Annotated in this window: 43 protein-coding genes and 4 pseudogenes (1 of these 47 running past the window's edge); 22 read left to right on the forward strand and 25 right to left on the reverse strand. The window is 59.1% G+C overall.

Annotated features, from left to right (window positions below):
• A protein-coding gene (locus HPT29_RS25605) for an ATP-binding sensor histidine kinase (RefSeq protein ID WP_259061015.1) crosses the window boundary here: on the reverse strand, positions 1-1,489 show its 5' end (the start). It extends 4,091 nt beyond the left edge of the window; 1,489 of the gene's 5,580 nt are visible here — the first part of the coding sequence; the start codon lies at positions 1,487-1,489; the stop codon falls past the left edge of the window.
• Between the two features lie 931 nt (positions 1,490-2,420).
• Here HPT29_RS25605 and HPT29_RS25610 point away from each other — a divergent pair.
• Positions 2,421-2,603: an RES family NAD+ phosphorylase gene (locus HPT29_RS25610; protein WP_259061016.1), complete on the forward strand. Its 183-nt coding sequence runs from the start codon at positions 2,421-2,423 to the stop codon at positions 2,601-2,603.
• Between the two features lie 681 nt (positions 2,604-3,284).
• Here HPT29_RS25610 and HPT29_RS25615 read toward each other — a convergent pair.
• A complete protein-coding gene (locus HPT29_RS25615) occupies positions 3,285-3,998 on the reverse strand; it encodes a DUF1326 domain-containing protein (protein ID WP_210271960.1) in 714 nt (237 codons plus the stop codon).
• A gap of 48 nt (positions 3,999-4,046) precedes the next feature.
• Positions 4,047-4,850: a DUF2182 domain-containing protein gene (locus tag HPT29_RS25620; protein WP_173945897.1), complete on the reverse strand. Its 804-nt coding sequence runs from the start codon at positions 4,848-4,850 to the stop codon at positions 4,047-4,049.
• A gap of 758 nt (positions 4,851-5,608) precedes the next feature.
• On the opposite strand from HPT29_RS25620, the gene HPT29_RS25625 reads away from it, so the two are divergent.
• On the forward strand, positions 5,609-5,986 hold the full coding sequence (locus HPT29_RS25625; RefSeq protein WP_173945898.1) for a hypothetical protein: 378 nt from the start codon (positions 5,609-5,611) through the stop codon (positions 5,984-5,986).
• Between the two features lie 27 nt (positions 5,987-6,013).
• Here the strand turns inward: HPT29_RS25625 and HPT29_RS25630 are convergent, their stop codons facing one another.
• Positions 6,014-7,075: an SDR family oxidoreductase gene (locus tag HPT29_RS25630; protein WP_173945899.1), complete on the reverse strand. Its 1,062-nt coding sequence runs from the start codon at positions 7,073-7,075 to the stop codon at positions 6,014-6,016.
• 374 nt (positions 7,076-7,449) lie between these two features.
• Between HPT29_RS25630 and HPT29_RS25635 the strand changes: the two genes are divergently transcribed.
• The 3 genes from HPT29_RS25635 (at position 7,450) to HPT29_RS25645 (ending at position 9,289) form a co-directional block, all read left to right on the forward strand.
• The gene (locus tag HPT29_RS25635) at positions 7,450-8,070 is read left to right on the forward strand and encodes a hypothetical protein (RefSeq protein ID WP_210271962.1); all 621 of its coding nucleotides are present in this window, start codon (positions 7,450-7,452) and stop codon (positions 8,068-8,070) included.
• 403 nt (positions 8,071-8,473) lie between these two features.
• Complete coding sequence (locus HPT29_RS25640; RefSeq protein WP_259061069.1) at positions 8,474-8,779, forward strand: cupin domain-containing protein; 306 nt, start codon at positions 8,474-8,476, stop codon at positions 8,777-8,779.
• A gap of 138 nt (positions 8,780-8,917) precedes the next feature.
• A complete protein-coding gene (locus tag HPT29_RS25645; RefSeq protein WP_173945900.1) occupies positions 8,918-9,289 on the forward strand; it encodes a calcium:cation antiporter in 372 nt (123 codons plus the stop codon).
• A gap of 13 nt (positions 9,290-9,302) precedes the next feature.
• Here the strand turns inward: HPT29_RS25645 and HPT29_RS25650 are convergent.
• The 6 genes and pseudogenes from HPT29_RS25650 to HPT29_RS25670 form a co-directional block, all read right to left on the reverse strand.
• Positions 9,303-10,176 (reverse strand): annotated as a pseudogene (locus HPT29_RS25650) (IS481 family transposase).
• A 269-nt stretch (positions 10,177-10,445) separates the two neighbouring features.
• Positions 10,446-11,459, reverse strand: a complete 1,014-nt coding sequence (locus tag HPT29_RS25655) for a HoxN/HupN/NixA family nickel/cobalt transporter (RefSeq protein WP_173945901.1) — start codon at positions 11,457-11,459, stop codon at positions 10,446-10,448.
• Positions 11,460-11,536: 77 nt separating this feature from the next.
• Positions 11,537-12,364: an aquaporin gene (locus tag HPT29_RS28975; protein ID WP_173945902.1), complete on the reverse strand. Its 828-nt coding sequence runs from the start codon at positions 12,362-12,364 to the stop codon at positions 11,537-11,539.
• A 4-nt stretch (positions 12,365-12,368) separates the two neighbouring features.
• On the reverse strand, positions 12,369-12,728 hold the full coding sequence (locus HPT29_RS25660) for an SH3-like domain-containing protein (RefSeq protein ID WP_173945903.1): 360 nt from the start codon (positions 12,726-12,728) through the stop codon (positions 12,369-12,371).
• Positions 12,729-12,730: 2 nt separating this feature from the next.
• Complete coding sequence (gene nthA / locus HPT29_RS25665; protein WP_259061021.1) at positions 12,731-13,369, reverse strand: nitrile hydratase subunit alpha; 639 nt, start codon at positions 13,367-13,369, stop codon at positions 12,731-12,733.
• A 3-nt stretch (positions 13,370-13,372) separates the two neighbouring features.
• The gene (locus HPT29_RS25670) at positions 13,373-13,720 is read right to left on the reverse strand and encodes an SH3-like domain-containing protein (RefSeq protein WP_173945904.1); all 348 of its coding nucleotides are present in this window, start codon (positions 13,718-13,720) and stop codon (positions 13,373-13,375) included.
• A 1,616-nt stretch (positions 13,721-15,336) separates the two neighbouring features.
• Here HPT29_RS25670 and HPT29_RS25675 point away from each other — a divergent pair.
• The 3 genes from HPT29_RS25675 (at position 15,337) to HPT29_RS25685 (ending at position 20,309) form a co-directional block, all read left to right on the forward strand.
• Positions 15,337-15,789 carry a DUF305 domain-containing protein gene (locus HPT29_RS25675; RefSeq protein WP_173945905.1) on the forward strand — a complete coding sequence of 151 codons (453 nt, stop codon included), beginning with the start codon at positions 15,337-15,339 and terminating at the stop codon, positions 15,787-15,789.
• A gap of 32 nt (positions 15,790-15,821) precedes the next feature.
• A complete protein-coding gene (locus HPT29_RS25680; protein ID WP_173945906.1) occupies positions 15,822-17,273 on the forward strand; it encodes a YncE family protein in 1,452 nt (483 codons plus the stop codon).
• 1,773 nt (positions 17,274-19,046) lie between these two features.
• The gene (locus HPT29_RS25685) at positions 19,047-20,309 is read left to right on the forward strand and encodes a patatin-like phospholipase family protein (RefSeq protein WP_173945907.1); all 1,263 of its coding nucleotides are present in this window, start codon (positions 19,047-19,049) and stop codon (positions 20,307-20,309) included.
• Positions 20,310-20,493: 184 nt separating this feature from the next.
• Here the strand turns inward: HPT29_RS25685 and HPT29_RS25690 are convergent, their stop codons facing one another.
• From HPT29_RS25690 to HPT29_RS25700, 3 genes are all read right to left on the reverse strand, one after another.
• Positions 20,494-20,667: a hypothetical protein gene (locus HPT29_RS25690; RefSeq protein WP_259061024.1), complete on the reverse strand. Its 174-nt coding sequence runs from the start codon at positions 20,665-20,667 to the stop codon at positions 20,494-20,496.
• A 1,188-nt stretch (positions 20,668-21,855) separates the two neighbouring features.
• Positions 21,856-22,413, reverse strand: coding sequence for a dihydrofolate reductase family protein (locus tag HPT29_RS25695; protein WP_173945908.1), 558 nt, complete (start codon positions 22,411-22,413; stop codon positions 21,856-21,858).
• A gap of 211 nt (positions 22,414-22,624) precedes the next feature.
• Positions 22,625-23,047 carry a response regulator gene (locus HPT29_RS25700; protein ID WP_173945909.1) on the reverse strand — a complete coding sequence of 141 codons (423 nt, stop codon included), beginning with the start codon at positions 23,045-23,047 and terminating at the stop codon, positions 22,625-22,627.
• A 2,097-nt stretch (positions 23,048-25,144) separates the two neighbouring features.
• Here HPT29_RS25700 and HPT29_RS25705 point away from each other — a divergent pair.
• Positions 25,145-25,834 (forward strand): DsbA family protein, encoded by a 690-nt coding sequence (locus HPT29_RS25705; protein WP_173945910.1) that lies wholly within the window; start codon positions 25,145-25,147, stop codon positions 25,832-25,834.
• Positions 25,835-26,141: 307 nt separating this feature from the next.
• Here the strand turns inward: HPT29_RS25705 and HPT29_RS25710 are convergent.
• Positions 26,142-26,968 (reverse strand): annotated as a pseudogene (locus tag HPT29_RS25710) (IS5 family transposase); the annotation flags it as partial.
• Positions 26,969-28,366: 1,398 nt separating this feature from the next.
• Between HPT29_RS25710 and HPT29_RS25715 the strand changes: the two are divergent.
• From HPT29_RS25715 to HPT29_RS25725, 3 genes are all read left to right on the forward strand, one after another.
• Positions 28,367-29,203: an alpha/beta fold hydrolase gene (locus tag HPT29_RS25715; protein WP_432807329.1), complete on the forward strand. Its 837-nt coding sequence runs from the start codon at positions 28,367-28,369 to the stop codon at positions 29,201-29,203.
• Positions 29,204-29,555: 352 nt separating this feature from the next.
• Positions 29,556-30,089, forward strand: a complete 534-nt coding sequence (locus tag HPT29_RS25720; RefSeq protein ID WP_259061027.1) for a winged helix-turn-helix domain-containing protein — start codon at positions 29,556-29,558, stop codon at positions 30,087-30,089.
• Positions 30,061-30,621: an IS630 family transposase gene (locus HPT29_RS25725; RefSeq protein ID WP_259061028.1), complete on the forward strand. Its 561-nt coding sequence runs from the start codon at positions 30,061-30,063 to the stop codon at positions 30,619-30,621. The genes HPT29_RS25720 and HPT29_RS25725 overlap by 29 nt, the downstream gene beginning before the upstream one ends.
• 303 nt (positions 30,622-30,924) lie before the next feature.
• On the opposite strand, the pseudogene HPT29_RS25730 reads toward HPT29_RS25725, so the two are convergent.
• Positions 30,925-31,095 (reverse strand): annotated as a pseudogene (locus HPT29_RS25730) (pyruvate/2-oxoglutarate dehydrogenase complex dihydrolipoamide dehydrogenase); the annotation flags it as partial.
• Between the two features lie 1,044 nt (positions 31,096-32,139).
• On the opposite strand from HPT29_RS25730, the gene HPT29_RS25735 reads away from it, so the two are divergent.
• The 3 genes and pseudogenes from HPT29_RS25735 to HPT29_RS25745 all read left to right on the forward strand — a co-directional run.
• Positions 32,140-32,736: a Dps family protein gene (locus tag HPT29_RS25735; protein ID WP_173945079.1), complete on the forward strand. Its 597-nt coding sequence runs from the start codon at positions 32,140-32,142 to the stop codon at positions 32,734-32,736.
• A 56-nt stretch (positions 32,737-32,792) separates the two neighbouring features.
• Positions 32,793-35,633, forward strand: a complete 2,841-nt coding sequence (locus tag HPT29_RS25740) for an ATP-dependent Clp protease ATP-binding subunit (protein WP_173945078.1) — start codon at positions 32,793-32,795, stop codon at positions 35,631-35,633.
• Positions 35,634-35,660: 27 nt separating this feature from the next.
• Positions 35,661-36,262, forward strand: a pseudogene (locus HPT29_RS25745) (IS66 family transposase zinc-finger binding domain-containing protein); the annotation flags it as partial.
• A 348-nt stretch (positions 36,263-36,610) separates the two neighbouring features.
• Here HPT29_RS25745 and HPT29_RS25750 read toward each other — a convergent pair.
• The 4 genes from HPT29_RS25750 to HPT29_RS28985 form a co-directional block, all read right to left on the reverse strand.
• Positions 36,611-37,006, reverse strand: a complete 396-nt coding sequence (locus tag HPT29_RS25750; RefSeq protein ID WP_173945076.1) for a hypothetical protein — start codon at positions 37,004-37,006, stop codon at positions 36,611-36,613.
• 290 nt (positions 37,007-37,296) lie between these two features.
• On the reverse strand, positions 37,297-38,913 hold the full coding sequence (gene ctaD / locus HPT29_RS25755; protein WP_259061031.1) for a cytochrome c oxidase subunit I: 1,617 nt from the start codon (positions 38,911-38,913) through the stop codon (positions 37,297-37,299).
• Positions 38,914-39,890: 977 nt separating this feature from the next.
• Positions 39,891-40,415 (reverse strand): transposase, encoded by a 525-nt coding sequence (locus HPT29_RS28980; protein ID WP_173945312.1) that lies wholly within the window; start codon positions 40,413-40,415, stop codon positions 39,891-39,893.
• Positions 40,375-40,575 (reverse strand): helix-turn-helix domain-containing protein, encoded by a 201-nt coding sequence (locus HPT29_RS28985; RefSeq protein ID WP_173945314.1) that lies wholly within the window; start codon positions 40,573-40,575, stop codon positions 40,375-40,377. Before HPT29_RS28985 ends, HPT29_RS28980 begins: the two co-directional genes overlap by 41 nt.
• A gap of 456 nt (positions 40,576-41,031) precedes the next feature.
• Here HPT29_RS28985 and HPT29_RS28990 point away from each other — a divergent pair, with 456 nt between their 5' ends.
• Entirely contained in the window at positions 41,032-41,595 is a 564-nt protein-coding gene (locus HPT29_RS28990) for a transposase (protein WP_173945311.1), read from the forward strand.
• Positions 41,596-41,790: 195 nt separating this feature from the next.
• Here the strand turns inward: HPT29_RS28990 and HPT29_RS25770 are convergent, their stop codons facing one another.
• From HPT29_RS25770 to HPT29_RS25785, 4 genes are all read right to left on the reverse strand, one after another.
• Positions 41,791-42,246, reverse strand: coding sequence for a carboxymuconolactone decarboxylase family protein (locus HPT29_RS25770; protein ID WP_173945310.1), 456 nt, complete (start codon positions 42,244-42,246; stop codon positions 41,791-41,793).
• Positions 42,239-42,850, reverse strand: a complete 612-nt coding sequence (locus HPT29_RS25775) for a cupin domain-containing protein (protein ID WP_432807331.1) — start codon at positions 42,848-42,850, stop codon at positions 42,239-42,241. Before HPT29_RS25775 ends, HPT29_RS25770 begins: the two co-directional genes overlap by 8 nt.
• Before the next feature lie 526 nt (positions 42,851-43,376).
• Positions 43,377-43,862, reverse strand: coding sequence for a YncE family protein (locus HPT29_RS25780; RefSeq protein WP_173945308.1), 486 nt, complete (start codon positions 43,860-43,862; stop codon positions 43,377-43,379).
• Positions 43,859-44,083 carry a hypothetical protein gene (locus HPT29_RS25785; protein ID WP_173945307.1) on the reverse strand — a complete coding sequence of 75 codons (225 nt, stop codon included), beginning with the start codon at positions 44,081-44,083 and terminating at the stop codon, positions 43,859-43,861. Before HPT29_RS25785 ends, HPT29_RS25780 begins: the two co-directional genes overlap by 4 nt.
• Before the next feature lie 252 nt (positions 44,084-44,335).
• On the opposite strand from HPT29_RS25785, the gene HPT29_RS25790 reads away from it, so the two are divergent.
• From HPT29_RS25790 to HPT29_RS25815, 6 genes are all read left to right on the forward strand, one after another.
• Positions 44,336-45,622, forward strand: a complete 1,287-nt coding sequence (locus HPT29_RS25790) for a glycosyltransferase (RefSeq protein ID WP_173945306.1) — start codon at positions 44,336-44,338, stop codon at positions 45,620-45,622.
• Between the two features lie 354 nt (positions 45,623-45,976).
• The gene (locus HPT29_RS25795; RefSeq protein ID WP_173945305.1) at positions 45,977-46,696 is read left to right on the forward strand and encodes an SDR family oxidoreductase; all 720 of its coding nucleotides are present in this window, start codon (positions 45,977-45,979) and stop codon (positions 46,694-46,696) included.
• Between the two features lie 274 nt (positions 46,697-46,970).
• Complete coding sequence (locus tag HPT29_RS25800) at positions 46,971-48,110, forward strand: HlyD family secretion protein (RefSeq protein ID WP_173945304.1); 1,140 nt, start codon at positions 46,971-46,973, stop codon at positions 48,108-48,110.
• Between the two features lie 93 nt (positions 48,111-48,203).
• Positions 48,204-49,811 carry an MDR family MFS transporter gene (locus HPT29_RS25805; RefSeq protein WP_173945303.1) on the forward strand — a complete coding sequence of 536 codons (1,608 nt, stop codon included), beginning with the start codon at positions 48,204-48,206 and terminating at the stop codon, positions 49,809-49,811.
• A 168-nt stretch (positions 49,812-49,979) separates the two neighbouring features.
• Positions 49,980-50,963 carry an NADP-dependent oxidoreductase gene (locus HPT29_RS25810; protein ID WP_173945302.1) on the forward strand — a complete coding sequence of 328 codons (984 nt, stop codon included), beginning with the start codon at positions 49,980-49,982 and terminating at the stop codon, positions 50,961-50,963.
• Between the two features lie 1,048 nt (positions 50,964-52,011).
• Positions 52,012-53,358, forward strand: coding sequence for an FAD-binding oxidoreductase (locus HPT29_RS25815; protein WP_210271898.1), 1,347 nt, complete (start codon positions 52,012-52,014; stop codon positions 53,356-53,358).
• Between the two features lie 915 nt (positions 53,359-54,273).
• Here HPT29_RS25815 and HPT29_RS25820 read toward each other — a convergent pair.
• Both HPT29_RS25820 and HPT29_RS25825 read right to left on the reverse strand, forming a co-directional pair.
• Positions 54,274-55,043 (reverse strand): IS5 family transposase gene (locus HPT29_RS25820; RefSeq protein WP_259061042.1). Its coding sequence is split into 2 segments (ribosomal slippage): positions 54,274-54,722 and positions 54,722-55,043, totalling 771 coding nucleotides; the frame shifts between segments, so codons are not numbered across the junction.
• Positions 55,044-55,434: 391 nt separating this feature from the next.
• On the reverse strand, positions 55,435-56,088 hold the full coding sequence (locus tag HPT29_RS25825) for an HD domain-containing protein (protein ID WP_259061072.1): 654 nt from the start codon (positions 56,086-56,088) through the stop codon (positions 55,435-55,437).
• Positions 56,089-57,671 lie beyond the last annotated feature (1,583 nt).

Genomic DNA, 57,671 nt, shown 5'->3' on the forward strand with positions numbered 1-57,671 from the left:
TGTCGCGGTAGGCCCCAATCAGCATCAGATTATGCAAGTCGCCCCGGGTCAGTACATCTTCGAGCAGATCGAGCGTTGCCGCATCGAGCCACTGCAGGTCGTCGAGGAACAGAGCCAGCGGATGTTCGGGCTGCGCGAATACGGCTATAAATCGGCGAAATACGAGCTGAAACCGATGCTGCGCCTGCTGCGGCTCCAGTTCCGGCACCGGCGGTTGCTCTCCGATGATCAGTCGCAGCTCCGGAATGAGATCGGTCATCAGCCGGGCGTTTGGGGCGAGCGCCTCGATCAGCGCGTCGCGCCAGGTAGCCAATTCCACGTCGCTCTTCGCCAGAAGAGGCCTGACGAGGCCTTGAAAAGCTTGGGTCAGGGTTGCATAGGGTATGTCGCGCTTGTATTGATCGAACTTCCCGGCGGCAAACATCCCCCGGGGCGGAATGAGTACCTTGTGCAGCTCATTGACGACGGACGACTTTCCGATCCCCGAGTACCCGGAGACCAGTACGAGTTCCACGGCGCCATTCGCGGCGACACGATCGAACGTGGCGATGAGCGTTTCGATTTCGTTCTCACGTCCATAGAGATGCTCGGGAATCAGCAACCGGTCCGACGCGTCCTGCGTCCCGAGCGGAAAAGGCTGCACTCGTCCCACGGCCTTCCACTCGTCCAGGCATCGGCGCAGGTCCGCGATGAGGCCCGCCGCCGTCTGGTAGCGGTCGTCCGCAGTTTTCGCCAACAGCTTCAGGACGATCGCCGACAGCTGCGCTGGTACCGCGGCGTTGCGCAGGTTGGGAGGATCCGGCTGGCGGGCGATGTGGCAGTGGATCCACTCCATGGGATCAGCGGCCACAAACGGCAGCGTACCGGTGAGCATCTCGTAGAAGATGACCCCCAAGGCGTAGAGGTCGCTCCTGGAGTCAATTGAGCGATTCATGCGCCCGGTCTGCTCGGGGGCCATGTAGGCGAGCGTGCCGGCGATGGTCTCGGGCGGCTCAGGCGTTTGGCGCTCGCGCGCCAGGCGCGAGGCGATGCCGAACCCGGTCAGGCGCACCTGCCCGTCGGGGCAGCCGACGAGGATGTGGGCGGGCTTGAGGTCCTTGTGGATGAGACCGCGCTGGTGGAGCTGGCCCAGAGCTGTCGCGATGCCGATCGCCAGCGACAGAAACTGTCCTATCTCTAAGGGGGAGCCAAGCCGCCGGGCGAGCGGCTCGCCGCCGGGATCCTCCAGCACCAGGATGGTCCGGCCCCGCTCGCGCTTCAGCGCGAGCGGACGCAGCGCCCAAGCAGCATCAAGCTCGTCCTTCAGGCTGAATGAGTGCGCCAGCCGCTCGAGACTGGCGGGCGAGGGATACTCTGTAGCCGGAACCACGACCAGAACGGCAGTCTGATCGGGATTGCTTCGTTGTCTGCAGAGTGCGCGTTCGCCGTCCTGCCACAAAACCTGGAAGGTTTCAGTTCCCTCACCCTTGACCTGAAGGGATGGGTCCATCTGGGGCTCCGCTGGCAAGCTGGGGGGCAGTCAGTCTCGTCTCGTAGTGGCTACGACCAGCTTAATCTCACGGTTTTGCCATTGCCAAGGGGGAGATGGTATCAGCCTTGGGAGGAGAGCCACAGTTCTTCAACCTGCGGACGGGACCTATCAGCCCCGGGCGGCTTGTATGGTTTGTTCGACGGAACGGAGCGCGAGCGTCCCAGCTGGTTGTCCTCGTTGCCACCAATGGCGTGCAGGAGCGGTGGCCGGTCGGCGCCGTGGCAGGCTCGAAGCGATGAATAAACGAAAGCTCGGTATGGTTATGGCATTTCAATCTAGGCTTTTTCAGCCGTCGTAAGGCGGAATGGAAAGGGTCCCATTCATCCGAACCGGTTCGGGTGCCGGTGGGACTAGGCGACCTTCGGCAGCAATGCCTTGATGTTAGCTCGGCCCAATTCGAGGAAGCGGGGCAGTTTCAGGGTTTGGCCAAGGCTCCCGGCCGGCTCGTTGACCGCGAAGCCCGGATCACCCGTGGCGATCTCCAACAGGATCCCGTTTAGATCGCGAAGGAAGAGCCCAGAAGTACTTGCGCTCCTACTGCTCCGTGGCGCGGATGCTGTGGTTTACAGGGAGCTGCAGGAACCGAGTCCTTGGGTAGAGGTGCCTCGATCGTCGCTGGTGGTCACAAATCCCAGTAGCTCCTCCTGACCTACGCCGCGAATTACCAGCAGCATGCCATCCCGCCGCACTCGAATGTTAAGGCGAGGATGAGGTCCTTGCGCTGGGTTCTGGCAAATCCGGACCTTCAGCGCTGGCATCGCAGCGACCAAGATGAAGCGTGCAATCAGCGTTATACCGGCCGGATCATATTCCTGAGCGTCTTGTATTGCGCCCCACATGGTGGTGACCAGCCTACGAAGTGCCGCTGCAGCGACGATGTCCCGGAGACGTGGAGCATGCAAATCCTGCATCCATTTCGCGAGATTGTCCTCAGGCGATCGCGATCAAACTCAGGACCAATGGCTCATCCGGTATCGCCTATGACAGCGTCCGTGATGCGAAGGGCGAATGCATCGCCATCTTCCGCCCGAAGGTGTTGTTCAACTGCCGTCAAGAGCGCCAACTCACCTAGGTTTGGGATGGCGCTGTAATCTCCACGATCTATGAGAAGAGAGATTTGACCCTCTGGCTCCTCCTCTCCTGAGCTCATAGCTCAAGTTTCCACACCAAAGCCCTTTCGATCCCTCCCCTTCGGTCTTGATGCGGGAGATAAATCCGCTGGTCCCTGCATGTACGATTACCAGTCGAAATCCGACATCGCACCTATCGCGGTTGAGGTGCGGCAGCTGCCGGCGGCAGTTCTCCCATCGCTTTCGGCAATGGTAATCGCCACAGATTCAAAGAAGTCTCCTGTCTCGTACGCCGTGCTCGTGCGCGTCGCCTGCTGGGTCAGACGATGCGATCCAGTACTTGTCTAGTGTCTGACCCTATCGCATGTGCCTGAAGTAGCCCGAGGTATCCGCGATGACCTCGCACTCCACATCGAGCGGGCAAGGACTTCCACCAGCCCAGCAGCGCCGGAGGCCTCTGCAAGAAAGAAGTGGCTTGCCTCGTCGACCTGATCCGCCGCCATACCCCTGAACGACCGCCTGCATGAGACCCGACTGCGCCTGACCCGCTGGGGACTAGGAAACCTCCCGTGTACTCCGACTTACCCCTACGCAAAATGGCGTAATCCCCGCTATGTACACATCGAATAGGCTCGAAATCTGCGGCATCGACGGCAACGGGATTGGGGACTTCACCACCAAAGTCAGAAACTCCCATACTTTCGCCAAGATGAATCTGCGCTTTGATCCCCGTAGCGCGCGGGACTGTCCGATGGTTGACGGCCTCGGGCATGGACTACGCCGGCACCTGTGAGCCGCAGGACATTGAACTGTCCATAGGTATCGTCGAGCTCAAGCGGAATCGGACCCCATCCTTGGGCCGAGGCGCTACCGATCTCAGCCAGTTCAAACTCTATCCCTTTCGGGAGGTCAATTCGCACTCGGTGTTCCTCGCCGGTGGCAGGGCTGATGATCGGTCGTCCGCTCGCTACGAGCCGTCCCACGATAGAAACACTGGCCCTTCGCCGATCGATGTCAGCCTCGAACGCAATCGGTGCGAATATCGGCTCATGCACCGTGCTCGCCATGGCGTGGAAGACCCACCAATGGGTCTTCGCTTCCTGGGTCTCTCCACCGTGAATAATCGTGGCCAGAGCCTGACGCTGACGCTCGTCCGCGCGTTCGTCGATGACGGCCTGCATTGTGCCACCACCCTCGAAGATGGCTCCTGGCCATGCATAGAACAGAGCCACGTGCAGGTTACCCAACGGCACGTCACCAAAATGGCCTCTGTCAATTCGGACCACCTCGAAACCGCGGCAGTTTCCGTGTGATGGTCTTCGCTCGAATTGGCAGGGGCAGCCATAATCACAGTTGCAGCTGCCAAATGAGATTCCTTCCACGTACCAGTCAATCATGGTGATCCTTCCCACCGAAATGCGGTGCGTCCTGTGAATGCGATGCGGTCAGAGCGCTCCAGCCAGCACTACGATGCCGGCGCCGACCATCGTTGCCGCACTCGCCCGGATCAGACATGTGCCGTGCGGGGTGATCTTTTCCAGTAGGACATAGAGGGCAATACCCCCTATCCAAAACGGGTTCATAATGCCCCCGACAAACAGCAGTCCCATCAGGAACCAGCAGCACCCGACGCAAAAGCCGCCATGCAGTAGGCCCATGCGGAAGCCGCCTACGGCTCCGGGGCGCCAATGTTCAGCGATGAAGCCGATGGGCGAACGGCAGCGCGTGAGGCAGATACCCTTGATGGGCGAAAACTGATAGAGACCAGCGGCGATGAGGATGGCGGCAGCAAGGACGGGACCCGCCGCCATCGTCATGGGGGAGATGAAGCCGGATACTTCTAGGCCCCATTGGACAAGGGTAGCACAGAGACTGAACGATCCCCACACCGCGAGATATCCGGCCGTCAGAGCGCTTGCCATGAGAGAAGGTGACCCACCCCGATCCTTGCGAAGGTGGAGAGATGTGGCGAGCAGGACCAATGGCATGGCACTGGGCAGCATCATTGCAGCCATCATAATCCACCACATCAGAAAGATCAGAGCCGCATGGGACGGCGACCACGGGGCAACGCGCATTGTGATTGAACCAATCATATCTCCCATTTCACCGTCGGAGCTTATTATTGTACTCGCGCCGATCAGCGTCCACGCCCATGCTGAGATTGTAATGAACGCGAGGCCAGAGATCACCAGCACTTGATCGCGCTGCAACACCGCAAGGTTGAAAAGATCGAGCGCCCAGTGCATGTCGACATCATGTCTGGCGTTAGCCACGTGATGGACCTTACTTGGTTCTGCCATCCTGGTCCCCATCAGAGGAGGCACCCCGGTCGGGAATTGGAGCGGTGGCGACCCCAGCGCCCTTTATGGAGCTCGCAGCTCGAGCCAACAACACCGTTTTGTCCCTGGATCAGGACAGAGGCACAACGATTTGTGACAAAATCGGGTGAAACATTGATAGCAGTTTAGAGGATTGGAATCGTCGCTCGAAAGGACGTCGCGGAACTGTACGTTGCCGGGCTAGTTCCAGAACGACAGCCCGAGGAATCTTTTCTGAATGATAATGAGTTCGCTCTCCGATGCACCTGGAGCATCCATGAACAAATCGTAATGCTCGAATCAACCGACCGTTCACCTGCCTAGGTGTCTCCCCTCGCGGGGGCTCACAGAAAAACGAGGACTGTTCTACGACTTACTCCACAGTTGGTCTTGCTGCTACCGTCTCGGCAATTGTCTGTTTGGCGGCGACAGCTGCGTTAGCAGGACCTCTTCCGGTTGGTACTACCTTTCACAAAAGCGAGATCGTTCAGACTCAGTTTCGGGACCATGGTCGCCGTTTTGGTCCACCTCGGCGAATTTGTAAGACGGAGGTTGTCCGGCGCTGGGTACGAGGCCGCCCAATTCTAGAGCGCGTCCAGCGCTGCCGTACCGTACAGTAGTAGCATCCAACGCAAAGGGTTCCCAGGAGCCCTTTTGCATACCGATTTCTCAAGATGCCTAGTTGATTGACGAGGATGTTTGTCTGCTGGTACTTCAGTTGCGATCACGCCAAGGCAGCCTATCATCACCTCGTTGAGGACCGGAAGAATTCCCGTTTCAACCAAATCGCCTTCTACGGTCGAGAGACCTACATGGTCGTTAGCGGAAGAATGCTCAAATTGTTCTCAGCTCTCCCCAAGATCAAAGCTGACGATCCGCTGCACACAACCATCGACACTGTAGGCGCCCCGTGTAAGCCCAAGACAGTCTGGGTGGCATGCCGCAGTCTGGAGCCGGACAATATCAAGCGATACAGATTAGAACTGGTGGCATTTGCCGCCCAATGCCTGATCATTGCTGCCCAACCGCAGCAACTCATGGCACGCTTTGCCTGCATTCTGTAGCGAATGCCAAAGATCGGCAGGTCAGGATTAAGGGATCAACCGGTCAGCTCTGAACTCTGCAAAGGGGTCAAAGAAGGCGTCATCGGTCGGCTGGTAGGCGGTAAAGCCCAGACGACGGCTCTTCGACATGTCGGTCACGACCTCGATCGGCCTTCCGAGATCCGCATCCGTGTGCCAAGGCGATGCAAGACGGCCGAGGTCTGGCTCAAACAAGCCCTCGCGCTCGGCAATCTCACGCCAAATAGGGGCGTCCTCCTCCATCTGCTCTTCCAGGGGCAGGACGGACCCGTCAAACGGGGCGGGGTCAAGGTCCAACCATTCGGCAAGGCGTGCCCACATCCAGTTCCAGCGAAAGACATCACCGTTGACCACGTTGAATGCCTGATTAATGGCGGCAGGGGTCGTCGCTGCCCAGAGAAGATGTCTGGCGAGCAGCCGGGCATCGGTCACGTCGGTCAACCCATTCCATTGTGCCGCCGAGCCTGGAAAGCGGAAGGGACGTCCCGTCTCGCGGCAGAGTGTGGCATAGACGGCCAGGGTCGTTCCCATGTTCATGGCGTTGCCCACGGCCTTGCCGATGACCGTATGCGGGCGATGGATGCTCCAGGTGAAACCGTCGCGCTGGGCTGCCGTGAATACCTCGTCCTCCTGCGCATAGTAGAAGTTCTCGACGTCGAGCCGGCCTTGATCTTCGCGGAACGGTGTCTGCGGGAGCGTGCCCTTGCCATAGGCCTCAAAGGGGCCAAGGTAGTGCTTGAGACCCGTGACCAGTGCGACGTGTCGGACCGAGCCGGCCGGCCGCAGCCCATTCAGGAGATTGCGCACCATGGCGGCATTGACGCGGATGTTCTCTGCTTCCGTCGCCTGGCGTGACCAGGTGGTGATGAACACGGCCTCCGGCTTGACCTCGGCAAGAGCCAATGCGAGTGCGGCCGCGTCGTGGAGATCGACCGCGATCGGCGTCACGCCCGTCTGCGCTGGCAGTCTTCGGGCCACACCGAGAACCTCCCAGCCCTCAGCGGCCAGCAGCGCTGCCGTTGCGCTCCCGACGACACCGCTCACTCCTGCCACCAACGCCGTCTTAGCCATTGCAGCCTCCTGGTTCGGAGATAGTAGCTAGGCATCGTAGCCGTCGGTCGCTAGAGGAGACCGTCCGGTACCTTGTTGGCTACCCTGTCGTCATTGCTGCCGGGTGCCGCTTCGACCAAGCCAGGTGAGGTCGTGCAGGAGAACAACCTGTCAGATCTCTCAGGCTGACATGATGCTCCTCGACCACATCTCTCTCGTGACGACAGCCGGTAGAACTCGATTCGATGAAGTCGGAGAAATGTCGGTCGCCCACTTCCGATGCTTCGGATCAACCTCTACTCGTGCAACACCTAGTCACAGTACCGTCCTTTGTCGGATTTTCATTGAACCTCGGCGCGGCACTGTGCCGGCAAAACGCAGAAGGTCGTAGGGAAATGAAAAAGCTTGGAGTTGCTCTTTTGACGGCTGCCGCGCTCAGTGTAGCGGCAGCATCAAGTGCTGAAGCTCGCGGCTTCGGCGGTTTCCACGGTGGTGGGTTCCACGGCGGTGGCTTTGGCGGTTTCCATGGTGGTTATGGCGGCTTCCGCGGTGGCTATGGCGGCTTCCGCGGTGGCTATGGCGGCTTCCATCCGAGCGGCTTTGGTGGCCTCCGCGGTGGTTACGGCGGCTATGGCGGCTTCCACCGAGGGTTCGGCTACTATCGAGGGTACGGCTTTCACCGGGGATTTGATGGCTTCGGGGCCGGCCTGTTCGCCGGTAACCTATTCGGTGTATACGGCTACCCGTATGATTACGGCTATCGGGCTGATTACGGGTACCCAGCGTACGACTATTATCCCTATCGCTATCCGGACTACGGCTACTACCGTTACCCCGCCTACAGCTACTTCCCCTACAGCTATCCGGCACAAAGGGTTGTCATCGTTCGGCGACCTCGCCATACCGTCCATATGCACAGAAGGCATCGGATAGCCACCACTTCGCCGCACCAGCTTCGGGGCGTGCATGCGCGCTTCGCGCCGTCGCAGCGGGTTGGCGAGGCGCGTGCTCAATGACGCGGCTCGGCTAAGCTAGTTGACACGAACTAGGACTGCAAAGATCAGATCTCAGCCGGCTCTCACTTGCTTTGATAAAGTTGTCATGGCCAGTGCTGGTGGAGCCGGCGTAGCGAGGCGACTACTCGCATTGGAACCTTAGAAGGATCGCCGCGAATGAGGTCTCAAATCGAGCCAGCCGCGGCATGATCGTACCCGGTGGCCGAGGAGCAAACGACAAGAGGTCCATGAGCATCGCATTCATCCGTTCCAGAGGGGCGGAGCCGCCGATCAGGATCCCGGCAATCGGGCTCGATCTCCACGTCCGCATGCCCCGCTCGGCGGCCGGTGACGCCTTCACCATCATCGAGACGACCAATGCGCCCGGAGCTGGCCCGCCGCGGCATCGGGACGCGAAGCGGAGATCTTCCGCGTCCTCGAAGGGCGCTACCGCTACGAGGTCGAGGGCCGCCGCTTCTATGCCGAGGAAGGCGATGTGGTGAGCATCCCGGGCGGCGCCGAGCATGGCTTTGTCAACGTGACCGATAAGCCTGCCCGCCAATACATCCTGATCACGCCGGCCCTGGATGCTGCTGCCTTCATCACCGAGCTTGCCGGCGTCATGAAGGAGGGTGTGCCGGACCGCTTGGTCCTCGACGCCTTCGGCGCCCGGTGGCAGGTGGAGTTCCCCGGACCGCCGGTGAGCCGCACCGAAACCCCGACGGGCTGAGGCGCAGCACGCCATCGGCAACAGAACCTGCACTGCCCCAGAACGGCTCCTGGCCGACCAACCGAGACCGCAATAACAGATGCAATGCACCATTTGCCTGAAGGATCCCTGCCTCTCCATGGCCAGAAACCACACCGGATGCCCCATTGGTGCTGGGTGGATCCCGTCACAGGAGCGCTCCTGGTTCTCGCGAAGCTGGCTGGGTGGGTGAACGTCGAAAGCTGGCCCATCCTGATCAGGGCGGTCATACTGCTGGCCGGCGCGGCTTTCGCGGCGGTTGATCACGCGGAGATCCTCGCTGTCCAGACCGGCGAACCGTTCGGATCGATCCTCCTCACCCTTGCGATCACAACCCTGGAAGTTGGGCCAAACATCTCCGTGATGGTGGCGGGGGAGCCGAGGCCAGTGACCGCGACCATGCAGTCTACCCAGTCCAAATATGACCCTCGCTCGGGGCGGGATTACCTCACTACCCGCGCCGCCGACTCCCTGAAGACAAATGCCGACTAGGTGTGGGTTCTGATCAGGTTGTTCCGGCGAGGGTGTGAGCCGGTGTTCGTCGGCCGAGGCTACCATGCGGGCGCTGCTGATTGTACCAGGTCAGCCACCGCGGCAGGTCGGCGGCTCTCGCATGGGATGAGCTGAACGGGATCGCATAGGCCCATTCCCGCAGCAGCGTCTGGATGAAGCGCTCGGCCGTGCCATTGGTCTTGGACGTGTAGGGCCTCGTGCGGACGTGCCGGATCCCGAGCAGCCGCAGCGCCTCGCGGAACAGCCGTGCGACGTACCCTGACCCGTTGTCTGTCATCACCCGCTCGGCCCGGATGCCACGCGCTCTGAACCGGCGTAGCGCCCGTACCAGGAAGGCCGTGGTGGAGCGGCGGGTCTCATCCGGCAGCACCTCGACGCAGGCGAGCCGGGTGGCGTCATCGATGGCCACATGAAAGCAGTCGTACCCAGCACTGGGGTTGCGCCGATCACCCGTGATGCGATGACCCACCCGCTCGAAGCAGGCCAACTTCTTGATGTCCAGGTGGATCAACTCGCCGGGGTGCTGGCGCTGGTAGCGCCGCGGCGGCTCCTTTGGCTCCGGGGCTGTCAGGCGACCCAAGCCACGCCGGATGAGCCAGGCTGGGACAGTGGAGCGGACCAGCTTCAGCTTGCCGGCGATCTCGTCGGCCGTCAGCCGGTACTCCCGCCGGAGGTGCTCGATTACGCCAATCCAGTACGCGGCCGTGCGATTGGCCACCGTCGTGGGACGGAAGGAGCGCTTCTCCAGTCCGCTTGGACCTTCAGCCTTGAAGCGGGCCAGCCACTTGCGCGCTCCGCTCGCTGATGCCGAAGCCTCGGGTCACCTCTCGGATTGCCTAGCCGTCTTCGAGGATACGGCGGATCATTTCCGCTCGACCCAAGCGGGTCGTACGGGCATTCTGATGCGGGTTGTTTATCTCTCAGGTCCATCAGGGGTTCGTGTCGCAACGACCACCTTCAGGCCCTCAGACGGGATGAACAACCTCCTCAGAGCTCACACCAAGCGGCCCATTCGCTGAAATAACTTTGTGTCCAGCAAGATCTCGCAGACCAGGGGCTCCTGGATAAGCATGAGGAAATTCGACCCCCATTAACATACGTGACGTCTAAGCCTCACGCGGGAGCTGCCGAAACTCTAATCCTGAACGGTGATAGGCTTCGCGCGCCGAGCGTTTGCAAGGCTTATCGCCCATATTATGAGGAAAAGCACAATCACCAGCATGCCAAGCACTTCGAAGTTGTCACCAAGTCCGTAAACAGTGTCCCAGAATGGCCCGTGAACCGACAGTTTGTCACCAATGATGCTCACCACTTGTATCGTAGCGATGAACACAGCCAATACTACAGAAACCGACGTCACAACCAAGTTGTAACGGATTTTCCGCGTAGGATCGATAAACGCCCAGTCGTACACTTTCAACATAAGGAGACCCTCAGTTGCGTCGACAAGCGACATGCCTGCGGCGAACAGGATAGGAAAGATTACTATCAAGCTTGGCTGCAGTCCCTGTGCAGCATGGGTTGCGGAAATACCGAAGATTGCAATCTCAGTTGCGGTATCGAAGCTCAGGGCAAACAGAAAGCCCACAGGCATCATATGCCAGCTCTTATTCACGAATCGAAACAACGGTCGAAACATGCGCGAGAACAAACCGCCCCCAATCAACAGTGCTTCCAGTTGCTCCCGCGAGCCTCCGTGACCTGATTTCATGCGACGGTACGCTTTGAGGGTGGAAGCTAGGATTGCGGCATTCAAAACGGCGATCCCAGCGAGGAACGTGATAGTCACAGACGTGCTAACGGCCTCTCCGAGAGAGCGGTAACTGTCGAAGATCTCCAGGGTGGCCGCGGCATATGCCGCTAAGATTGAGACAACCACGATGAGAGCCGAATGCCCTACAGCAAAGAAGAAGCCAGTTGCCACTGGACGTTGCCCATTCTGAACCAGTTGGCGAGTTGCATTGTCAATTGCGGCGATGTGATCGGCATCGACTGCGTGCCGGAGGCCGAGCATATACACGACAGAGGCGACACCCAGAAGCGAGGGATTATCCCAGAAGACAACAAGTGCCCAGAGCCAGGCCCCAACATTCAGTACTGCCAGAGTGAGATAGAGAGCAGCAACTCTAAACCGTTGAGCTGCGTACATGGACTGTATACCTCCTTTGATGCCCTTCTGATCTAAGGTCATGGACAACCTCGGTTGTTGCTGTGCGCTAGTCATATTCACGAACTCCGGCTTGTGCTGTGAGATGATCCAATTACCCTGCTATGCTCCTCACCTGTTTGTGCGCTTGACTCCGCCGATACACCTAGGACAGAGGACGCTAATACTGGATCGATGCTCGCCCGCACTGGACTACCAAAATTTCGGTAGAGAGTGTTGATGGTAAGTTGCGCTAGGGCACCTCCGGCCAACTGAGACACGATGTAGATGACCGCGCCAACTACCGATTGTTCAGTAATACGACTTGCACCGAGGAGCGCAAAGGATAGTGCCGGGTTAGCTAACGAGGAGGGAGCTGCAGAGATGCACGCCATTAGCCAGCCTGCTGCTACGACCGGTACAACCTCAATCCGAGAGGCGCGAACGCAACAAAGTACGACGGCTACGAGTCCAGCGCTCACTATGAATTCGCTCGCGGCACTGCGAAGGACGTCTGCTGCTTCGGACGAATCCGTAGATTGGATCCCAAAAAGCAAACGTGCGAGTTGTATTCCCAATGCTGCCCCAAGCACCTGAGCTAGAACATAGCTCATGGTACTTGGTCCATCTCGCTCACCTGAAAGCCATTGAAGTAGAGTGAATACGGGGTTGAAATGACCTCCCGACAGAGGCCCAAAGGCCAGTATGAGACTGCCAAGCGCCCCAGGTATTGCTAACGCGCCCGAGACGTGCCCCGGCTGACTCCATAAGGAAGAGGAGAACACCGATCCGGCAACCACGATGGAAAGTAGCATCGTCCCGAGCGCTTCGGCGGTTGCACGTTTGACGAGCGGGACACTGCTATTGCGCTCGTAGTAGCATATGCCGCTGTGATCGCCCGCTCTCATGTGCTCACGATCCCATTCTCCGTTCAACTTCGGACAGCGTTGCGGCCCAATTCTGCTCCACCGCTTCCATTTTTCGGGCGAGTTCCTCGGGCGTTAATATTCCCTTTTCAAACAAAATATTGGCGAACGCGGCAATCCACCGCTCATAATAGCTAAGGTGGGCGATAACCTCACTTCCAAGAGCTTCAACCCCACGACGCTTCTCCTCTGTGTTGATGATCTTGTGATAGTCTAAGACGTCGGCAAGCGCGTGGCAGCGCTTCTCCCACGGTTCGAGTTCATGCTCAACTCTGCTGATCTGATCTGCGGGAAGACCACCGATGTCATTGGGGAGACGTGTTAACAGGTGTTCAGATCCTGACATAATTAAACTCCCCCGTCGCTATTGAGAGCGGGCACAACACCAATCATTGAATCTCGCGTGACGAGAGCTGCCAGTTGCTCCTCATTTAGGTGTTCTGTGGACTCTGGACGCATTGGAAGGACAAGATAGCGAACCATTGCTGTCGAGTCGCTGACGCGGACCTCGACGTCATCTGGAACATGCGTTCCAAACTCTGCGAGAACGGCACGTGGCTCGTAAACTGCACGCGCTCGGTACGGCTTTAGCTTGTACCAGTCAGGTGGGAGGCCTAGCACAGGTCGCGGGTAGCAGGAGCAAAGGGTACAAACAACGAGGTTGTGCACCCTCGGGGTGTTCTCAAGAACAACCAGCTGCGTATCGTCGTAGAAACTAATGTCCAGTTCCTCACAGGCCGCGCGGCCGTTCTCCAGAAGACGTTGGCGAAATTCGGGATCAATCCACGCGCGTGCCACTACCTTTGCTCCAAGCGCAGGAGTTCTTGAGTCGAGTACTTCAATTTGGCGCCTGATCTCTCCCGGCTTGATCAAGCCTTTTTCGATGAGGAGTTCTTGAACAGCGGCCTCCATCACGTCGAAATAGCTAGGAGCGCTGGTATTGGAGATCTCGCTGTGTGAATGGTGATGGTGTTCAGAATGAGCCACGTCTTACTCTCCCGCGAGCCAGGTTTCGAAGATGTCGATCTGAAGTCTGTCAGATGAGGATCCATTGTAGCTCGACCAAATCGAAGCCATTGGAACGGCGATTCGATAGTAATAGCCCTTCCATCCAGCATTTTTGCCGTAACCTTCCTCTTCATTGTCAATCGCTCTGGGCCGGACAACCGACAGCACGGTAGCCCGCTGTCCGCGTAAGTACGATGGAACACGATAATGGCCGATGGGTGAACGGGTGAGGATTCTCACTTGGTCTCCAGGTCCAAAGGCTGGAATTTCACCGAGTGCTGCGACGGGCTGCTCGGACTTTGACAGATCGTTCTGGGACAGTTCATTCATCACTTAACGCTCCTTTCAGCCTGATGGTCTCACACTTGCGAGATACTGTCCTAGGCGTGATACGTTCGCTGTATTCTGTGCTTATGTCATGATCAGTGAGGGCACGCAGAGATGTCAGCTGTGAGCGATCGTTACCTTCCGGTTGGCATTCATTTACCAAACCAAGTCGCAGCCGTCTCTAGAGTTCTAATTCGCGGTTGGATGTGCAGCAATTATACAGCGGTATATAAAGATCTGGCGCCCCGGCGATGGCCCCCGGGGAGGCGAAGTTGGGAGCAAAGGGATACGGTTCGTTGCTACCCTTCGAGATCGAAGCTGCATTTATGATCTGCAGCCTGAAGCGAGTCAGCCTGAGCGCAAATGATGAGACCGTGAATCTGCTCATGAGAGCACGAGGCTGGGAGCTGTGCTGACCTGCCGCAATCATTCGCGAGCTTTCAGAAAGCCCAGGTTCGCGAAACGGCTAAAGCGCACATTCCATGATGATGGTCTGCTCGTCCCCGCAATAGCTGTCACGAATTGCCTTGGAGATCAACCTGGCATAGAGGTTCCTAGCGATAACGCATAATGGGACTACCAGCCTCGTCCTCGCTCTTTCGCTGGCTGGACGCTCGATCTCCCCCATCAGTGCTGCGTCGATCCGTTTTTGCTTGCGGGCAGGCGCCCCGGACACATCTCGTACGTCCTGACCGTTCCAGGCAGTTCGCCCGACAACCCGAAATCTCTGCTCGTCGCTGCTGCAAAGCCTTCGGAGCCAACTAGAATAGCACCCCTACTGGTTTTGTGCCGCCCCTGACGACTACATCCACAATACGTAGGATGCGCACCCACACAGGCCTCGCTGTTCGACGCCCATGGGCGAGCCTACGTCACCTCAGATCGATGTTTCATACCGTCGACTATTAGCTGGCTCGCGGACAAAGGCATGCCCCCCTCAAGCTCTCATAACTCCTCGCCGCCACTGCACTCGACATATAGGTCGAGTTACGTCGGGCGAGCTCCAGGCGGTCCGCGGTGCCCAGGGTGACTTTGTCCGCAGATGGATCATTCAAACATTTTCGGAAGGGCTTTGTATTGGGCGTTTCCGTCGACCCCCTAAAAGGACCGGCCCTCCGACGTGAGACCGTAAAGATGCTGAACGTCGAGCTGACACAAATGTTATGTTAGAGTGTGCAGAATTGTGCTGAGCGTTGTGAACACAGTTAGACAGGGCTTTCGAGAAGATCCACAGACTCTCTTTCGGCACACCGGGTCTTCGTTGTAGACTTTCTGGGCCGATCATTAAAAATCGTCGATGGAGCGATTATGTATCCCAACGAGATTCGGGCGTTCTTGAAAGACCTAGCGGAGCCCCAGCTGCATACTGATGGCGTGATGCTTGCTAGTGTCGACGCAAGACTGGTTTGCATGTTAGCCCCCTCACTTTTGCCGCCGTCTTGGGCGGCCTCTTTTTGAGGGAAATCCTACGGCAACAACGAAGCTTTGGTACGAGTCTCGGTGCATTAGGAGGCCATGAATAATGTGCTAGCATCGATCGCGACGTTGTCGACAGATCCAGGGTCATAACGCTCCTCAAGCTCGAGGTTCCGTATTACACTCCTGGCGGAGATCAGACTATGCACGCTTCTAGCGCTAGAAGCCTAACCGGTATCGCTATCGCCGGTATTATTTCCGGGGCGGTGGTGGCAACCGCCATCGGTCATGAGCATAGGCTGTCAGCGGACAGCCATGGGCATTCATCACAGCGCACAGCCAAGCGGACAATCTCACCTGATGAAGAGGCCTTCATCACGCAGAGCAATGCTGCCATGAGCAAGATGATGGCTGAGATGGCGGCTGGTCCATCTGGTGACATCGATCGGGATTTCGTTGCGATGATGATCCCGCATCATCAAGGCGCCATCGACATGGCGGCGGCCGTACTCCGCTTTGGCCGCAACGAGCAGATCCGACGTCTCGCGCAGGAGATTATCGTCACGCAGCAGCAGGAGATCGCCGCCATGCGGCTTGCGATCGGCGATCCGCCTCACTCCGTGGGCGGATCCCCAGCGGAGCCGGCATCACCTTAGCTCCCGTGCCAGTACAGGAAGGGACGAGACCCATGAAGCGACAGGTTGTGACACTTGCAGTCATGGCGATGGTTGCCAGCTCCACCGCCATAGGGGTTCAGGCCGGACAGGCTCCCGGGGCAGCAGCCGATCCGGACGTGAGGATCAGCCATCGGGACCGGGTTTATGCGGCCGAACAGTTCTCAAACACAGTGTCCGTCACAGATCCTACTGACAACAGGTTGCTTGGCGTCATCCGATTGGGCGAACCCCAGCCGGCCAACTTCAGCCCGCTCTATCGGGGCCAGGTTCTTGTCCACGGGATGGGCTTCTCTCCTGACCACAAGACCCTTGCGGTCGTGTCCATCGGGTCGAACTCCGTTACTTTCATCGACACCGCCACGAATGCGGTCAAGCATACGACCTACGTCGGGCGTTCGCCTCACGAGGCCTTCTTCACGCCCGATGGAAAAGAGGTCTGGGTCACTGTGCGTGGTGAAGACTATGTGGCTGTTCTCGACGGCGCGACCTTTGAGGAAAAGAGCCGGATCCAGGTGCCAGGTGGACCAGGCATGCAGATCTTCTCACCGGATGGGACCTATGGCTACGTCTGCTCCTCCTTCAACCCCGAAACGGTTGTGATCTCCGTTGCCGATCACCGGATTGTCGGGCGAGTGAAACAGGAATCTCCGTTCTGCCCGAACATTGCCGCGACACCGGATGGCCGGCAGGTCTGGTTCACCTTGAAGGATGTCGGCCGTACCATGGTGTTCGAGGCCCAGCCTCCGTTCTCCGTTCTGAAGACTCTCGACACCGGGCCCATCACCAACCATGTCAATTTTGCGTGGACGCCTCAGGGCTCCTTTGCCTATGTGACCGTCGGTGGGTTGAACGAGGTGAAGGTCTTTCGGACCGACGACTTCTCGCCCGTCGGGACGATCCCGACCGGAAACCTCCCGCATGGGGTGTGGCCGTCAGGCGACGGCAGCCGGATCTATGTCGGTCTTGAGAATAGCGACGCCCTTGCTGTGATCGACACCGCGACAAACCAAGTGGTTGCGACCATTCCGATCGGACAGGCCCCCCAGGCCCTTGTTTACGTGCCGAACGCTGTTCCCGACGGGGATGGGACGAGTGGTCTGCAACCGCTCGGCGTGGCCGGGCAAGCCACCCACATCGTGCTCGCCCCTGTCAGGGGCGGCACCGCACCGACAAGCGTATCACTGTTCGACCAGGGGCTGACCCAGATCCTCCAAGCCTCCGTTGCCGGACTGGAGCCCAGGAAGCCTTACGTTCTGGCGCTGGCAAGTCATCCGGATGGCACAGGCGTCGTTGAACCCCTGTCAGCCTTTATGACCAATCCAGCCGGCTCTGCCATTGTCAATGCAACCGGTCCAATCCGCCAAATCGTCCAGGGAAGGGAGCCTGCCCAACGCCGCTATCTGATGGTCGTACCGGGGACAGCGACTGACATGGGCCCCCCCGTTCAGGTTCAGGTTGAATGAACACTGTCATATGTCAGCCTGGGTTAGAGGCTGGCAAATAGTTACCCTATTTTTCGGGTGAGGTGTCGCAGCAGCATCCGGCTAAGGTGGAACAAAGAAGCATCTCGCAATTTTCAATCAGGCATTCGTAGCATTGGCAAACCACCGGTTAGCGCATCGTGCGGAAAAGTGGACCCGGCTTTCCGCGCCGAACGATGCACCGCTTAAAGGATTGAGCATCGGGTCCGATCCCAAAAGTGGACGCAACCTCCGGCGTCTTCGGGATAACTCCAGATTACTGAGGTGCAGAACGCGTTGGGTCCGGATTCTCGTCCGATGCTCTAGCGGTCAACGAACTGATGGTCCACTCAGCGCTCCAGCGGCGAGCGATCGCCTGGAAGCCAGTTCGCGTTGGCTCCGTGTCAGCCCACGTCGGAGCGACCCTGACCTATCATTGCTGCGGGATGGATTATACCAATCCACTGAACTGATAATTCGACTTTGCGGTGGGGTGCCTGACGTGACTCTTGTCCGCACATCTGGTAGCCGCGGGTTAATCGAAAATTCTGGGTGAGACGCCGATTAGGCGACAGAGCAGAAGCCGACGATGACTCAATACGCCGGTCTGGATATATCACAAGGGGATACCACGAACTTCAGCGCCGATAAGCACGGCTGCCTGTTGCGCGGCACGGTAGCGACTGATCCTCTCATGTAGACGATAGTTCAACGCCAAACGAGGACGTGTGGACAGATTTGATCAGGATGATGGTCAGAGAAGCACCTAACGTAGCGTGATTGGGAACGCTTGAGGTTTCGACGCTCGTCATCGAAATCAGTGGGAAGGGTGTTCGTCTCGTGGCTGGTAGATGACGCACATTGAGGACTCCGATAGGAAGATTCCGACTTCTGATGTGCCACCAAAGATGTGTATGTGGGGAACGGAGTATCGCGAATAGCGACCCCGAAACTGCCCCTTGCACGCGATCCCTGAGAGACTTTCAGGACATCTGGAAGGGTCTTGGTTACCAGACAACTCGTCTCATGGAGTTCGGGATTACATCAGCGGTCGTAGGCGCAACCTTCGTACCGACGCACTAAGCCATTGTACCGATGCCGTTGCCCAGAGTATAATGGATTGCTCGTGCCGGCTGATGTACTCTAATCTTAATAAAGCATACAGTGAGCCCATTGCATCGGAAGTTCAGTAAGTGTGTCAAAATGTATGTTTCAGATTTTAGATAAAGGATGAGACCATAGGGGTTGTTGTAATCATCACCAAGACAAGCAAGTGACACATGGCACTCGTAACGGGCACCGCGAATTTCCAGTCCGAAATGCGGCACCTATCTTCACTTTTTCTCATTTCACTGCCTGCTCTCCAGGCTGAAATGAAACGTCTTTGCATCCTGGCTCAGTGTTGGGATTAAGTCCACCGGACCATAAGCATCAGCAATGCGGTCCGGCCATTATGGCCCGGTGGCGCACTATAAAGATCGCCGAGGGTACCAAGGTCGCTGCTAAACTTCAGCAGCAGAGCTTCGTTATCCAGTCCGCCACCGTCTGGAGCCACACGGGACGTGCTTCAAATATGACACACATCTGACTGGGCCTCTAACCATATCCATGAAGGATCTCGCTTGTCTCGCCGATCAGTGGATTGGCTCTGGCCACAATACTGACGGTGACATACTTGGCCGCCCTGCTCAGTCTACGACAAACGGGATCAGTGTCGGACTGCCGAGCGCTGCGGTTCCGATCACGAACATGCGGCTGTAGAGGAGTGAGCGCGCCATGGATAACTCCTGCGGCTGTGAGCCTGCAACCGGCAAGGCCGGCCTGAACCGACGCCACATCGCCGCCGTCGCCGCTGGGGTCCTCGGCAGCGTCATCGGACCGAGTGTCGGCCTTGCGGCCTCGCGCTCGGATCTGCGTCATGTGCCCCAGCGTGAAACGGAGCGCACTCCGGTTTCTCCGGAGGCGGCTTCGGCCGCTGAGATTGCAGGCATGTCAGGTGTGCGCCTGTGGGCTGACAACCCGGACACCTTCCTCCCGCTCGTACAGAATCTGTGGGCACAGCGTGATGTCTCATGGCTTTCGCTTTCGGGTGGTGGTGACGACGGAGCATATGGTGCAGGCGTGCTGGCCGGCTGGACGGCCTCTGGAGGCCGGCCTGAGTTCGCCGTCGTGACCGGTGTCAGCACGGGCGCGCTCATCGCTCCTTTTGCGTTCTTGGGACCGCGCTACGATGAAGTACTCAAACGGGTCTACACGACGATCAGCGCCGCCGATGTATTCGAGTTTGGAGGAAGTGCCGAGAGTCTACTCTCTAGCTGGCCGCTAAGCGACACGATCGCCCGCTGGATCACGCCTGGGCTCCTTCTCGAAGTGGCGGCGGAACATCGGCGTGGCCGCCGACTCTTCGCTCTGACCACGAATGTCGATGCTCAGCGACCCGTGTTATGGAACATGGGCGCGATTGCGGCCCATGGCGGGCCTGAAGCGGTAACGTTGTTCTGCAAGGTACTGCTCGCCTCAGCCAGCATTCCGGGTCTCTTCCAGCCTGTCATGATTGATGTCGTGGGCGACAACCGACACTTCCAGGAGATGCATGTGGACGGCAGCGCGAGCGCATACCTTTTTGTGGCGCCCCAGCCAATGCTGCTGGACAATCAGGCCATCGAACGCCTACCAGTCGACCACCTGTACCTGGTGGTCAACAACACGCTCCGACCCAACTTTGCGCTCACTGAGCGCATCACCTCGGCGGTACTCGGGCGCGCCATGTCAGTGGGCACCAAGGCTTTCGCGGCTCTCGAACTCGCGGTGATCTTTCAGATCAGCCGAAGCCAAGGCATCGATTTCAACCTGACATTTGTGGCCGATGACTTCAACAGGCCGAGTTCGGGACCATTTGACCCAACTTACATGGCAGCGCTCTTCGAGCACGGCTACACTCGGGCGGCTTCGAAGGAAGCGTTCGCAAAGGCGTTCGCACCTGCTCCCGAGGCGGTAGATCGGGATTTCACAGGAAGGAAACGTTTAGAGTTTCGGTAGCATTGGGACCAGCGCAAGATCGGCTCCTGAGCGAGCACCGTTATTATCAACAAAAAACAGCAACTTTCGAGAGAAGCTTGATTCCACCGGTCTCCGTTCGGCGCAGCTCGCGTCCAAGCGCGGAGCAGAATATGGCCAGGAGCCGCGCGGTGAGCGGTATTCGCGCTCACAAGGTCTCGGTGATTTAGCGTTCCTTGCCCGTGCGCTGTGACGCCCCGCCTGTGTCAACCCGTTTCGGCCAGCGGAAGCCAACCTCGTTGACGTAGAGATTTGCCAGATACAGGCTGATGGGGTGGAACACGCCCAGGACGGTGAGGCGAATGCGATAGTTGAGGCCCTTCGTCGAGTTAATGTGCATCCGGGCAGCGGGCAAAATGGCGCGCTTTGTGGGAGGTGGTCTCGTCGACCGCACAGGCACTGCCCAGAGATACGAAGAATTTTTTCATCGCTCCTCAGATAATCACTGGGATCTGTCACTTCCGTGAGAGCCCGATCGGTTTGGAACTCAGACTGATCCTCAAACACCGCGGCCCGATCCTCACCATACGATGCACCGATGCTCACAAATGGCGGCCCCGGCACGGCTATCAGCGCCGACATTGTATGGCTCTTCGGCCAGCCTTTGCGTAAACGGCCTAGTGGAGAAAAATTCATCTCCCGCCGCGACTTGCCGCCGATCCAGAGCCTGTAGGTCTCAGACATGCCATCCAAGGCCTGCTCGCGTCCGATCACCGAACGCAGTGGATGCCCTATGCGCCGACGCATCGGCCAGCTGACGCCGAGTGCTTCGGCCAACCGCAGGGAGGAAATACCTTTAGCCGACTGTGATATCAGCCAGAGACCGGATAGTCAGACCCAAAATAGGCCCTTCGTCGCGTGCAAAATATGTAGGTTGTAACGGTGAACTGACAGCGGGACGTGCGGCCATTGCCTTGGTCTGCACACGCTTGGCAGCAGCAGTTCCCCTCTTGGGTGCAGGACGGAAGGCGGAATAGGACATGGACTTCTCCACTCGCTTCCGGGTCCTCCTGTGTTGCGCAGTACTGTTATTCTTGTTCCTACTAATTGTCATTTCTCTCCTGTTAAGGCCAGGAGCCGGCCGTACCAGGGAGCACTTGTCCTTACCCATGAATAATGACAGCGTGGCCGTTCAGTTCGCACTTACCAGCGGTCGAAAATCGGGAGGCTCGTCGCGGATCAACCCCAGAAGAGCACCACGCTTCTCTCAATGTCCGCTCCGCTCTCCCAACCAGATTGACAAATTGGAACCGTTAGGGCCTGACCCAAACCAAAGCATTGTTGGAGCTGCAGTTTCGTGATCCGGTTCGGTGCTGGGCGGCTCGGAGGCGATGATCGCGAATGGGTTCTGGCTCTCGGATGTGCAGTGCACTGTAATTGAACCGTACATGCCGCAGAACTAGCCCGGGCCGAGCACAAGGATGACAGACAGATCATCTCGGGCATTCTGCACGTCCTGACCTCCGGATGCCGCTGTCGCTCCCGCAACGTGCAAATCCCCAAGCTGTGCGCGAAAGGCTACTCGAAGTCAGCATTCGCGCCAGTAGTGCATGGCGACCGCGCCATTGCGGAGCGGCTTCGCCGAAACCAGTTCGAGCCGTCGCGTACTGGGCAGCCCGCCCTGGTACAGGGTTGGGCCGTGGCCGGCGATCCTGGGATGAACGAGGAGCTTGTACTCGTCGATCAGATCCAGCCGGTCCAGCTCGGTCGCGAGTTTGCCGCTGCCGAGGAGCACGCCCGCCGGCATCGCGTCCTTGAGCCTCTGCACGCCGGTTCGCAGGTCGTCGGCGATGTGGTGGCTGTTGGTCCACGGGAAGTCCTTTCGCGTCGACGACACCACGTATTTCGGCTTGGCCTCCAGCTTGACGGCCCACTCGCGTATGGCTGGCGACGCCTCCACGTCGCCGCGAGCGACGGCCGGCCAGTAGCTCTCCATCATTTCGTAGGTGACACGGCCCCACAGCATCGCCCCGCCCGCGTCCATCAGGCCGGTGAAGAACGCGTGCGTCTCCTCGTCAGCGATTCCCTCCTGATGGTCGACGCAGCCGTCCAGGGTGACGTTGATGCTGAAGGTCAATAGTCCCATGCGGCGATCCTATGCCCTACGCTCGAAAAGTTCTAGGGCTACTGCTTACGGTTGAACTTCAACTTTCGCTAAGGGTCGAAAACCGAACCTCGCCGCTCGAGTGGTCGAGTCCAGCCCCCAGGAGAAGAGGACCGATGGGTCTTTTCCCGCAGCGGCTGAGGCATTCCTTTCCACCCTTCACATACGGGGTCTCCAATCCCTATGTGAGGCCCTAACCGTTTGATGTCCTATCCACTTCAGTGAAAACTCTTTGTGTCTTTGCAAACCGTGACATTGCACACGCGGCCGAAATGGCTTGAGCAAAATCGCCTTGGCTGAACGGCTTATGCAAGACGGGCAAATCCCTAAAGCCCTCTCGTAATCCTTCTGAGCCATAGCCGGTTGAGAAGATGATCGGGATCCTGCGGCCACGAACAACGTCAGCGATCGGATAGCTGAGAGTACCGTTCAGGTTGAGGTCGAGAACGGCAATATCGAACACTGCATTGCGAGCCAGATCCAAAGCGTCCTCAAACGTGGCGACCGGGCCAACGATTTCGCCGCCGCTGTCTCGGACCATGTCCTCAATCAGCAAGCCGACCATCGCCTCATCTTCCACAACGAGTATGCGGGGTTTCCGCTCGTCACCTGACATGGCGTGCCTCCAGACTGTCTATGGACTACGACGCTCACGTTCGCCCGATCTGCCGGGCAATGATTCTTATCTGATGCTGCATCCTCTCTGAGCGCTGTAGCCCCTCCCGATTTTCCCTCAGCGTTAAGATGAGAAAGTGGCGAAGGATGTCCATGGGATTTCTAACCGACCTGTAGTTTCGGGTATTCCGGCATAAATCTGAGAGGATGTCGCCCTGCGACTACTGCTAGTTGGCACCTGCTCGGAGTAGGGTTGGTTCTCCACCAACAGACGAGCGAGATGAAGACCTCGATCGCATATGACAATAACCAATTTCCTGACACTGACAGGCCCAGCTGAACCAGTTCAGAGTTGTCAAGATTCTTGTAATAATAGTTCACTGGGTTGGTACTCTATTCGCCAGTGCCCCGATACACAGGTCTTTGGCTCCGACAGTGCCGCGATGCCGCTTCCTTGGATCTGCCTTGGCGCAGGTAACATAGGCGCCCTCCCCGCACCCATGTGAGTGTTTCGTGATGGGATCAATGAGAACCGGACGGAAAGTCTTGTGGTTGCGCAGAAGTCAAGTAGATAAGCATTGAGCTTATCTCGAAGTTGGCCCTATCGAGCACTTCACGGCCACCCGGGCATCGATCAATCTGCCCGAAGGTCTAAAGGAAGAAATCGAGTTTCGGAGGGAATCATGAGACGAGCTTCCGGTAGTGCGTGTGTGGACTCTCCGGCGGCGTCCATCAAATAAGTGGGCCCCCATTCGCCAACTGGCAAGGTAAGATACATCCAAGCATTCATGCCGTTGCTTTAGCTCCCACATACCGATGCATCGAAAAAGCAGAGACCGGAGCAACCCTTTCCGACAAGGCATTGGTCGACACATGCGCTTGCAAGCAAGCTGGGTTGCGCAGGCCATCAGCGCACCATCTACTCCGATGTCGACCACTACTTGATCTTGGTATAGTGATTGTGTGTCCAAAAGTCTTTTCGGGCAATCTCGAAAGACCCCTCGGAGTGTCGGTTGCATACTGAAGAACTGTTACTTGCGTAGCACGGTCGATCCTCAACTTATGACAGGTCACCACTGACGGCATCTTTTGAGGTTAGGGTAAGGAACGGCCGAAACGGAGACGCTCCCGGCCCATGGTCAACAGCGAGCTTCGGAGAGCAATTTTGGTGTGTCAGGAGCATCACCAAGGCGCAGCAGACGCTCTCACAGGCACCTAAGCACGGGCGAAGAGTAGCGCGTTGGGGCTTGGGTTAGAAAGCCGTCGTAACTAGTTGCTATTGACGGACAGCCTCTGCCCTAAAGTGGCAAGGGTCCGGCGAGAGACAAGGTAGCGGTGCCGATTGGAGGTGCTGAACCTAACAGTTTGCAAGTACGGGCTTACGCATGATAGGCAGGCCACCGTTCGCCAATCGTAACCCCAAGACGTAGGCTCGGCAAGGAAAGCCCCCCACGCATCCGTTTTTATGGAGTTGCAATAAGGAGAAACGCTTATGAAACGATCTGGCATCCTGTTGACAATTGGCCTCGCTGTTTTCACGATGCCCTCTGTCTCTCAGGCGCAAGGCATGGTGCGCGGAGCTAAGCAAGGGGCTGATGTTGGCAATCGAGCCGCTGGTCCTGTTGGTGCTGCTGTCGGCGGTGCCGTTGGTGGTGTTGCAGGAGGCGTAGTCGGTGGAGTAAAGGGAGTGCTCGGGATTCCTCAAAGCACCAGCCGGGTCCAGCGGTATCGCGCATACCACAAGAAGCGCACTCTCCACCACTGACGCGGGCTTGGCATATTCAAAGGTCGAGGCTCTTCTTGAGAGCACGAGGAATATGGACGGCCCAGTGTAACCCCGGTGGGCGGCTATGGTCGCCTTGCAAGGCCTATCCCCGTCCTCAGGCATTTTGCCAGTTCCGTTGGCGCAATTCAGGAGAAATGGGGCCAGCCATGTCCTGTTCAGGATTGAGGCGTCCAATTATATAGCTGCCATGATCGCGGCACGGTTCTCACGCGATTGCCAAGATATCGCAAAGGTGCGACCGCAATCCGCAGAGGCGTCGTGAGAGTTGTCCGTCGTTTGGTCCTATCGCACAGCAGTGAGTGAGATTGAACCATGATGCAACCTGAAGGTCAGAATGAGCAAGGCGCCCAAGCCACGGAGCTGCCTTCTATCGGTTCTCCGATAGCGAAGACAGCATGGCACTGGTTCGATTTCATTTGCCCGTTTTGTTATGTCGCGCGCAGCCGTAACGAGATCCTGAACCGGTCTGGTCTTATCATCGTTAAGGTACCATTTCAGGCCCACCCCGGGATCCCGACAGGCGGTGTCACTGTCGGACCAAGGTCCGGCGAGATGTATGATCGTCTAGAACGGGAGGCTTACGACGCCGGCTTACCTTTACGTTGGCCATCACGCCTGCCGAACAGCCGATATGCGCTTGCTGTCGCGGAATGGGTTCGCCGACATCATTCGGAGGGATTCACAACCCTCTATCATCAGCTTTTCCTCAGCCATTTTAGCTTAGGTGAAGACATAGGCGACACGACCCTGGTCAACAGCTATGCGGAACAGGCTGGAGTTGATCTGGACCTCGTTCAGGGCGCCATCTCAGACGGAAGTGCAGATGCCGCAGTAGCCGAGTCAGAGGCTGCTGCCCATCGCATCGGTATTGCGGGAACCCCAGGTTGGCTCATCGAAAACCACGTGGTGTTCGGACTTCATGACAAGGGTTTGTTCAGACAAGTTGCACACGAAGTTGCTGACCACACCCGTGATGAGAAGGATCCGCGAGGGCAACTCTGACAATTAGGGGTACCTAGACTGCCGTCAGCCCGGTCATTGGCGAGGTCAGCGTGCACCCAATGGTCCTGAATGGGGCTTCTTGCCTAAATTCTGCCAAAGAGAACGGTTGCTTTCTTGACTGCCTTCGCGGTTCTCTGTGATGTATACCTTAGGTGCTAAGGTAAACAGGAACACCGACGTGAATAGGGAGGGGCCGCTTGCTCTTGCCTCTCGCTCGGTGGAAGCGGTCAGGCACGAACCTGCGCCCCACTCGTATTAAGAGGCTGTTCTCGAATCGCACTTCGATCCTGTCTGACGGCCTGATTGTGCGCAGGTACTTGCGCAAGGACGCGAGCTTCACCATCGCGGCGAACTTGACGTGAAGCTTCTCAGGCCGTGTGGCGATGGATTGGTATCCTTTCAGCCATCCGACACAGCGCTCGCTGATGTTGCGTCTGCGGTAAAGATCAGGATCGAACGCTCGCGCGCACCCCTTGCCCATGTTGCCGCCGGCGCGGGGCGGGATCACGGGTCGAACATGGCGCCGCCGCAAATAACGGAAGACAGGTCTGTAGCTGTAGGCCTTGTCGCCCGCCAGGTACTTGGGTCGCGTGGTCGGACGGCCTCTCGGATTGGGCAGGCGGACGGCCTTCAAGGTTGGCTCGAAGGCGGGCACCTCGTGCCGCTGCCCGGGCGTGAGGGTGAAGGCCAGCGGCAGGCCTGATCCATCGCTCACCAGGTGGATCTTGCTGCCGAAGCCGCCTCGCGACAGGCCGAGTGCATGGTCATCCGGCTCCTGTAGATCCCCTTTTTACGCGCTCCGGCCGCCGAGCGGCTCGCTCGCACCGAGGTGCTGTCGATGCACCACAGATCCAGATCAATCAGCCCTTCGGCGTTCAGCCTGAGCCGAAGGCGATCCAGGATCCTGTCGAATAGTCCTTCACGGCGCCATCGCGTCAGGCGCTCATAGACCGTTTGCCAAGGGCCGTAGCGCTCGGGCAGATCGCGCCACTGCGCTCCGGTACACAGCTTCCACATCAGCCCGTTCACCACCTGCCGGTGATCCCGCCAGCGCCCGCCGCCCTGTGGGCCAGAATGAGGCATCAGATCGGCAATCAGCTCCCATTGCGCATCGCTCAGTTCGTGCCGCCGCATCGCAGGTCCTCGCCTTGGTGAGCCCCACCAAGGCAACAGCAATATCCTCATGCAGGTTCACAGGCCGTCAGACAGGATCTAGATGTTTCCTCTTAATTCCAGAGGTTGCGCCCGAACTCCTCGTACACCGCTCTCAACCGAAAGTGACTAAAGGAGCAATGCAAGGGCAACGTCGCGTCAGATAGCAAAGGCATACGTTCAGCCGCTTCATGTTCCACGCTCCGATGACGGTAATGCGGGCATTGGTATGTGTGTCGTCGGGACGATGCAACCCAGCCCAATTTAATTGGGGCCACCATTTACTTACTTCTCGTGCCTGCGGGTGGGCACAGAATCCAGTGCGGACAAATCGATAGATTGGCACCGATGTTCAATCCAAAGCACGATTATCAAAGACCATGATGGCCCAAGCGCGTAGATTGGTTTTGCTTCAACGCGCGTTCCTTCCTGACCTCAAGCGCCTCTCCCAGCAGTGAGGCGCTTCTCTCATCGGTATGGGCGGAAGCGCTGCTGAACTTGGTAAGTCGGCGTTCCCCCACGAGCGCCGGCGGCCCCCCGCTCCTTGCTAAGGATCTTTCAAGAGGTCGACTGTGATAGTAGAGGTAATTGCTATCATCTTAGGCGTCATCGCACCGCTTAGCGTGGTGAGCTGGCTCGTGTTCTTTTACATAAAGATGAGCCAGCACGACGACGTTAGGGACAACTAGGATGTTGGATCATCTCTTTGTCCTGCTACTGACGCGCCCCTTGCATTTGTTCACCGTTTACGTCCGCAGTTGTAGGCTCGAAGCCTAATCCCTATGAACCTATTGTTTCCTTGGCCTCAAACGGGAGGGTCACAACAGACTCAGAGCGTGACCCAGTCCTACCCATTGCCCGTGGTGAATTTGCAGGAGCACGCGCGTCTCCTAAAAGGCCGCAGGAGCCGCACACCCACTTACAGCCATGGCTGCTCTCATGGCAAACGATTGGAACCGTTGCTTCATCACGATCACCTTCCCTCCCGTGCAAAACACAGGCTTTGCCTTGCTCGCGGCCCTGTCTTGGTCCTTAAACGAAGGGTGCTCCGACCGATCTCCCGTTGGGGCACGTTCCAGTGCGCCGCTGCTCCGGAGCACATTGACGAATATGGGCATCGACTTGAAGGCTCAGGTCGACCATCTCCACCAGCGCCTGGATGCGTCACTAGCCCAGCGTTTGCTCGCGTAGTTCGGTTAGTCGAGAATCTCACCGCGGACTAACGAAGGAAAAATCCCAATGCCCAGATCACTCCGCGTTCCCGGTTCGCTGACCCGACGCGACACTTTGGCGGGAGCAGCGTCCCTCGCCGTCTCTCTTGCCCTGCCGGCCATATCGGAAGCGGCGTCACCTTCTACCAAAGCGAAAGGAACGGATTTCATGGCAACGATCACCACCAAGGACGGGACCGATATCTTCTACAAGGATTGGGGGCCGAAGGATGCCCAGCCAATCATGTTTCATCATGGCTGGCCCCTCTCTGCCGATGACTGGGACGCACAGATGCTGTTCTTCTTGCAGCACGGCTACCGCGTCGTGGCTCATGATAGACGTGGTCACGGACGCTCGACACAGGTCAGCGACGGTCACGATATGGACCACTACGCTGCCGACGCCTTTGCGGTGGTTGAAGCCCTCGATCTGAGGAATGTCGTTCATATTGGTCACTCGACCGGGGGCGGCGAGGTCGCCCGCTTCGTTGCAAAGCACGGCCAGCCTAGCGGCCGTGTTGCCAAGGCGGTTCTGGTGAGTGCGGTTCCACCTTTGATGGTCAGGTCCGATAGCAATCCGGATGGCCAACCAATTGAGGTGTTCGACGGCTTTCGCAAGAGTCTCGCTGCGAATCGGGCGCAGTTCTACCTAGACGTCGCCAGAGGCCCATTCTACGGCTTCAACCGTGAGGGCGTTATAGTCTATCCCGGCGTGATCCAAAATTGGTGGCGTCAGGGCATGATTGGGGCAGCCAAGGCGCACTATGATGGGATCAAGGCCTTTTCGGAGACCGATCAGACCGCGGACTTAAAGTCGATCACCGTGCCGACGCTCGTGATGCATGGTGACGATGATCAGATCGTCCCGATCGCAGACGCAGCACTGAAATCAGTCAAACTGCTCAAGAACGGCACGCTCAAGGTTTACAAGGGCTACCCGCATGGGATGCTTACGACCCACGCGGATGTAATCAATCCGGATCTACTCGCCTTTGTGAGAGTCTGATCTTAGCCGCATAGGCACTTTGCGTCCTCAGCACCTACACTGAAGCGTCTGGAGACTTCTAAGCTGGCAACATAGGCAGTATCTATGTTCTGAAAATGATCGTGGACGATCGCTCGCTGGCTTAATTATCGTCATAGAATTTATGCGCATTGCTCAAAGAGACGAAGAAATCTGGCGGGTACGTCGTGGCATAAATCACATTGGACTGCCTTCATCCAAAGAATAAAGGGTAGAATGGTTGCATCCACTGAACTTGGTTTTATACCCATCCAGAGAATTGCTGACTCGGATTTGCATCGATGTAGCTGGCATGATTCCCTGATGGCAGGGGGCGCAATTGCAGGAGACCACCATGGCCGGGCTCCCGATCCGTCAGGACTACCCTCCATCGGATTTGCGCCAGCGCGCCGCTCGCGAGAAGGACACCCGGGCCAGCCTGCGGCTGTTGGCGATCGCCAATGCGCTCGAGGGCATGACCCGAACGGAGGCCGCCCGGCTGGCCGGCATGGAGCGCCAGGCCCTGCACGATGCCATAAAGCGCTTCAATGCCGAGGGACCGGACGGCCTGCAGGACCGGCATCGCTCCGGTCGCCCGGAGCAACTCAACCCTGGGCAGCAGGCCGCCCTCAAGGCCTACATCCTGCACGGACCGGAGCCCGAGCGCGATGGGGTCAGCGCCTGGCGTCTGGTTGACCTGTGCGAGCATGTCGAACAAACCTATGGGGTCCGCTACGGCCAGTGGGGGCTCTCGTGCCTGCTCAAGCGGCTGAACCTGTCGCGGCAGAAGACCCGGCCCTCGCACCCGAAGGGCAGTTCGGCCGCACAAGCGGCGTTCAAAAAAGGAGCTGCCCGCAAGATTGGGCACCATCGCGGCAGAGCATCCTGAGGCGCGTCTTCAGCTCTGGTGCCAGGACGAGGCGCGCTTTGGCCAGAAGGGCCGGACCACGCGCGTCTGGTATGAGCGTGGCGTGCGTCCGCCCGGTGTGGTCGATCAGCGCTTCGAGAGCTTATATCTGTTTGCCGCCTGCCGGCCCGGCACCGACGAAACCTTCGCCTTGGCGCTGCCGCGGGTGAATGCCGACGCGATGACGATCTTTCTGGAGCACTTCGCGCAGCAGCTCGAGCCCGGTGTGCACGCAGTGCTCGTGCTCGATCAGGCCGGTTGGCACGACGCCCGGGCCTTGCATGTGCCGGACACCATCACCCTTTTGCCGCTGCCGCCAGCGTCACCCGCGCTGAACCCAGTGGAACGCGTCTGGCTGTACCTGCGCGAACGCTATCTCTCGCACCGCGTACTCGACGACTATGACGCGGTGCTCGACGCGGTCTGTCGCGCCTGGAACCGGCTCCTCGACGAGACAGGCCGTCTCACAACATTGACGGCATACCCGTATCTCACCGCGTCACCAATTCCCTGAGCGGGTATTACTTTATTTCTCGTTTGGTGGCTCCAAACTTCTGATAGCTTTCGTAATCCAGGCCATTAATGTTGCATGAGGATAGTAGGGATACGTTTGAGCTCGTATGAATGAAATTCAACGGCTTGCTTTCAGGCCGGGGTGTAGAATCGGCCTGTATCGTATTGTGTTCTTGTTTGGTTGAGTCAATCAACTAAGACTATGTGCTTGGCGATGATCCTGGTCTCCGCTACAGTCTTTTCAGACTGAGCGAATTCTGGGTCCAATTTAAACTCGCTCGCCCATAGATTGGACAGCCATTCAGGCGCTGGCCACCAGGCCTTTGGTCGGCCTGCAGCCGGTATTCACGCGGGTCTCACCGAGCAGCGTGCACTCGATGATGGCGACCTGCATGCACTCCTTGGCCAATCGCCCCGCAAGCGACGATCCGGCCTGGCCGGCGCTGACTACGATGGCATCAAACAATGCGGTCATGGTATCGCTCCTATGCTCGTTGCAGCGACTGAGGTCCGACTTCCTGCCACATGAACGGCACCGTGCGGCCCTCGACCGTTTATTGCACGATGATCCTATCAAAGATTCGGATGAATCCTGAAAGCGCAAAGCTACATATGGGCTGATGTTCTATGGCGCTGTAGCTCTGAGGAATAGCATGTGACAAGATTGCTCCTGCCGATCCAATTCTTACGAGCGCCGACAATTCTGAGAGTACCGAGTAGAGCAATAGTCTATGTCGATAATGCCGTTGTCAAATCGCCTCGGCAGCCTGCGAAAAGTGACAGGTGAATGCCTTCTGGAACTGTGCAAACATAAATTGCAGACGTTTCGCAATGGTTCCTCATCCAGCTCAATAATAACTCAAACTTTGAAACGAAGAGTTCTATCATAGCAAAACTCGTGCAGTTGACTTTGATAAGTGGAAAGAGTCCGTTCGTGCCTTCACAGAAATGAAACGGCTTCGCAAGAAGTATCTAATCAAAACAATAGTCGCGGTTGTCGACAAGCGACAGCCGAACGATAAGGTTCAGCTGACGCGGGGAGCTAATCTTATCCCGACAGAAGCTGCATTGGAGGCTATGTCCGACCGCCGGGGACATGCTGCTGGGTTATGGCGGCATCTGCCCTTTAGTTAGCTTCCCTGGCGACAAATTGGCGACAGTCGGAGCACTCACTGGCTCCGGAACTGACCACGACATCGACGATCACTTCGCCTGTTCACTTACTGGTGCGCTCAAGCGGTAAAGTTCGACTCTGTTCAAGATTGTCTGAAGGGGCCAGCCCGAAGCAGTATTGGCCGAGCTGCCACAGCTCAAAGAGCACGTCCTGCGAACACCACGCTGAGCCGAGAATGGTTGCCTTGCTGCAAGCTGCCCACTGTGGCGCAGCGGTGCAATCCGCATCAGCGGCTTCAACATGAATCAAGAGCTAGAAGACCGACGATCCGGGACTGCTCCGAAGAGTAAGCAGTCAGAGGTCTACCCCATCCGAGATCGCGTGTGCGGTGAAAGGAGAGTGGCGATGAAAGCGTTACACAGAACCGGTAACAAACTCGTGCACCAGAACAGCCAACCCTGGCTACATCAAGAAGGTCGGGAAATCCAAGCATTCGGAACCGTCCGGCAGTTTCCGCTCGGACTGTCGCATGATGCACGGCTATACTCGTGCCAACGCCTGAACCAGATCCTTGCCGACACCCAGATCATATATTCCGTTTACAAGAAGAATCATTGGCTGATGCGAGGAGCCACCTTCTACCAGTTGCACCTCTTGCTCGATAGACATGCTGATGAGCAGGTTAAACTCATTGATGCTCTCGCTGAGCGGATCCAAACACTTGGAGGCCTTGCTGTTGGTGATCCGCGGCATGTGGCGGAGATTACGCGCATTCCGCGAGCCCCCAATGGCTGCGAGGAAGTGCCGGCGATGTTGTCACGACTGCTGGAGGCTCATGAGTTGATTCTTGTCGATGCCCATGACGCGGCAAAGCGAACCGTAGAGCAGGGTGACGATGGCACCAATGACCTGATCGTCTCCGAGGTCATCCGTGTTAACGAACTTGAGGCTTGGTTCATTGCCGAGCATCTGGTCGACACGCCGCTCGTGCGCACCCGATGAGCTATTGACCTGCATGAAAGACCAACAAGTTTGGCAGCGCCGAAGGGAGGAAAGCCATGGCGGACGGAATCTGTGACATCTGTGGTGTCCGGCCTGCGACCGTTCGAGCGCAGGTTGTCAGCAACGGCCAGCGCCAGACCATGGAGCTCTGTGACGTCGATTACCGGCGGCTGGCGCGGCAGCAGCGGCCGAGTTCGCCGCTGGAGTCCCTTTTCGGCGGGCGCGGCAACCTGTTCGACGACTTCTTCGGGGGCGACGTCTTCGGCGAGAGCCCGCGCGGCAGCGCAGGAAGGCCTGCCGATGAGCCCTCCGACACGGGGGACGGCGGCACGCCCATTCCGGCCAGATCCGGACGGGGTCGCGCCCGCAGACGGGGCGCTGCCGCCGGCGTCGCCGAGCGACTGAGCGAGCATGCCGAGGAGATCCTGCAGGCGGCCGCACGACGGGCCGGCGATTTCGGCCGGCGGGAAGTCGACACCGAGCATCTGCTCCTCGCCCTCACCGAGAGCGATGTCGTGCGCACCATCCTCGACCAGTTCAAGGTCTCCCTCGATGACCTGCGCAACCAGATCGTCGCGGAAAGCCCGCGGGGCGATTTCAACCCGGAGGAAGGCGGCGAGATCGGGGTTTCGCCCCGGGTCAAGAGCGCCCTCTCCCGGGCCTTCTCGGCTTCCAGTGAGTTCGGCCATTCCTATGTCGGGCCGGAGCACCTGCTCATCGGCTTGGCCGAGGAGGGAGAAGGCATCGGACCCGATGTTCTGAACCGCTACGGCCTCACCCCGCAGGCCATTCGCCAGCAGGTCACCAAGGTGGTCGGGCGCGGCGCCGAGGAAGGGCGGGTCGACACCCCCACCAACACGCCCAACCTCGACAAGTACTCCCGCGATCTCACCAAGCTCGCCCGCGACGGCAAGCTCGATCCGGTGATCGGCCGCGCCAGGGAGATCGAGACCACCATCGAGGTGCTGGCCCGGCGCAAGAAGAACAACCCGGTCCTCATCGGCGAGCCGGGCGTCGGCAAGACGGCCATCGTCGAGGGGCTTGCTCAGCGCATCGTTGCCGGCGAGGTGCCCGAGAGCCTGCGCGACAAGCGCCTCGTGGAGCTGTCGATCAACTCGATGGTGGCCGGCTCGAAATACCGGGGCGAGTTCGAGGAGCGCGTCCAGCAGATCCTCAAGGAGGTCACCGAGCGCGAGGACGAGCTTGTTCTGTTCATCGACGAGATCCACACCATCGTGGGGGCCGGCCAAGGCGGGGGCGAAGGCGGTCTCGACATCGCCAACGTGTTCAAGCCGGCGCTCGCGCGCGGCGAGCTCAACCTGATCGGCGCCACCACACTCAACGAATACCAGAAGCACATCGAGAAGGACGCCGCCCTGGAGCGTCGCTTCCAGCCGGTCTTCGTGCCCGAGCCGACCATCGCCCAGACCATCATGATCCTGCGCGGCCTGCGCGACACCCTCGAGGCGCACCACAAGGTCACCATCACGGACGAGGCCGTGATCGCGGCCGCCGAACTCTCCGACCGCTATATCACCGGGCGCTTCCTGCCGGACAAGGCCATCGACCTCGTCGACCAGGCCGCCGCCCGGGTGAAGATCTCGGCCACCGCCAGGCCCGTGGACGTGCAGGAAATGGAAGCCGAGGTGCGCCAGCTCAAGCGCGAACAGGATTACGCCTCCTCCCGCAAGCACTTCGACCGCGCCTCGGACATCCAGGCCCGGCACGATGCCCGCAGCAAGGAGCTCCAGGACGCGACCGAACGCTGGCGGCGGGAACGCGGCTCGGCCTCGACGGAGGTGCGCACCGAGGATATCGCCCAGGTGGTGTCCAAGCTCACGGGTGTTCCGGTCAACGAGCTGACGACCGAGGAGCGTCAGCGCCTCGTGAAGATGGAAGAGCGCCTGCACCAGCGCGTGATCGGCCAGGAGGAGGCGGTCAGGGCGGTCAGCGATGCCGTGCGCCTGGCGCGGGCCGGCCTGCGGGAGGGGCGCCGCCCCATCGCGACCTTCCTGTTCCTCGGCCCCACCGGCGTCGGCAAGACCGAACTGGCCAAGGCTCTCGCCGAGACCGTCTTCGGCGAGGAGGACGCGATGATCCGGCTCGACATGTCGGAATACATGGAGCGCCACGCGGTCGCCAGGCTCATCGGCGCGCCGCCCGGCTATGTCGGCTACGAGGAGGGCGGGCAGCTGACCGAGCGCGTGCGGCGCCGGCCCTATTCGGTGGTTCTTCTCGACGAAATCGAGAAGGCGCATCCGGACGTCTACAACGTGCTGCTGCAGGTGTTCGACGATGGCCGGCTGACCGACGGCAAGGGACGGGTCGTGGACTTCACCAACACCATCCTGATCGCCACGTCGAACCTGGGCTCCGACATCATCCAGCGCCACCTCAATCTGCGCGGCACGGCCGAGGACGATCAGGCCCGTCTGAAGCGCGAGCTGATGGACGTGCTGCGCGGCCACTTCCGACCGGAGTTCATCAACCGCATCGACGAGATCATCGTGTTCCATGCCCTGGCGCGGGGCGAGATCCGCTCCATCGTCGAGCTTCAGCTGGAGCGCGTCAGGCGGACCGCCCATGGCCAAGGCGTCGATCTTGAGATCGACGCCAGCCTTGTCGACCACCTGGCGGCCGCCGGCTTCCGGCCGGAGTTCGGCGCGCGCGAGCTGCGGCGCCTCATCCGCTCCGAGCTGGAGACCCAGCTGGCCCGGGCGATGCTGGCGGACGAGGTCCATGAAGGCGACCGGGTGACCGCGCGCTGGGACCGCGACCAGCAGAGGGTCGTGCTCGAGCCGCAGGCGAAGTCAGAGGCAGTTGAGTGGAGTGGTAGCTTGGACGAGGTTGAGCAAAAGATTTCCAAGTCACCCGCGGCGCACGAGGTAGCAGAGTAAAACAAGGCCGTTCGGGATTACTATTTGGTGGTCGAGCACCGTCCCGATCGGTGCTCGTGCTGTTCGGCCGTTCTGATGGATGGTCTGCCGGCGGAGGCGACCAGCGTCCACGAGCAGATCGACGTCCCGCAGGTAGCGGCGCATGTCACCCAGCATTGGCGCCTGAAGGTGCGCTGCCCGGCCGGCGGCAACAGAGCCGCCGCCACCGTGCCGGACGCCGCCAACGGGATGTCGTTTGGGCCGCGACTGCACGGTGTCGCTACCAGACCCGTCTGGCGGATCTGTCACGGGACGCTGCCTATGCGGTGGAGGTCAGTGACGTTCCGGTGCCCGGGCGCTTGCAGCTCTGGCTCAATGCCATCTTCCCCTCTCGGACCAGATTACCGCCCGGCTGCATCGACCCCGGTGGCCAAGTGAAAAACGCTGGAGCGGCAATGAGCCAGCATCCTCGTCGCTACGAGTTCCTGCGCCCTTGCCCAAGCTCTCCAGGCCAAGATCGGCCCGATGCACGAGCAAATCCTAAGCTTCCGCGACTATCCTGGTCAGGTTGCGGCGACCAACAGCGCCTGTGAGCGGGCGTTTCGCCCCCCGTGGTGCAGCGAAAGGTCACCAACGGCTATCGGGCTATTGATCTTCACGGGACGTCGGTAACCGAGAGGCATGCATGGGAAGAAGCGGACGCTCATCTCGGGGTGATATTGTAGGCGGGGCGAGAGGCCCGGGATGCAAGGCGCTACCAAGCCGTGCGGGCCCTCCCGGGCGAGCGTGACGGCCCAGCGGCAGACACTGGCGCCGGCTCCACATGCCTGGCAATGTCGGCTTCAGAGAGCTGTCCCTGGCGCAACAGCGTCGCAGCCACCAGACGATGCTCCTTATCTGCTCCGCCGTCAAAAGCGTCAGTCGCCACACGATGCCCGCCATCGCGTACCTTCTCACGAGGACGGCCACCGCACTATGTTACACCTGTCGCGTGAAGATCAATGATCAGGCATGCGAAGGTTATCTATAGCCGCCGAGAGATCGCGATGATAGCGCTCCCGCAGCACACCGACAACATTTTCAGCTGACTTCTTTCCAATCCTTTCAACAAGGAAGCGGGAAAGACTGATCTCACGATCTCGGCAGCTGCGTATAGCATTCCCTGCAAGGACGTCCGATGACAATTGAGATCTGAGCCTTTGACTTGTGTAGGACGCAGCGCAGGCCTGCCATTGATCGTTGAAAGGTTTTGCTTCGCTGTATACGGCAAATGCGTCAAATTCGTCGGAATATGCAGGAAGACCCATGGAAAGAGACATGATCGACGTACATGCAATAACCACGCCCAAGGCATAACTGATCGAGAAGTCAGATCGGCGCGAGTTGGCCAGCACAATGCGTGCTTCAGATGGCCGCTTGGCTACCCAGTTCGAGCAATTTTGCACCAATGTTCGATGGGAAGCCTCCTTCGATACCGATTCACATTCCTGCCTTAAGTTGCAGCCAACTCGCACGTTTGATAGAGCTGCGGTTGTGGGACATTCCACCTGTTTAGCGGGCAGGAATCGCGAGAGCAACGCCGTGGGCCTCCGGACTTATACAATTTCGATTGCGTAAGGCACAATCAAGATCCCTGCTTACCCATGGTCAAATTGAGGGAAGTACGGGGGTATCCGCCTGCGGCTCAATGATCGCTTTCAACGACCCGTGGCAGGGTCTCGAACTGGTGGTACGGAGGCGGTGAGGACAGGGTCCATTCCAGCGTCGTCGCACCCTCGCCCCACGGATTGTCGGCAGCCCGCTCCTTGCGGATGAAGGCATAGACCACGCCGAACATGAAGATGAAGAGCCCGGCGAAGAAGATGTAGGAGCCGATCGACGAGACCATGTTCCAGCCCGCGAAGGCGTCCGGATAATCCGCGTAGCGGCGCGGCATGCCGGACAGCCCGAGGAAGTGCATCGGGAAGAACAGCACGTTGGCGCCGATGAACGCGACCCAGAAGTGCAGCTGGCCGATCCATTCGGGCATGACGTAGCCGGTGATCTTCGGGAACCAGTAGTAGATGCCCGCGAAGATCACGAAGACGGCGCCGAGCGACAGCACGTAGTGGAAGTGAGCCACCACGTAGTAGGTGTCGTGCATGTAGCGGTCGACGGGAGCATTCGCCAGCACGACGCCTGTGACGCCGCCGACCGTGAACAGGAACACGAAGCCCACGGCCCATTGCATGGCCGCCGTGAAGCGGATGGACCCGCCCCACATGGTGGCGATCCACGAGAAGATCTTCACGCCGGTCGGAACCGCGATCACCATCGTGGCGAACACGAAGTAGGCCTGGGTCTGGAGCGAGAGGCCGACCGTGTACATGTGGTGCGCCCACACGACGAAGCCCACGACGCCGATCGCCACCATGGCGTAGGCCATGCCGAGATAGCCGAAGATCGGCTTCTTGGAGAAGGTCGAGATGATGTGGGACACGATGCCGAAGGCCGGCAGGATCATGATGTACACTTCGGGGTGACCGAAGAACCAGAACAGGTGCTGGTAGAGCACCGGATCGCCGCCGCCCGATGGCTCGAAGAAGGTCGTGCCGAAGTTGCGGTCGGTGAGCAGCATCGTGATCGCGCCCGCGAGAACCGGCAGCGACAGGAGCAGCAGGAACGCGGTCACCAGCATGGACCAGGCGAACAGCGGCATCTTGTGCAGCGTCATGCCCGGAGCGCGCATGTTGAGGATCGTCGTGATGAAGTTGATCGCACCCAGGATCGAGGAGGCACCCGAAAGGTGGATTGCGAAAATGGCAAAATCAAAGGCAGGGCCAGGATGGCCCATGACAGATAGGGGCGGATAAGCCGTCCAGCCACCGCCGAAGCCGTTCGCGCCCGGAGCGCCCTCGACAAAGAGAGAGCAGAGCATCAGGGCGAAAGCAGCCACAAGGAGCCAGAAGGAGATGTTGTTCATCCGTGGAAAGGCCATGTCGGGGGCGCCGATCATGATCGGGATGAACCAGTTGCCGAAGCCCCCGATGAGCGTGGGCATCACCACGAAGAACACCATGATGAGGCCGTGCGCCGTCACGAAGACATTGTAGGCCTGCGGGTTGGAGAAGAACTGGAGGCCCGGCTCCTGGAGCTCCAGGCGCATGCCGATGGACAGAAGGCCGCCGACGATGCCGGCCGTGAAGCCGAAGATGAGGTAAAGCGTGCCGATGTCCTTGTGGTTCGTGGAGTAGAACCACCGACGCCAGAAGGTTGGGATATCGTGACGATCTGCCTGAGGGACATCAATCGCTTGAGCCATGCTCATGCTCCTGACACACTGAGATGGCGGTTCGGGATCTGCGCCCGTTCCCCGTCGTCTCCGGAATAAGAGGCCGCCAACGGCGGCCTTTAGTTCAAGGAGGACCAGCGATGCTACGCGAGCACCACTCTGGCACTTTGCACCAGGAGCTCCGTTTGGTCTTTCGAGAATACCCGATCCTGGTGGAGCGTCCCCAGATGCCCTGTGCGGCACTCCACCTCCAGCTCCCGTCCAGATCTCGACGGCTTCCCTCAGCCCGTCAGGCAGATCGATTGGGCCCTCGACCAGGGGAGGCTGGCCGGATGACAGCTCAGACAGGAGGGCTCGGTAGCTTTCCACCTTCATCTCCCGCGCTGAGTTGGATCGGACTGCAATGACGTCAATGGGCACCCTTTGATCCGCGCTGGCATGCGAGTGTTTCAATTTCGGCCCTCACCATGCATGTCAGGACGCTCTCAACGAAAGCACGGTTGCGCAGACGGTGAGGGCGACCACCACCCCGATCAGGTAGACGGCCGGAGGGGTGCGCCGAGCCTCCAGATCAGCGTGCGTCCAGTCAGGTGAAGCATCCCGGGGGAGTCGGGTGGCTTTGATGGCCGCCTGTCTCGCCCGCTGGAGGAATGAGGTCATAACAGCATGAGAGAGATTGCAGAGAGCCAGATCAAACAAGAGAGCAGGCTACGGTGCGCTGGTGGACGGGTCATGCGGTCGGGGGGCGTTGGAGGTCTTGCCTCGCCCGCTGGCCCGACACTGGTCTACCCCAGGGCTGAGCTAGGGTCGACTAGCAGTAATCACAGGGCGGGCTCCTTCACCAATGTATGCCAAAGTACCAGGGTCACCTGATTGACCGGACATCCCATGGACATCCTTTGCCGCTTCCTTTCCTCCCGCTTACAAACAATTGGGAGCAACTCAGCGCAAATTAGTGTTCATACCCGCTCAGGGATTTGCTGACGCGGTGAGATACGGGTAGGCCGTCAATGTCGTAAGGCGGCCTGTCTCGTCGAGGAGCCGGTTCCAGGCGCGGCAGACCGCCTCCAGCACCGCTTCGTAGTTGTCGAGCACGCGGTGCGAGAGATAGGGCTCGCGTAGGTAGAGCCAGACCCTTTCAACCGGGGTAAGGCTGGTGGCAAAGGCAAAAGGGTGATGGTGTCCGGCACCTGCAACGCCCACGCGTCGTGCCAACCGGCCTGATCCCGCACGAGCACCGCGTGCACGCCGGGCTCAAACTGGTGAGCAAAGTGCTCCAGAAAGATCGTCATGGCGTCGGCACTCACCCGCGGCAGGGCCAACGCGAAGGTCTCGCCCGTTCCAGGCCGGCAGGCGGCAAACAGATACAAGCTCTCGAAGCACTGATCGACCACACCGGGCGGACGCATGCCGCGCTCATACCAGACGCAGGTGGTTCGCCCCTTCTGACCAAAGCGCGCCTCGTCCTGGCACCAGAGCTGGAGCCGCGTCTCAGGATGCTCCGCCGCGATGGTGGATAACCTTGCAGGCAACTCCTTTTTTGAACGCCGCCTGCGCGGCCGGATTGCCCTTCGGGTGCGAGGGTCGGGTCTTCTGACGCGACAGGTTCAGCCGCTTGAGCAGGCACGAGAGCCCCCACTGGCTGTAGCGGGCCCCATAGGTTTGTTCGACATGTTCGCGCAGGTCAGCCAGGCACTCACCCCATCGCGCTCAGGCTCAGGTCCACGCAAGATGTGGGCATTGAGCGACGCCTGCTGGCCAGAAGTGAGTTGCTCCGGGCGACCGGAGCGGGGCCGGTCGCGCAGGCCGTCCGGGTGCAGGGCCTGACGCTCCATACCGGCCAGCCGGGCGGTCTCAGTTCGGGTCATACCCTCAAGCGCATTGGCTTGGCGATGGCCAGCAATCGCAGGATAGCTCTGGGATCCCGCTCGCGAGCGGCTCGCTGGCGTAGGTCAGACGGTGGGTAGTCCTGACGGACCCGGAGTGCAGCCATGCTGACCTCCATCAACAGCGCCCCCGCGTCTCAGTGAATCATGTCAGGCACGCTATCGCAAACTCGAGTCAGCAATTCTCTGAACGGGGATCACATACTGAAATTTTGGCGCACCCTCCCTCACACCGTATTCAGCTTGGAACAAGAGAAGGACTATGAAGGCTGGCGCTACTCTGACGGCGTTTTGCATGGCCGTCGCCTTCGCGGCGGCTGGGGCCATCCTGAAACCAGAGAGGCAGGCCGAAACGCTCCTGCCTCCAGCAGATCACTCGGGCCCGAGTAGTATCAATAGAGTTCATGGCGTCAGAATTCCCGCCAGCAAATTGGCGCATGACGCAACTCAGCTCATTATTGAGACTGAGGATGACTTTCTGCTTCAGCACTCCGCCCGCGTCTGTTACTGGGTTGACTTGAGAGACAATCGCCAGGGAGTGACTTTTGACCCGGACCTTCTATACATCATGGGAGACAATCTCTCCGTACACATGGTGTCAGACGTCAGGGCGGTGGTTAGCGCCCGCGGGGCGACCTTGATGTACTTGCCTCAGTATTCGCCCGATCTTAATCCGATTGAGCAGTTGTTCCCGAAAGCCCTGTTGCGCAAAGCCGCAGCTCGCACCGGCGATAGCCTGTGGAAAACAATCAGTGATGCGATCGAAGCAGTCACTCCAGGCAAGTGCACCGATCCCATCAGGAACTCAAGCTATGAGCCCGTCTGATAACAGAATGTTCTAGTGCTCCACTCCTAGAGAATACTAATGTTGTCGTTCTGAAGAAATCGTGTCGGTGGCGTTTGGGAGCATGTGGCACAACCGGTTCTACGCGATGAGGCGGATGACGGCGCCTTCCAGCGTGGAGAAGGCCACATGGCTAATCTCACAATTTCGGTAAGATTGATCTCGAGCGCAGCTGGCTCAGTCTTCGAGAACGGCCTGCGGCGTGTTCCGAAAGCTGATCGCCATGCGATTATAGCTGTTCATCAGACTGATTGCGATCGTAAGGTCGACAAGCTGTTTCTCATCGAAAACCCCGCGGGCAGCTTTGTAGGCGCTCTCCGGGACGCCGGTCTCAGCAACGCGCGTCACACTCTCGGCCCATGCAAGTGCGGCCCGTTCAGGCGTGCTGAAGAGGCTCCCACCCTCCTCCCACGCCTGCAACAGCGCGAGCTTCTCCATCTTCACTCCTCTTTTGAGGAGCGCGCGGGTGTGCATGTCGAGGCAAAAGGCACAGTTATTGATTTGCGATACCCGCAGATAAACAAGATCTACCAGCTCGCCGGGAAGGCCACTCTGCAGGACATAGCCATAGACGCCACCGAGAGCCTTGGCTCCGTTAGGAGAAATTTGATTGTAATCGAGCCTGTTACTCATTATTCGAGTTCCTCGTATCCCATTGAGCGGGGATGGTAAGCTTTGTTTTGCCAGAGTCAGCGACGAAGACCGCGAGCAACTTCGCTGGCTTAGTCTTGCTCGCGTTGCGGCTGATCGAGTGAACCGCGCCAGGGAGTTCGTACCAGCTTTCTCCCTCCTTGAAGATACGGGTTTCGCTGTCATTTTCTTTCGAATCGATGTCACCCGAAAGCACGTATGCGTAGATAGAGGCCGACCTCGCGTGCGTATGCGGCGGGAAGGCGGCGCCGGGTGTATAGGCGACTTCTACAACGCGGAGCGACTTGCCTAGTATGTTTGGAAGGACCTGATCGAATTTGGGCACGACTGTCACTGACTGACCATCGTGCGCCCAGGTGGGGCTTGCGATGGTAGAGGCAAGAGCGACCCACATAGCCGGGACAGCCGACCGGAGGCTCGTCCAGCGCCATCGGGCGACAATGCCGGTCAGCGGGTTACGGGCACGAGGGCTTCTGGCGGAGTTGACCGGGTGGCTGTAGCCATAGTGACAGCGATACTTCTTTGAGCCTCTAGGGGTAGGCGCTGTCTGCCGGGCGCAGGAAATCAGATGCATGAAGGATACCATGGCGAAGTCGCTGAGAGGGGCTCATGAACGCCGCTTTCCGTTAGTTTGCCAGTGGCCGCTGCGGTGAGACAACGCTACTTGTCCGTCAGATTAGGCCATTGGAACGCCAGATCCGGCCAGGTTGTGGAGTGCGCCCCTGGCGCAACAGCGTCGGGCCCGCGAGATGCCGCTCCTCTATCTGCTCGGATGTCAAATGTGTTGGCCGCCACACGTTGTCACCCATCGGGCACCTCCTCACGAGCGCCGACACAGCCATATGTTACAGCGCCTTCGTGAAGATCCTTAGGTGAGCGCCTGAAACCAGCCCCAGCAACTGCGTGGGTGTCTACATTCAAAATTTTCAATTCAGAGCAATGTTGATATATTGCGGCACCCACCTAATCGGGCGCTCGCATTGTCAGGCGCAGGGAGTCCATTTCGGGAGCGAACAGCGACCTGCGGGCCCTGGATCCGGTGGGAAGATGGGCAATCTCGCGGAAGCTGCCCTCATTCCGTTCGAAGTTCTCCACATAGCCCCCGCCACAGCTCACGTAGACGCGGCGCCACGTCGATTATCGCCAAGGCTCCTTTGCCATAGCCGATGATCGCCCTGCTGCCAGCTGTCGATGAGGATGTTGTCAGCATCATCCCTGAGTTCGCGCCGGCCTGTTTTCGCTAGGCTTCGCCGGAACAGCCGCACTGATCCATCACCCGCGTTGGCGACGTAGAGAGTACCAGTCGATAGGGCATAACCAACGCCTTGCGGATCCTTGGTGCCCTGAAGCCGACCCGACACATTCGCTACGCTCAGATCAACAACTCCAACGCTATTGTTGCCAAGCTCAGCCACGAAGTGGCGCTGGCTCGGAACATCAACCGTCCTATGGTCGATCCTGCCTTTGACATTGCCAACCGTAATCTTCACCTCAAGCTGGAGAGGCATGGCTTCGTCCGTACGCCGGGGCGACACGGAAATCGCCGGTAACATGGCCCAGGCTAAGAGGCCAGCAATAGGCAGAGCAAGCTCTTTCATTGAAGTCGCTCTCGTTGCTTGATGGTCTTCACCTGATCCAAGGCGGCCCGCAGCTCCTGAGCCACCATCGTGCCGCCGCCGGCCCAGAAGCGCATGAACAACAGGCGCGGATGGCCGGCGGCGAGCACCAAGGCGTCGGTGCTCGCGGCCTTGCCCGAACCGGTCGGCTGGATATCAGTGAAAACGGTCGTTTTCATCGCCTCGGGCACACTCCATGCCACCGTCCTCTGCTGCCATGGGGTCTCCGACCCATTTTGTCACAATACGACTTATGGCTGTCCTGATCCGCAGCGTCGTGTTCGTTGTTCGGATCAGAGCGCTATGTCAAGTATGCATCGGTCTGACCAATAAACCGTAATTCTTGTCGAGACGAACACGACCCGGGAAGCCTTCATCGCGGAAGACAACCCGAAGGCATGATGTGGTCGCTGGAGTGCCCCGGCTGTTCATAGAAAATAGAACTTGAGGATCGCATGAAAATTCTCATTGCTTCCACCCCAGCATCCGGCCTTTTCAATCCGCTGCTTGCCATCGGACGAATTCTGATCTCCGCAGGTCATGAGACTGCTGTTTTGTCGGGCACCGCATTCCGTCAGCGAATTGAAGCTGTTGGTGCTGAGTTCCATCCTCTTCCCGCGCAAGTAGATTTCGATCCGGGGAACATTCACGCAGTGGCTCCGGAGCTTAAAAACACACCACCGGGGCCGGAATGGCTGCGCATTTCGCTAGAGCGTGTGTTTGTCGACAGTATCCACGCTCAACACGACGGCGTCCAGGAAATCCTAAGAGACTTTCCAGCAGATGTCATCGTTGTCGACGACATGTTTTTTGGTGTGCTGCCCATGCTTCTTGGGCCGCGTTCAGACCGGCCCTCCATTGTTGTCTGTGGGACATCGGTTTTGCACTGGCGCCGTGAAGACGGAGCGCCGGTTTTTTCCGGCCTTCCGCCTGCATTCACCGAGACCCAGCGCGAGGAATATGCCGCAATCGCGCAGGAGTATGACCGCGTTGTCGATCAGCCATTGTCTCTTCGATTGAACCAAGTGCTCGCCGGTTTAGGCACTGGTCCCGTGCACACACCTCTCCTGCAGTCCGTGGTTGAGCTTGCAGACGTCGATATACAGCTTTCTGTTCCGGGTTTCGAGTTCCCCCGAACCCTGCCACCGACGGTGCACTTCGTCGGCGCCTTGCCCATCATTCCAAATCAAGCGCCCCGTCCATCTTGGGCTGATGAACTGGATGGTTCGCGCAGGGTTGTCTTGGTGACGCAGGGCACCGTAGCCAATCACGATTTCAAACTTCTGCTCGCACCAACACTGGAAGCACTCGCCGACGAGCGAGACCTGATCGTGGTAGCCACAGCAGGTGGCCGACCAATCGACGCAATACCTGGCCCGATCCCCGACAACGCGCGCCTCGCGAGCTATCTGCCATTCGAATGGATCTTGCCGAAGACCGATGTATTTGTCACCAATGGTGGTTACGGCAGCGTCAACCAGGCCATGAGCTTCGGAGTTCCCCTCGTCACCGCGGGTCTGACCGAAGACAAAGCCGCCGTGAACGCGCGCGTCGCATGGTTTGGTGTCGGTATCGACCTTGCAACAAACACTCCCTCCCCGAGGATGCTGCGTAATGCCGTACGGACAGTGCTCGACAAACCGAGTTACCGCGCGCGCGTGTCACTCCTGGCGAAGGAGTTCGCCGGGATAGATACGCGATCTGAGATCATCCGGATCATTGCGAATGCCGCCGCTCGCTGACGTCACCGTCGATTGAACCAGGGATTGGACATAAGGTCTGATGGCATGACCGATTGCCTCAGCTGAATCGCCGTGCCAAGTGTAGCGCCGATGATGGGCGTTCTTCATCCCTTGCCTCTACCCTTTGCTAAGTCAAACCGGACGTTCGGGGCTGTCAGATCTCACAGGATGTAGTCGACATGGCTCGTCACTATCTTGTCCGGAAGATGCACAAGTTGGTGCCGACCGTTGAGGAATGCGAGCGTGTAGACCACAGATCGAGCATTACTTAAGGGAAGGCTTTGATGGCTCAATTTGACATGACGGCGGCAAAGCAGGTGGCGCTTCCCCGCTTGTAAGTGAAGGACAGACAACGTGACACAACGGACATTTCTTGTCACCGGAGCCAGCAAAGGCATCGGCCGTGCGCTCTCAACGCAGCTCGCCGATGCGGGTCATCACGTGGTCGGCATTGCCCGCGGCCAAGATCCTAGCTTTCCCGGCACACTTGTTTCGATCGACCTTGATGACAGCAAAGCCTCAGCGGAAGCTTTCGCCGATCTCGCTAAGCGTCATTCCTTTGATGGCGTCGTCAACAACGCTGGTCTCGTGCGGCTGCATCGGGTCGGAGAGATCGATCTCAAAGATGTGGACGACATCATGCGCTTCAATCTTCATCCGGCGATCCAGACGGTACAGGCACTCCTGCCGGCTTTGCGAACCAAGGGCTGGGGACGCATTGTCAACATTTCCAGTCTGACCGTTGTGGGCATCGCGCAGCGCAGTGCCTACGCAGCTGCCAAGGCGGCGCTCAGCAGCTTCACGCGCACTTGGGCACTGGAACTGGCCGAGACCGGTATCACCGTCAACGCGGTGGCACCTGGTCCAATAGAAACGGAGTTATTCCGTCAGAACACGCCTGTCGGCAGCGAGGCAGAGCAGAGGTTTCTTTCCCTGATCCCAATGCGTCGTCTTGGCAGGCCGAAGGAAATTGCCGCGGCCGTTGCTTTCCTGCTCTCGGACGAGGCGGGCTACATCACTGGGCAGACTTTGTTCGTTGACGGCGGTGGTTCGATCGGAAGGGTGGCGATCTGAGTCGCAACAGTAAGGAGACGACGAATTGCGATTTCGGGTTCGCCGTGACGACACGGAGGCTACCGTTAGGATACACTGAACGTCTCCGCGACAAGATGCGGCATCCTAGTCCGGCTACGCGGCCAAGGACGGTGAGACTGGTAGGGCGATCCATGCCCGACTAACCGCATTGGCTTGATATTCTTTCCCGCGCTTACTCGATTATCATATCGCCCCCGCACTCTCTTTTGCCTTCAGGCGCCCCATGCCGTCCGATGCCCCGCTGGAGGACAACATGACAGAGATGCCAAACCCCAAGAGCTTCGAGAGGACCTCTGGCTCCCCCATTGCGGAGAGTGACGCAGTTCCTCCTGAGCCTATTAAAGCCAAGCCGGGCCGCTGGGTCAAGCGCGGTGGAGTAGCGCTGGTACTGCTTACCACCGCGGTGGCGGGCGGCTTCTATGGCCACCATTACTGGACGATTGGCCGGTACGAGGTCTCGACCGATGATGCCTTTGTGGAGGCGGATTCCACCATCATCGCCCCAAAGGTGCCCGGCTACATTGCCGAGGTGTCCGTCGCCGACAATCAGTCGGTGAAGGCTGGCCAGACGCTCGCCCGCATCGATGATCGCGACCTCCGGGCTGCGCTCGACCAGGCCCGTGCCGACGTCGCGGCGAGCGAGGCGGCGATCCGCAACATCGACGCGCAGATCGCTCTTCAGCGCTCAGAAATTGCGCAGGCCGAGGCGAACGTCGCCGCAACGCAGGCCTCGCTCCGCTTCGCCGAAGCTGATGCGGCGCGCTTCCGCGACCTGAGCAGGACAGGGGCAGGCACGCTTCAGCGGGCGCAGCAGACCCAGTCCGTCCAGGACCAGACCAGGGCTGCGTTGCAGCGCGACGAGGCCGCACTCGCCGTGGCCAGGGCGAAGGTCGACGTTCTGAACACCAGCCGCGCACAAGCCGAGGCCAATCTCCGCCACAGCACCGCGGCCGCCCGGCAGGCCGAACTCAATCTGTCCTACACCGCCATTGTCGCACCCGTGAACGGCACGGTCGGCGCCCGTTCGGTGCGCCTTGGCCAGTATGTCACCGTGGGCACTCAGTTGATGGCTGTGGTGCCCCTGCATGCGGCCTATGTGGTTGCCAACTTCAAGGAGACCCAGCTTGCCGACGTGAGACCAGGCCAGCCTGTGGAAATCGAGGTCGATGGCCTGCCGGGCGCCACATTCAGGGGCCATGTCGAAAGCCTGTCGCCAGCCAGCGGGCTCGAGTTCGCGCTGTTGCCCCCGGATAACGCCACCGGCAACTTCACCAAGATTGTCCAGCGCATCCCGGTGAGGATCGCCTTCGACGAGGATGTTTCCGGTCGGTTGCACGCCGGCATGTCGGTCGAGCCGACTATCGACACCCGCCGCAGGACCGGCTCGCTCTGAGCCTGAGAGCGGACAGTCCGTCCTGACGATCCCGGACGATCGTGCGTACCCCGGCGGCGCATGCTTCTTCCATCAAAGCCTATGGAGCCATGCATGGCCGCACACTTATCCACCGCTTCACCTGCCGATCCGACGCCGGTCTCCGGCACAGGTGCGGCCGCGATCCCGCTGAAGGTCTGGATGGCGGTCGGAGGCTCGACCCTTGGCGCCTTCATGGCGGTGCTGAACATCCAGATTGTCAATGCCTCCCTGGCCGACATCCAGGGTGCCATCGGCGCCGGAATCGATGATGGGGGTTGGATTTCCACCTCCTATCTGATCGCTGAGATCGTAGTGATCCCGCTGACGGGCTGGTTGGCGCAGGTGTTCTCCATCCGCCTCTATCTGCTGGTCAATGCAGTCCTGTTCCTGGCTTTCTCGATCGCCTGCGCCTTCGCGGCGGACCTCCAGCAGATGATCGCCCTGCGCGCCCTACAGGGCTTTACCGGTGGTGTACTGATCCCGATGGCGTTCACCATCATCATTACCTTGCTGCCCCAGACGAAGCAGCCAGTCGGATTGGCACTGTTCGCGCTCTCGGCGACCTTCGCGCCAGCCATCGGTCCAACGATCGGCGGCTACCTCACCGAGAACTGGGGCTGGGAGTACATCTTCTACGTCAATCTGGTTCCCGGGGCGCTGATGGTTGCTATGCTATGGGGATCACTGGAACGCGCGCCGCTCAACTTTTCGCTGCTCGCCAGGGGTGACTGGTTCGGCATTGCTACAATGGCGATTGGCCTTGCCGCCCTCCAGACCGTTCTTGAGGAGGGGAACAAGGACGATTGGTTCGGCTCACCTTTCATCGTGCGGCTGTCGGTAATCGCCGCCGTGTCGCTGAGCCTGTTCGTTACCATTGAACTTGCAGTTAAGCATCCGTTGTTGAACCTGCGTCTTCTGCTCCGCCGCAACTTCGGCTTCGGCATTCTGGCGAATATCCTGCTTGGGTTTGCGCTCTATGGTTCGGTCTTCATCCTGCCAATCTATCTGGCGCGGGTTCAGGGGTACAATGCCGAGCAGATCGGCATGGTGCTGGCCTGGACAGGGCTGCCGCAGCTTCTGCTGATCCCGCTGGTGCCGCGCCTCATGAAGCGCTTTGACGTGCGCTATGTTATTGCCTTTGGCTTTGGGCTGTTCGCGCTGAGCAACTTCATGAACATTCACATGACCAAGGACTACGCCAGCGACCAACTGTTCTGGCCGAACATCGTGCGCGCCGTTGGCCAGGCGCTGGTGTTCACGCCGCTCTCCGCGACGGCCACCGCAGGGATCGAGAAGGAGAATGCCGGTTCGGCCTCCGCGCTGTTCAACATGATGCGCAATCTCGGTGGCGCTGTTGGTATCGCGGTGCTCCAGACCTTCCTGACCAAGCGCGAGCAGTTCCACTCGAACATCCTGATCAACTCGGTGTCACTGCTTGCAGAAGCGACCCGCGAGCGCATCGCTAATTTGACCGCCTACTTCCTCGCCCATGGCGTTTCCGACCCAGCCGTCGCTGCTCACAAGGCTGTGGTGGCCATCGGGCTCCGGGTCCGCCAGCAGGCCAACGTCATGGCATTCAGTGATACCTTCTTCCTGCTCGGCTCCGCGCTTGTCTTGGCCCTCGTGGCGACGCTGTTCCTGAAGAAAGCTGATCACCTCGAAGGCGGCGTCGGCCACTGATCCCGGGCCGATCGACAATAGGAGATCACCATCATGTGCATGCGCTTTGCGAAACTCCGTTACCTGCGCCCTCCTCCCAGGCTTCATTAGTCCGTTAACATGGCATAAGCCGTCACGAACTTCGAGAGCAGGCTATCGAGCTGACCACATCAAGAGAGGATCCCCACCATGACGCCCTCCGTGAAGACCGAGCCCGCTGGCGTGCCTGGGCCAGCCCTATCCAAGGCAGTGCGCATCCACGCGTTTGGTTCCCCCGACGTTATCACCCTGGAAGACATTGAGCGCCCGACAGCCATGGAAGGCGAAGTGCTGGTGCAGGTAAAGGCCGCCGGCGTAGGCCCCTGGGATGCCTGGATCCGCGCCGGTAAGAGCGCCATGCCTCAGCCACTGCCATTGACCCTCGGCTCGGACTTTTCCGGGATTGTCGAGGCCGTCGGCCCCAGCGTCACGCAGTTCAGGCGGGGGGAGTCCGTCTTCGGTGTCACCAATCCACGTTTCGTGGGCGCCTATGCTGAATATGCGACCGCGGCCGCCAGTATGATCGCCAAAAAGCCGGCCCGCATCGCAGACGTCGACGCCGCGTCAGTGCCGGTCGTCGCAGTTACGGCCTGGCAGGCGCTGTTCGACCATGGTCAACTCCAGCCCGGCCAGAGCGTGCTGGTGCACGGCGCTGCCGGTAATGTCGGCAGCTATGCGATTCAATTCGCTCGCCACGCCAAGCTCAATGTGATTGCAACGGCTACCGGCGTGGACGTTGATTACGTCCGCAGCCTCGGAGCCAACCAAGTCATTGATTTCCGTATGGAGCGTTTCGAGGGGATAGCGCGAGATCTTGATGCTGTCATTGATCTCGTTGGAGGCGAGACGCAACAGCGATCCTTCTCCACCTTGAAGCCCGGCGGAGTGCTCGTCTCAACTGTCTCGCCTCCTGATCAAGAACTGGCTAGCAAGCAGGGCGTGCGGGCACTGTTCTTCTTGGTCGAGGTCAATACCGAGCGGCTGGAACGTATCGCCGCTGCTATTGATGCCAACGAACTTGCGCCGAGCGTCGGCACTGTTCTGCCGCTTGCCGCTGCGCGCACGGCTCACGAGATGCTGGAGGGGACAAGACCTCACCCACGTGGCAAGATCGTTCTGCGAGTAGACACGTGACTCAGCCGGACACCGGGCTTGGCGGAGCGTAGCTGTGGCGAACGATCCTCTCTACTCGGAGACCTGCAATGACCAGGATCGCATAGGTCCGCTAGACAGCGCGAAGGACCTTGCCCTCTGGGCAGTGCAGACGGCGGAGTGATTGATGGCAGCTTGGAGTTTGACGTTGCCCTTCACTCTGCCATGATGAATGAGAGGTCTTCTGCGCGCATGTCCGCAGAGTACCTATTGCGCAAACTTCGTGTAGAGGCCGCTTCGGCAGGAGCGGCCCTGTGCATTTCACCACACTCTCGGGTAGATGTTGTGGCATCGTCTTTCTTCATGCGGCCATCGGAGAAAAGTTGTAGGCACAGGAGCGATCTCTTGCGCGCGCAATGTCATAGCTTCCCAGTCCACTATCACGCTTTCGACAGACCCTAGCCTCCTCGACTTGGAGAACTTCCATTAGTTGGAACCCAGGAGGTCATGGGCGATCACTGTTCCGATGGCCGTCATCAGTATTGCATCTCTGCTGCCGTCAATGCTCAGACTGGTTTTGTCAGAAAATGATGTACGCCTGTCCTGATCCACAGAATCGTGTGTGTTGTTGTTCGCAGGGCTCTACAGCAAAATGCGGTCAGGCGTGCCTGAATACTAGCTTGGCAAACGAGTCATGAACCCACTGCCGGCACTCTTGGTCGACACGAACACGAAGTCGAAACTCTGCTTGATGGAAGGCTTCTGGAACGCCTGTGGTGCAGTCGTTGGATCTCCGCACCACCCACTCGGAGCGCGAGGGTCGAGGCGCCGCGATCCAATTGGTAAGGACAGGCACGTGAGTTTCAGCGGGCGAACCGCACGGTTGGCTGCTGTCAGTCATATCGAGTTGAGCAGAAGGAGGACGAGATCACCCCCAGCAACATCGTTCCTCCGCCGCATGAAGAGTGAGGAATTTCAGGCCCTGCGGAGGCGCTTTCTCTTCCGGTATGGTCCTAGCCATTGGATGTATGTCATGCATTTTAACGATTTCTCCCTGCCCCCGGTATTACCACAGGATGCCGCGTCACTCATGACCACGGTCGCGGGTTCGGTTCTACTGCCGGGCGATCCGGAATACGACGACGAACGCGCCGTCTTCAACCTCAACCACCGGTTGGAGCCCGCGATGATCGTGGTACCGGAGAGCGCCGCCGACGTCCAGGCCGCCGTCACTTTCGCGGCGGGGCAGCACCGGCCGGTCCTGGTGAAGACGACCGGCCACCAAATAGTCGGCCAAGCGCACGGCGCTGTCGTGATCGCAACCCATAGAATGAATGACATAACAATTGACCCGATAGGCCGTAGGGCCCGGGTCAGCGCCGGGGTGCTGTGGTCGGATGTAATCGCGGAGGCGGCCAAGGCCGGGCTGGCCCCGCTGAACGGGTCAAACCCCACCGTGGGGGTCTCGGGATATACGCTAGGCGGCGGTCTCAGCCCAACCCTTGGGCGCTCCCAAGGTTACGCCGCCGACCACGTGCGTTCGCTCGAGGTGGTCACCGCAGACGGCGACCTGCGGCACGTTGATGCGGAATCCGAACCCGATCTGTTCTGGGCGCTGCGTGGTGGCAAGGGCAACTTCGCAGCGGTTACCGCCCTGGAATTCGACCTGTTCCCGGTGCCCCGCCTTTACGGCGGCGCGATCTACTTCCCCGGCGAGCGAACGGCCGATGTGCTGCGAGCATGGACCGCTTGGCACCCGAGCACCCCGGAGACCATGGTCACATCGTTCGCCGTGATGCGGATGCCACCGGTGCCCGAAGTACCTGAGGCTCTACGCGGGAAGTTTCTGGTGTCGGTGCGGATTGCCTACAACGGCACGACCGCAGACGGCGAGCGGATGATAGAGCCGTTGCGTGTGGTAGCTCCGGCAGTCCTGGATACGGTGCGGGACATGCCGTACATTGAGGTTGCGTCGATTCACAACGAGCCCACGGACCCGGTTCCCTATTACGAACGCGGCATAATGCTTCGAGAGTTCCCCGCGCAGGCGCAGGACAAGCTGATCGAACTTGTTGGTCCAGACGCGTCAACCGAGCTAGTGATCGCGGAGCTTCGTGCCCTAGGCGGGGCGTGGGACCGGGAGCCAGCGGTGCCAAACGCCGTATCAACCAGGGGTCTGCCGTACAGCTTGCTGGGCGTCGCGGTTGGACCGCTGTCGCAGGAGCAACACCTCAAGAGTTTGGTCGCGGAACTGCTTGACGGCATGAAGCCGTGGCAGGGCGACCGGCGCTACGTGAACAACCTCGCACCGGATGAGGCGGCCGACGCAGCGGCGATTTACGGCCCAGAGCGGTATGAGCGGTTAGCCTCTATCAAGAAGACCTACGATCCGACTAATATGTTCCGGCTCAACCATAACGTGGCGCCGGCTGCGTGATTAGGCATTGGCAAACTGCTCGGGTCCGGACGTGATCAATCGTCGCTCATGTCCGGCGCTCCGGCTCACGAAGTGCCAGTGATGTCGGTGTCGCAGCCAATCCGTTGCAACCGGATCACAGGGCCAGGCATCTCCACGCATCCGCCACCGCTTTCGGTTGTGGGGCGGGTTGAACGTCTGGGTAGTGGAAGAACAGATGTTCAAGGATAGACATTTCGATCTTTCAGGCATCCGCACGCTGACGAGACGCAGATCAGAGTGATGCCATGGGTTGTTTTGTGCGAGGTACATCTCAGTCCTCATCACTCGTGCAGCCATTTATGTTCCGGGTAGGGATACCGATCAAAGCGTTTCCAAGGCAGCCCGAGGCACGTTCGGGCGCGGACGTCGGAACGCAAGGTACTTTGAGGATTAACACGCCTAGCAGCCGGAGAAACCCGTTCTATGTCGCAGCCCACTCGAAGGGGCAACCCAATATGGAAGGATTCGGCGTTTCGTTGGCTCGATCTGAGGGACGAGCAGCGTTGTCGCACCGCAACTGTCCAGGCCAGACTAGCAAAAGTGGCGTTTACAGGACAATTTCAACAAATTCGCCCTGCGACCCTTTGAGATTTGATTTCGTGCGCATCGGAGACGGCGCTCAATCCGAGAGTCTCGAAGAGGTCATCACGGTTGTCGCCAAAAGCCGCCGATCCTGCAACCTGCTAGCCGGCATTGGTTCCCAGTACTAATGGCCAATCTCATTACTGAACGCCCAGAATCGCCGGAGGATGGCATACACGGCCGCCCGCCGTCCAATCGCCGAAGGGGATACTGTATGAAGACTGACCGTTCCCGCAGGAGCTCTCAAGTTGGAGGAGCGACTACCCGCGTCGAGACGATTCCAATGAAGAACTTTGATCACTCTTCGGCCTGTTAGTTCTTGAGCCAGTCGATTGCTGCGGCGAGGCAGAGCACGCCCATGAAGGATGAGGCAGTCTTCTCGTAGCGCGTTGCAACCGCCCGCCACTCTTTGAGCCTGGCCCAGAGCCGCTCGACGACATTGCGATTGTTGTAAATCCAGTCCGGACAGGCCACCGGCGCCTCATTGGACTTGGCCGGGATCGCCGGCCTCGCACCGAGGCTCCAGATGTGCTCGCGGAAGCTGTGACTGGAGTAGCCGCGATCCGCTACGACCCAGCTGGGCACACCCGGCAGAGTGTCGAGCAGCGGAATGGCGTCAGGCAGCTCGTGCGCCTGACCCGGTGCAAGGCGAAACGCGATAGCGCGTCCGAGACCGTCGGCGATCACGCAAGCCTTGGTGCCATAGCCGCCACGAGAGCGACCAAGTGCTTCACGATCGTCTCGTTGAGCTTGAGAGCCCCTTTTCGACGAGCCCCGGCCGCCTTCTGATGCGCGCGCACGCTGGTGCCGTCCAGGAACGTCATTCCAAGCTGGACGCCGCGCTCCTGCACCAGGTTGAGCAGGCGTTCCCAGACGCCCAGACGAGCCCAGCGGATGAAGGTCTGAGCGGCGCGCCACCAGGGCCCTAATTCCGAGGGCACAGCGCGCCACTTGGCGCCATTCTGATGCCGCCAGAGGATCGCCTCCATCGTGCGACGCAGATCCTGCGGCGGCGTCTTGCCCTTCGGACGGCACTGTTCCACCAAAGGCTCCAGCATGGCCCATTGCGTGTCCGTCAGCATGGCTCCTCCTTAAACAGGACGAGCAAAACGCCTCCAGGTGCAAAGGGTTCAAGTCATAACAGGCCGTTGTAGTCGCCTTTTCGAAGTAAACCAACGATTGAATTTAGCATTTGCCGGGCTGAACTGCCCGCTAAGCTACGCCGAGCTGCCTGCGAGCTGACTTGAGAATCACTGGGCCGAGGACACGAAGGCCGCCGCAATCAAGGACGCTCTGCCGCTACGACGCCACCTTGGCTGGACCGAATGCTGTAGCGGATGTCTCCGGCGGAAGGAAGCTCTCAAGCAGGTGAAGTGTCCTGTTTGGTTGACTGAAGTGTCTTCTCCCAGCCCAATGTCTGGTTCGGCTCAACCGAACCGAGTCAGTCGTTTCACTTTCGCACTGGTGCGCCAGTCATCTGATTGACCAGGGTGAATTACGCATCAGATTGCTGAAGTCCCTACGGCGGAAGTTCGGATCCTTGTAGGCCATAACATCTGCGAGGCCGGTGCCCTGGGTCGTCTCGGGGCGATGCTTGAGGCTCGTATAAAGAGTTTGCATGAAATCCTCTGCGAACTGCGGTGGATGCGGATGAGCGACCTCAACGGCGTTCCGTTGCGCTACGGAGAAGTCGTCATAACCGGTACCCACAAGGTCCATGTTGGCACCTTCGGCAAGAAGCGCGGCAATGGGTGACAAACTCGCGGGTATTCCATTTGTCGTGTGCAACGCAACCGCGAGCCAAACGCTCTCGCTATCAGCTTCCGATACGCTGTGGCTTCGCAAAAAATCACGTGCGGCGTTCGCGCCATCCACCTCATAGCGCAAGTGGCTTTTCCCAAAATCTGCGGTCAATCCGAAATCATGGAACATCGCCGCGACGTAGAGAAGTTCTGGGTCAAAAACAAAGCCTTTGCGCTTTCCTGCCAAGGCAGCCCAGTAAAAGACGCGCGTGGAGTGCTGAAACAGAAGATCGCCCTCTGCCCCGCCAATGAACTGAGCTGCATCGCGCGCCAGCTTGCTTTCGGGAACTCTTATGCCGGAGACCTCATCAGGGAGGTTTATCATAGGTTGATCGGATTTGGATATGAGCGTTTCTGCCATGCTGTCTGACAAGTATAGAGTATTTGCGAGCGCGAACGACAGGATAGCGCAAGTAGCAGTTAAGGTGATAGGGACTTTCACGGTCGTTCTCCTATTCCAGGCCGCACATTGCTCATGCCGATCTAAAGATAGAAGCAAGGCAGCGGACAATTAATGAACGCTAGAATTATGCGAATCCTTTCACTGCCCGGACAAGGAATGGCGAAGATGTCCGAGCGGTATCATAATCAGGATGGCAAATATCTGAGGCAACGTCGCTCTGTGAGTATTGTCAGTCGACGGTTGTTCAGCAATGTGATCATACTGAGTCCAGCTGCCGGGAGCAGTGAGAATCCAACCGTCGACGACCACACCGGATATCGCTCCGCCAGCCGATTGCCTGTCCTAGAAAAGCCGACGTTCAGAAGATCTATTCCTCCGGGGACGCCTTAATTGATCCGAAAAATACTCGTTGAAACGCTGCGCCTGCAGCCTCATTCAAAAAGCGTATGGTACCGAGAACCCTGGCGCGCAGAAGCCAGCATAGGAACACAAGGGTAGCCTTCGCCATCTACTTTCTCCTAGAGCAAGGGCAATCGTCGCTTTGGCGTCGTACCGACGCGCTGTAGATGTGGCTTTGGCGTGCGGGCCATCCCGTTTTACTAAGGACAGTCTCTGCAGGTATTGAGCAAGTGTCCGCTATTAGAGCCAGTCCGAGTATTTCTGATAGGAAGTTGCTAGAATACCGAAGTCAGGCGAGTGCCTAGCGGACGGCGCAGGCGGATACTAGGTGGGTGCTCATGTCCTGCGTTGTGTCTCATGCCTTCATTTCCAAAGGCTTCCCACTTACTCCACCGGGTATGCGCCTGCATTGACTGGCAGTTCTCGTATCCCCAGTGCGGCCGCGAAAACGTCAGTGATGCCGCAACGCTTAAGGCAAGAAGCAGTTGGTCGGAGCCTTCGTGAGAATGGCGTTCATGGCACGACTCGACCTGACCGCGGTCACGAAAGAGTTGGTGCCATAGCTGCCATGAGTCCTTCGGCAAGCCCCGGCCGACTTCAGGTGGGCCCACAGGCTCGTATCATCGAGGAGCACAATCCCGAGTTTAATCGCATACTCCTGTACCAGGGACAGCAGGCGCTCCCCCGGGCCGCCCTAACGCAGCGGATGAAGGTCTGGCGGGCGCGCCTCCAGCGGCTCAACTTCTCGGGAACAGACCGCCCTTGGCTCCGTTGTGGCGCCGCCGGAGGGTCGCCGAGACGGTGCGCCGTAGGTCCTGCGGTGAAGTCCTGCGTTCCGGCCTACACGCCTCGATCAGGAGCCCCAGCAGGGCTCACCGTCTGTCGCTGAGCATTGCTCCTCCTCATCTCGGAGCAGCAAGACGTAAGCCGCCCCAATCGGGGCAAGCGACCACACGCCCTAGCCGATAGTGGCTCCGCACTTCGTTGAGCCTTACGCCATGTGGTAGTCCGCGACAGAAACCGATTGCCACTGCACATGACTGCGCTTACATCGCCAGCCGGATGTCTAAGTCAGGCAGTCTTAGAGCGCCTAATAAAACTGGCGT

The organism is Microvirga terrae (assembly GCF_013307435.2).
Classification (GTDB): domain Bacteria; phylum Pseudomonadota; class Alphaproteobacteria; order Rhizobiales; family Beijerinckiaceae; genus Microvirga; species Microvirga terrae.

Excerpts from the sequence above, each read along its gene's own strand:
- HPT29_RS25615 (WP_210271960.1), bottom strand. The coding sequence starts at position 3,998 with ATGATTGACTGGTACGTGGAAGGAATCTCATTTGGCAGCTGCAACTGT.
- HPT29_RS25620 (WP_173945897.1), bottom strand. The coding sequence starts at position 4,850 with ATGCACTGGGCGCTCGATCTTTTCAACCTTGCGGTGTTGCAGCGCGAT.
- HPT29_RS25630 (WP_173945899.1), bottom strand. The coding sequence starts at position 7,075 with ATGGCTAAGACGGCGTTGGTGGCAGGAGTGAGCGGTGTCGTCGGGAGC.
- HPT29_RS25635 (WP_210271962.1), top strand. The coding sequence starts at position 7,450 with ATGAAAAAGCTTGGAGTTGCTCTTTTGACGGCTGCCGCGCTCAGTGTA.
- HPT29_RS25645 (WP_173945900.1), top strand. The coding sequence starts at position 8,918 with ATGCCCCATTGGTGCTGGGTGGATCCCGTCACAGGAGCGCTCCTGGTT.
- HPT29_RS25655 (WP_173945901.1), bottom strand. The coding sequence starts at position 11,459 with ATGTACGCAGCTCAACGGTTTAGAGTTGCTGCTCTCTATCTCACTCTG.
- HPT29_RS28975 (WP_173945902.1), bottom strand. The coding sequence starts at position 12,364 with ATGAGAGCGGGCGATCACAGCGGCATATGCTACTACGAGCGCAATAGC.
- HPT29_RS25660 (WP_173945903.1), bottom strand. The coding sequence starts at position 12,728 with ATGTCAGGATCTGAACACCTGTTAACACGTCTCCCCAATGACATCGGT.
- HPT29_RS25670 (WP_173945904.1), bottom strand. The coding sequence starts at position 13,720 with ATGAATGAACTGTCCCAGAACGATCTGTCAAAGTCCGAGCAGCCCGTC.
- HPT29_RS25675 (WP_173945905.1), top strand. The coding sequence starts at position 15,337 with ATGCACGCTTCTAGCGCTAGAAGCCTAACCGGTATCGCTATCGCCGGT.
- HPT29_RS25680 (WP_173945906.1), top strand. The coding sequence starts at position 15,822 with ATGAAGCGACAGGTTGTGACACTTGCAGTCATGGCGATGGTTGCCAGC.
- HPT29_RS25685 (WP_173945907.1), top strand. The coding sequence starts at position 19,047 with ATGGATAACTCCTGCGGCTGTGAGCCTGCAACCGGCAAGGCCGGCCTG.
- HPT29_RS25690 (WP_259061024.1), bottom strand. The coding sequence starts at position 20,667 with ATGCACATTAACTCGACGAAGGGCCTCAACTATCGCATTCGCCTCACC.
- HPT29_RS25695 (WP_173945908.1), bottom strand. The coding sequence starts at position 22,413 with ATGGGACTATTGACCTTCAGCATCAACGTCACCCTGGACGGCTGCGTC.
- HPT29_RS25700 (WP_173945909.1), bottom strand. The coding sequence starts at position 23,047 with ATGTCAGGTGACGAGCGGAAACCCCGCATACTCGTTGTGGAAGATGAG.
- HPT29_RS25705 (WP_173945910.1), top strand. The coding sequence starts at position 25,145 with ATGATGCAACCTGAAGGTCAGAATGAGCAAGGCGCCCAAGCCACGGAG.
- HPT29_RS25715 (WP_432807329.1), top strand. The coding sequence starts at position 28,367 with ATGGCAACGATCACCACCAAGGACGGGACCGATATCTTCTACAAGGAT.
- HPT29_RS25720 (WP_259061027.1), top strand. The coding sequence starts at position 29,556 with ATGGCCGGGCTCCCGATCCGTCAGGACTACCCTCCATCGGATTTGCGC.
- HPT29_RS25735 (WP_173945079.1), top strand. The coding sequence starts at position 32,140 with ATGAAAGCGTTACACAGAACCGGTAACAAACTCGTGCACCAGAACAGC.
- HPT29_RS25740 (WP_173945078.1), top strand. The coding sequence starts at position 32,793 with ATGGCGGACGGAATCTGTGACATCTGTGGTGTCCGGCCTGCGACCGTT.
- ctaD (WP_259061031.1), bottom strand. The coding sequence starts at position 38,913 with ATGGCTCAAGCGATTGATGTCCCTCAGGCAGATCGTCACGATATCCCA.
- HPT29_RS28990 (WP_173945311.1), top strand. The coding sequence starts at position 41,032 with ATGAAGGCTGGCGCTACTCTGACGGCGTTTTGCATGGCCGTCGCCTTC.
- HPT29_RS25770 (WP_173945310.1), bottom strand. The coding sequence starts at position 42,246 with ATGAGTAACAGGCTCGATTACAATCAAATTTCTCCTAACGGAGCCAAG.
- HPT29_RS25775 (WP_432807331.1), bottom strand. The coding sequence starts at position 42,850 with ATGGTATCCTTCATGCATCTGATTTCCTGCGCCCGGCAGACAGCGCCT.
- HPT29_RS25780 (WP_173945308.1), bottom strand. The coding sequence starts at position 43,862 with ATGAAAGAGCTTGCTCTGCCTATTGCTGGCCTCTTAGCCTGGGCCATG.
- HPT29_RS25790 (WP_173945306.1), top strand. The coding sequence starts at position 44,336 with ATGAAAATTCTCATTGCTTCCACCCCAGCATCCGGCCTTTTCAATCCG.
- HPT29_RS25800 (WP_173945304.1), top strand. The coding sequence starts at position 46,971 with ATGACAGAGATGCCAAACCCCAAGAGCTTCGAGAGGACCTCTGGCTCC.
- HPT29_RS25805 (WP_173945303.1), top strand. The coding sequence starts at position 48,204 with ATGGCCGCACACTTATCCACCGCTTCACCTGCCGATCCGACGCCGGTC.
- HPT29_RS25810 (WP_173945302.1), top strand. The coding sequence starts at position 49,980 with ATGACGCCCTCCGTGAAGACCGAGCCCGCTGGCGTGCCTGGGCCAGCC.
- HPT29_RS25815 (WP_210271898.1), top strand. The coding sequence starts at position 52,012 with ATGACCACGGTCGCGGGTTCGGTTCTACTGCCGGGCGATCCGGAATAC.
- HPT29_RS25825 (WP_259061072.1), bottom strand. The coding sequence starts at position 56,088 with ATGATAAACCTCCCTGATGAGGTCTCCGGCATAAGAGTTCCCGAAAGC.